This is a genomic window from Streptomyces sp. NPDC059874 (genome assembly GCF_042731135.1).
In the GTDB taxonomy this organism is placed as follows: Bacteria; Actinomycetota; Actinomycetes; order Streptomycetales; family Streptomycetaceae; genus Streptomyces.
On the sequence record NZ_JBHWJY010000007.1, the window covers coordinates 81,320 to 138,990 of the forward strand.

Sequence of the window (57,671 nt, forward strand, 5' to 3'; positions counted from 1 at the left end):
TTGACCCCGGCGACCTGCAGCGTCACCACCCCGCCGGGTCCGACCCGCTGCTGCTTCGCGCCGGTACCGTCACGCGTGTCCAGGAACCGCGACGGTCCGGTCGGCACGAACCGGCTGCCCTTCTGGACGGGCGCGGGGGCCGTGACGGTGTACGCCTTCGGGAGGTAGCCCGGGGAGGGCACGCCGCTGGTGTATCCGACACCGTCGAGGAGCAGGTCGTACTGCCCGGGCTCCAGCCCGGTCGTGTCGACCTTGACGCTCAGCGCGGTGCCCTCGGCGTTGACGGAGACGACCTCCAGCCAGCGGTCCGGGGAGCCGCTGCGGATCAGCTTGAGCTTGGTGCCGAAGGTGAGCCCGGCACCGCTGACGACGGCTTCGGTACGCGTGCCCGCCGTGCTGGTCGACGGGCTGATGCCGGTCGGCGTGGGCGCAACGCAGCCCGAGTCACAGATTCCCTTCAGGTGGAAGTCGACGGGGGTGCGGGTCCCGCGGGGGCTCAACAGCAGGACCGCTTGGCCAGGTGCTGCGTCGGCGCTCGCGCGGCAGCCGAAGAACAACCGGCTGTCGTCAAAGTTGGTGCACCCGTAGCCGCTGGTCGTGGAAATCCATCCCGGGCTGCTCAGCAGGTCCAGGTCCGGCTTCGGGCCCCCCGTGTCGGAGGTGTTGCCGGAGACCGTGAACGACTGGCCGGGCCTCATGTCGATCACGGCGCAGTAGGCCGTGGAGGTTTCGGAAAGGGTCCCGCTCCGTTCAGGGAAATCAGTGACCGAGACCTGGTTGGCGGTGCATTCCGGGGCCCAGCCCGAGACCGTACCCACTCGCCAGGTGTCCAGTTTTACCGCGAGGGGGGCGTCGTGGCGGGCATTGTCGGATGTGATGACCGCTGTGTACGACGTCGAGCCGCTGGCACGGCATGGGGCGTGAGGCTCCGGGCACACGAAGCGGCCCTCGCTGTCGACAACGGTCAGCTGGGTGACGTCACCGCCCGGATTGCCGGGTGTCCTTGCGGCGATCCAGAGTTTGTCCGTGGTGGCGGCGTTTACGCGCACGCAGCGCGCATCCAGCGAGGACGTCAGGTCGAAGGCGAGAGAGGGGCCGCCTGTCTTCGTCGAGGCCGGGGCCGGGCACTGCGCAGTTGCGGACACGTCACGGCGGACGAGCTTGTACGTGTCATACCCGCCCCGGCTGACGAGCAGCGCCGTATAGGTCACCCCGGAGGCGAGAGAGCATCTGGCGGCCGTGTCGGAGTAGCCGGTCTCGCACTTCACGTCGCCCGCTGCGTCGACCAACCTGACCGTCGCGTTCGTGTCGTTCCAGGTGTTGGTGTAGTCGATCAACTCGGCGGTGGAGTGCGCGTCCCCTGGCACGCTCAGGCAGCCCCAGTTGTTGCTCGGGGACACCGATACCTCGGCGCCCCAGGCACCGTTGCCGTACGTGGAATGAGGCCACGGCGTGCAGCCGGCGGTCTCGCCGGTCCTGTGGAACACCAGTCCGTAGCTCGAGTCCGGCTGTCCGCTCAGGTATGCGCGGAAGGGAGCGGTGCCGGTCAGTTTGCAGATGGGCCCGGTGTCACACTGCAGGGTTCCGGACGCGTCGTACACCTTCACACGGGCATGGTTGCCGCCGGTCGGCGGCCGGTTCACTGCGTAGATGCCCTTGCCGGTGGCGGTCGGCAGGGTCAGGCAGAATTGCTGCCCGGGCGCGCCGAACGCTCCGGTGACCGGACCGGCCACGAGGCCGTTGTCGTGGGTCGTTGTGCATCCTCTGGTCTCCTTGGCGGAGACGAATGCGATACCGAAGGTCGTGAAATTCCGAGACTGGGGGTCTGCCGACCAGGTGTAGTCACCGGGGGCCAGGTCGCAGGTGCCGTCGTCGCAGCCGGGTATGACGTCGCCGGCCACGGAGACGAGCTTCGAAGGAAGCGGGACGATGCCGGAGGAAACCTCGGCGAAGGAGTGCTCGGCCGCCTGCGTGACCCGAAGGATGCGGCAGTGCTCCGTCGGGCTCAGATCCGGGGCGACTCCGAAGGCCTGGGGGACGACCAGCGCGCAGCCCTCCGGCTTGGAGAGCCGGGCCACGGAGTAGTTGTAAGCGACCGCGTTACCCCAGGGCTGCAGCGCCGAGATACGAAACGGTGCGGTGCCCGTGAGCCTGCAGTCCATGGCGTACGCCCCGCGGAGGTAGGACGTGCAGATCTCCTGCCCGGAGGCGTCGTACACGCTGTGCAGGACTTCGGAACTGGAGCTGTAGGCGCGCAGGACGTCACTCGCTGCCAGGTCCAGGGTGTAGCAGTCGCCCGCCGAGCCGGTCGACAGCGCCCCGGGGAACACGGTCGGTCCGCCGAGCCTGCGGTCTCCGGCGCCGATGGCCTTGCACGCGGTGGACGAGAGCAGCGGAGCGTATGACACGGAGATGCCGTTCGCCATGGCGCTCTTGTCCGTGACCTGCAGTGTGTATGTCCCGGCCTGATTGGTGGGGCACCGCCGGGTCCGGGTCGAGCCGTGGGCGAAGTCGCACGCGACGGTGGCGCCGCCGGGCGCGATCAGCTTGGTGGTGGACGACTGGGTCGTGATGACCTGGAGCAGGACGAGGTCCTTCTGCTGCGGCAGGGCGAGCGAGAAGGACGCCGTCTTGGACGGGTCCACCGTGCAGGTGACGACCGTGTGCGGAGCGACGGCTGCCGGGCACGGACCGGAGAGGTCGCTGTTCTGGAGCGTGCGTACGGCCGCCTGGTGGTCGGCCCTGAGATCGGGCGTCGGCGTGGCCAGCGGACCCGCGGTCTTCGGTGGCGCCGTGGCCGGGGCGGCCGTTGTGGTGATGGGGGCCGCGGCGGCGGTGCCAGCCTGACCTGCGAGTGAGGCCAGCAGGGCGAGCAGCAGGGTGCCCGAGGCGGCTGTCGCGCGGCCCCGCCCCCGTCTGCTCCGCTTCCTTCTGCCGATCGGCAGCAAACTCATGAACCCCCCAGTTCGGATGGGCCCGACCCCCGTGACCTGCTCGGGAGCTCTGGGCAGCCGGAGTGTAGCGCCTGCCCCGGACAGCCCGAGGGGCGGGATGCGCCGTGCGCGTCCCGCCCCCACCAGGCAGGAGCCTCAGGGCGCGGACGCCGAGTGGCGACCGGCCTGCACAGCCCGGACCTGCTCGACCCGGGCGTCGACTTGGTCCAGGGTCAGGCGCAGCCAGTGCCGCAGGACCAGGAACTGGTCGAGGTCTGGGGGCAGGGGACCCGAGCGCCGAGATGCAGTAGGCCAGCCCACGATCTGCCCCGAGGCCGTCTCCACTGGGCATTCGCCGAAGCCGAAGTCACCGCCGACGATCAGAAGGTGATCGACGGCGGTGCACACGTGAGAAAGCGTGAGACAGTTCGCATACAGAAGGGGTGCCACCGGGTCGGTGGCACCCCTTCTGAGCTGGGCCTTAGCCCGCTTGGCGGTGGGTGTGGGATTTGAACCCACGGTGACATCGCTGCCACGACGGTTTTCAAGACCGTTCCCTTAGGCCGCTCGGGCAACCCACCCGCGCCCCTGCCGATCAGCGGCGGAGCGGGCACCAGAGTACCGGCTGTCAGGGGGGTCGGGGGCTGCCTTATCCGTAGGGGCCGCCGGAGGCCGGGTCTGTTCAGTTCCGGCCGCTGCCCCGGCGGTACTGACCGAACCTGCCCTCGTGGTCGTGCCGGCCCCGCGTGAGCTCCCGCTCGGGCCGCTCACTGCGCTCGGAACGGCCTCCCGCATACGGCTGAGAGCTCGCGTCGTACGTCAGCGCGGGGTCGGGAACCGGATCCCCGTATCCGCTCACGTCCTCCCCTGGCCGCCCGCGGGCCGGGGTCTCGGGCTGCTGCGCGCGCCCGAGCGCTCGTTTCCCACGTCCCCCGGCAGACTCCGCGTCCAGAGCATCGAGCTTCTCGCGGATTTCCCGGATCCGGGCCTTGGGGTCCGGTTGCTTTCCCAACTCGCGCCCTCCCCGGACTCATTGGTGAAGGCAGCGTATGCACGGATGTGGCGTGCCGAAAGCACATGGGGCACCGGACGGCTGCTCCGGTGCCCCACCTGCCCGGGCCGGATCGCCGATCAGGCGGTCTGGGCCTTGTCGTAGGCCGCCTTCGCCTCGTTGCCGAAGTACGGGCCGTACATGCGGTTCGGCAGGAAGGTGTAGCCGAAGCTGTTCACCGAGACCTGGGTGCCCAGGCCCGTCGCCTCGTTGAAGTCCTGGAACCAGGGGCCGCCGCTGGAGCCGCCGGTCATGTTGCAGGCCAGGCTGTGGTCCTTGGTGAGCAGGAAGTCTTTGCCGCTGTTGCCGCTGCAGTAGACCAGCTTCGTGCCGTCGTACGGAGAGGCGGCGGGGAAGCCGAAGGAGTACATCTTCTTGTTGTAGCCGCCGTTGAAGAGGACGCCCTGGGCGCCGACGACCTGGCTGAGGGTCTGGCCGTTCAGCGGGGCGACCACCGCGAGGCCGACGTCCATGTTCATGTCCTCGCTCGCGGCCCACTGGTCGGTGGCGAAGGTCTTGGTGGCCGACCACTGGCCGTAGGGCGCGCTGCCGTTGTTGTACGCGGGTACGAAGACCCAGTTGGTGTGCCAGGCGCCCTGGTACTTCACGCAGTGGCCGGCGGTGATGACCGTGCTGCCATTGGCGCTGGTGATCGAATCACCGGAGCAGGAGGCGGTCCGGTTTCCCATGGTGAAGAAGACCCGGCCGGAGGTCTTCACGACCGCGCCGCCGCCCGTCCAGGCCCCGCCCGCCTGCGGGAACGCCGTGGGGGAGGCGGAGGCGGCCGTCGGGGCGATGTTCGTGGGGGCCGCCGAGGTGGCCACCGGGGTGCGGGCCGCGCCGGGGGCCGCCGTGATGTCGAGCGGGGCGGCGGCGCGCATCCGCTCGGCGGTCCAGAAGCCCTGGGTGTGCTGCTGCCGGAAGGATGTGGGGGTGTCCGCCGCGATCGAGGGGGTGGCCCCCGTCAGGACGCCCGCGACCAGGGCGCCCGCCGAGAGCAGAGCGGACAAGGCCGTTCGATGACGATTCACGCATGACTCCTTCTGCCGTGCCCTGGGACGGGGTGGCCGCCGGGGCAGGGTGGGGGTGAAGTGCGGTCGGTGCGGATCGGTTGTTCGAGTTGCCGGGAGGAGAGTGGCACGGGCGGGTCGCAATGTCAGCGGGCAGTCGGAACGTTCGGTCGGTTCCGGCCATGAAATGGCCAACTCCCTCCCGTTACACGGTGAGCAGCACGCCCGCGTACGAGACCCCCGCGACCACCACCCACGCCCCGAGCCCCAGCACCGCGGCCCGCCCGCCGGTCCGAGCCAGCGTCGGCAGGTGCACCGCGCTCCCCAGGCCGAACAGGGCCGCCGCGAGCAGCGCCTCCTGCGCGGTGTGTGCCCACTCCAGCGCCACGTCGGGCAGCGCGCCGGTCGCTCGCAGCGCGGCCGCCGCCAGGAACCCGGCCACGAACAGCGGCACCGGGGCCGGCCGGCGCCCCGAGGCCGTGCGCACCCCGCGCCGCCGGGCCCTTACGGAGAAGGCCACGGCCGCCACCAACGGGGCCAGCAGCGCCACCCGCATCAGCTTGACCAGCACCGCTTCACCGAGCGCGCCCGGGCCCGCGGTCTGCGCGGTGGCCACCACCTGACCGACGTCGTGGACGCTCGCGCCGACCCAGCGCCCGAAGGCCGGGTCGGACAGGCTCAGCGGGCCCTGGAGGAGGGGGAGGACCGCGATGGCGAGGGTTCCGCACAGGGTGACCAGCGCCACCGAGGCGGCCACGTCCTCCTCGTCACTGCCGGACACCTCGCTCACCGCACCGATCGCCGAAGCCCCGCAGATCGAGTACCCGGTGGCGATCAGCAGCGGTTGGTCGCCGGGGAGTCCGAGGCGCCGGCCGAGCCAGAGGGTGCCGAAGAAGGTGGCCGCGACCACCCCGGCCACCATCGCCACGGTCCCCCAACCCAGCCGCAGCACCTGGTCCAGCCCCAGGCCGAGTCCCAGCAGGACGATGCCGATCCGCATCAACCGACGGCCGGCCAGCGAGAGACCCGGGCGGGCGCTTCCACGGACGAAGGTCCGTAGACCGGGGAGATGCGCCACCGCGATCCCCAGCACCACGGACGCGGTCAGCATGGGTACGGCGGGTACGAGGCGGTGCACGCACCACGCCGCCAGCGCCCCGCCCGCGGCCATCGCCAACCCGGGCCAGGAGGTGGATGTTTCACGTGAAACATGGCCAACCGCCGCACCCTGGGGGCGGTGCAGGAGGGCCATCAGTCGACGGGGAGCGTGTAGACGCGGCGGATGCTGGTGCCCAGCCGGGAGACGTCGGCTCCGTACACGTGCAGGGATATCGCCTTCGTGCGACAGGAGTTGCGCACCTTGTGGATGTCACCGGGCGGGGCGAAGCCGCAGACCTCGCCCTGGGTGTTGACCACGTCCTCGGTGGCCACCAACCGGGCCCGACCGGCACCGGGCGCCAGCCGGAAACGGCGTTCGCTCTCCTCGCCCTGGTGCACCCCGGCCACGCACCACGACACGTGGTCGTGGATGCAGGTCTCCTGGCCCGGCAGCCACACCAACGCCACCACCGAGAAGCTGCCGTCGGACTCGGCGTGCAGGATGTGCTGCCGGTACCGCTCCGGATCGCCTTCGCACTGCGCGGGCGTCAGAAGGTCGGGGGCGCCCAGATGCGGGGCGACCCGTTCGCCGACGAGGTACGCGGTCAGATCCGGGGCCAGCCCCCGCTCCACGACCGTGCGGATCTCACTGACGAGGGCGGCCATCCTCGTGGTGGTGCGGGCCGGCGTGGTGGTGGTCATATCCGCAGCGTCCTGCCGCCGATCCATCACGTCCAACGACAGTTCCGACCCGAAATCCCAAGCACCGCTTATGGGTTGGGTGGTCGCCCGGTCAGCAACCGACCCGGTTCGCCGCCACCTGCCGGAGCGCGTCGAGGACCACGGCCGTCGCCGGGACGCGCAGGTGGTCGCGGTACACGTAGGCCGCGACGCGGCGGCGCGCGGCGGGCTCCAGGGCCCGCCCGCAGACCTTGCTGAGCGAGAGGGAGGGCAGCACCAGCGCGGGCATCATGGCCACGCCCAAGCCCTGTGCGACCAGGCTCTGCACCACCAGGTTGTCGTCGGTGGCGAAGCGGATGTCGGGCACGAAACCCAGCTCCGCGCACTCGTGCAGCAGGTTCGCCCGGCAGCGCGGGCAGCCGGCGATCCACCGCTCCCCGGCGAGATCGGTCAGGTGCACGGCCCTGCGCCGGGCCAGCGGGTGCCCGGTCGGGAGCAGCACGGTCAGCTGGTCCTCCAGCAGCCTGACCTCGGTGACCTCCTCCGGGATCTCCTCGTGCAGCCCGGGATAGGTGAAGGCCAGCGTGATGTCGCACTCCCCGCGCTCCAGCCGGCGCAGCGACTCCGGGGGCTCCCCCTCCAGCAGCTCGACCTGTACGCCGGGGTGGTCCTTGGCCAGGGCGCTCAGGGCCTCCGGGACGAGGGTGACGTTGGCGCTGGGGAAGCCGCAGAGCCGGACCCGACCGGTGCGCAGACGCGCGTACGCCTTCAGCTGGGCCTCGGCGGCGGAGAGGCTGCCGAGGATCGTCTCGGCGTGCCGGGCGAGGGACTCCCCTGCCTCGGTGAGCTGCATCTTTCGGCCCACGCGGGTGAACAGCGGGGTTCCGACGGCGCGTTCCAGCGCCTTCATCTGCTGGGTGATGGCGGGCTGGGTGTAGCCCAGCACGCGGGCGGCCGCCGAGTAGGACCCCGAGGCGACCACCTCGTGGAACGTCCGTATGTGCCGGGAATCGAACACCAACGAAGCATAAGCGGACGTTGGGAGGGGCCGTAGGTGGAATCCCGCCTACGGCCCCTCCCATCAGGCCACTGCCGTGGCCGGTGGTCCTGCTCGCGCCGACCCTCAGTCCTACTTGTCGCCGACCCGGGAGCCGAGCGTGATGTCCACCGTGGTCGGCTTGCCGCCGCGCAGGTAGGTGAGCTTCACCGTGTCGCCGGGCTTGTACGTCCAGATCATGCTGATCAGGGTCGGGCCGCTGTCGACCGGCTTGCCGCCGAACTCGGTGATGACGTCGCCGGGCTTGAGGCCTGCCTTGCCCGCCGGGCCGTTCGGGTCGACCAGCTCGTTGGCGGCCGCGCCCTGCTCGGAGATCTTGGCGCCCTCGGCCTTGGACTGCAGGTCCACGGAGACCGAGATCACCGGGTAGACCGGCTTGCCCGTCTTGATCAGGGACTCGGCGACGTTCTTCGCCTGGTTGATCGGGATGGCGAAGCCGAGGCCGATGGAACCGGCCTGGCCGCCGCCGAAGCCGCCGTTGCCGGCCGACTGGATCGCGGAGTTGATGCCGATGACGGCGCCGCGCCCGTCGAGCAGCGGACCGCCGGAGTTGCCCGGGTTGATCGAGGCGTCCGTCTGGAGCGCGCTCATGTACGAGTTCTTCCCGCCCGAGCCGTCACCGGAGGCGACGGGGCGGTTCTTGGCGCTGACGATGCCGGTGGTGACCGTGTTCGACAGGCCGAAGGGGGCACCGATGGCGATGGTCGCGTCGCCGACCGCGACCTTCTCGGAGTCGCCGAGCGGCAGCGGCTTGAGGCCGGCCGGCGGGTTCTTCAGCTTCAGGACGGCGACGTCGTAGCCCTGGGCCCGGCCCACCACCTCGGCCTCGTACTTCTTGCCGTCGGAGAAGGTCGCGGAGAGCTTGCCGCCGTTCGCGGCGGAGGCCACCACGTGGTTGTTCGTGAGGATGTGGCCCTGCTGGTCGTAGACGAACCCCGTGCCGGTGCCGCCCTCGCCGTCACCGGCCTGGGCCTCGATGGTGACGACACTGGGCAGGGCGGCGGCGGCCAGGCCCGCGATCGAACCGGCCTCGCGCTTGAGGTCCTTCGGGGTGTTGCCGGCGGTGATCGTGGTCGAGCCCGTGCCGTTTCCGCTGCGGTCGGCGGCCCAGTACCCGACGCCGCCGCCGATGCCGCCGGCGAGGAGGGCCGCCACGAGCACGCCCGCGATCAGGCCGCCCTTGCCCTTCGGCTTGGCCGGCGGGGTGCCGTCGGCGGTCAGGGGAGCCCCCCAGACACCGCCGCCGTGGCCTCCCTGACCGCCGGCCGCGCCGTACGCGGGCACGGCGGGCGGCGGGGGCGGCCAGACCTCGCCGCCGTGCGCGGCCGGAGCGGGGGCCTGACCGTAGGCCGGAGCCGGAGGCGCCGGAGCCGGAGGCGCCGGAGCCGGGTGCGCCGGAGCCGGGTGCGCCGGAGCGACGGGCGGCTGCGTGGGCGGGAGCTGCTGGGTGTGCTCGGTGCCCGGCGCCGCCGTGGGCGGGAGCTGCTGGGTCACCGGCTCGGCGGCGGGCGGGGCCGCGGGGGCCGCCGGAGCGGTCGCGGCGGCAGGGGCCGGGGGCGCCGGCGGTGCGTCGGCCGGCTGCGGAGCAGGCGCGGGAGCCGCCGCCTGCGTCTCGGAGGCCTGAGCAGGGGGTGCGGACGGGGCCGCGGGGGGCGTCGGGGCCGCGGTGCCCTCGTTCTCGGTGCTCACAGCGCTCTCTCCTCGTCACACACGGCTTCAGAAATCTCTGGCAAATCTCTGGCGATCGGTCCGACTGAACGTTCGACCTGCCACACAAGTTCCTGGGCAAAGCCTTTCCCATCACCCGTCAGAGCACTGTAAGCCGGACCTGTGCATCTCCCCCCACACTTTATATCGGTCATTTCGGACGCATCCGCAGCTCTCGCCCTCGACGCCCGGGCCCCTCTCGGTGGCACCATGACCCGGTGACCCACCCAACGCCGCACCCCATCCAGGTCGTCGCCCACCGCGGCGCCTCGGAGGACGCACCCGAGCACACCCTGGCCGCGTACCGCAAGGCCATCGAAGACGGCGCGGACGCTCTCGAGTGCGATGTCCGGCTGACCGCCGACGGCCATCTGGTCCTGGTGCACGACCGCCGGGTCAACCGCACCTCCAACGGTCGCGGCGCGGTCTCCGCCCTGGAGCTCGCCGACCTCGCCGCCCTCGACTTCGGCTCCTGGAAGGACCGCGAGGAGTCCCCCGACTGGGACGCGGACCCGGAGCGCACGTCCGTGCTCACCCTGGAACGGCTCCTGGAGCTGGTCTCCGACGCCGGCCGGCCGGTCCCTCTGGCGATCGAGACGAAGCACCCGACCCGCTGGGCCGGACAGGTGGAGGAGCGCCTCCTGTTCCTCCTCAAGCGCTTCGGCCTGGACGCGCCGCCCAGCGGGGGGCCCCATCCGGTCCGCGTCATGAGCTTCTCGGCGCGCTCCCTGCACCGCGTGCGGGCGGCCGCCCCGACGATCCCGACGGTGTACTTGATGCAGTTCATCTCGCCCCGGATGCGGGACGGGCGACTGCCTGCCGGCATCGGCATCGCCGGTCCCGGCATGCGGATCGTGCGCAACCACCCCGGCTACATCCGCAAGCTCCAGAGCGCGGGCCACTCCGTACACGTATGGACCGTGAACGATCCGGAAGACGTTCAGCTCTGCGCTGATCTCGGCGTGGAAGCAATCATCACGAACAGACCCCGTCAGGTTCTGTCCCAACTGGGCCGCTGACGTCCCCATTTGCCCACCCGCCACGCCCACCCCGTCGGTAACAGGGTGTGCACCGGCGCATCCGCTCCGCATCGGTCCGTCGCGAATGCGTCAGAGGCCTCCGCTCCGGCGGTTTCCGGTCCAGGCCATTGGGGCATCCAGACCATGCGTGGGGCTAAGGAGGTTCCGGGGGTGGCGTTGGTGGTGGCACAGGAAGTGCCCACGTCGTCGTGCATGGATGTACGCCATGGTCCTGCGGGTGTGGGCGAGGCGAGGCACCGGATGCGCGAGCAATTGCGTATCAGCGGGGTGTCCGAATCGGTCGTGGACGATGCCGTACTGATCCTTTCCGAACTGCTCAGCAACGCCTGCCGACACGGCAGGCCACTGGGCGCGCGGGAAGTCGGGGACGGGGAGATACGCGCCGCATGGCGCTTCGACACAGCGGGGCGACTGACGGTCGAGGTCACGGACGGGGGCGGGCCCACCCGCCCTGTTCCGGCCACGCCCTCGGTCACCGCGCGCGGCGGTCGGGGGCTGAACATCATCAGCGCCTTGGCCCAGGACTGGGGTGTCCGGGACGGAGCGGCGGGTGAGGTCACCGTGTGGGTGATCGTTGCCTGTGGGCCCCGGCACGAGGATTTCGCTACGCGCGTTGCGCCCCCGGCGATCGATTTCAGTACCGCCTTCGACGATCTCGATCCCTGAAGAGCACAACACGACAGCGGATCGACAGAACAGAGCAACAACAGAACATCACTCGACGACAACTGGCCGACGTGGGAAGAGACAAGCGGCCGTCCGGGAGCGCACGCCGACCGTGCTCCCGGCCGCACCCAACCGGTTTCGGCGGTACGAACGGCTAGGCTCGCGCCCAGACACGACGCCGTACCGCCGCAACCGGGAGACACCCACGATGGCCAAGAAGCGCCCCGCAGCCAAGACTGCAAAGCCGCAGCTCAACAACGGCGAAATCCCCGTGGTGGGCGCCCGCGAGCCCTGCCCGTGCGGATCCGGGCGCCGCTACAAGGCCTGCCACGGCGCAGCCGCCGCGCACGCCGTCACCGAGCGCGTGCGACGTCCCTTCGAGGGCCTGCCGGGCGAGTGTGACTGGGTCGCGCTGCGCGAACTCGTGCCCGCGGCCACCGTTCCGCTGACCCTCAAGGGCGGTCTGCCCGAGGGAGTTCCCTCCGTCACGCTGGTGACCGTACTGCCCATGGCCTGGCCGGCCCTGCGCCGCGAGGACGGCTCCGTCCTGCTCGGCCTGCAGAACGACTCGTCCAGTGGCGACCTCGGCCGCGACCTGGCCGACACCCTGGAGCGTGCGCTCGTCGCGGACCCCGGGACTCCCGTCCCCGCCCGCCGGGTTCCCGCCGAGGGTCCGCGACTTCAGGATCTCCTGGACACCGACGGCGGTTTCGAGCCGGTTGTACACACCGGCTTCGAATTCTGGATTCCGGAATCGGAGGGCGCCCAGAACGCCTCCCCCGAGATCGCCGCCTCGCTGGAGCGCGCCAACGCGGCCGCCATTCCCACCGTCAAGCTGACCGGTGTGGACGCGGCCTACTGGTGCGAGACCCCGGAGAAGAACCACCTGCGCTGGGTCATGCCGCACCCCGAGGAGAAGCTGCTCGACGCCCTCGCGCGGCTGCACGCGGCCGGTACCTCCTCGCTCGGCGAGGGCACGAAGCTCGTCGGATCCTTCCGTGCGCACGGGCTGATGGTCCCCGTCTGGGACCTGCCCACCGGAGTCACGGCGGAGGACGTGGAGAAGCCCGCTGCGGAGTTCGCGGAGCGGCTGGCCGGGGCCCTGGCCACGGACGCCCCGCTGAACACGGAGGAGCGCCGGGCGCGCGGCGGGCTCACCAACCGTCAGGTCACCCTCAGCTGACGCACCACCGTCCGCGACCCTCACGCGGACCCGGTGACAGGAGTCACAACTCCCGCTAATCGTCTGCAAATCGGTGTCTGAATATCGGAGATCGAATTTGCGAACAGGCGATCTCTTGTTACCGTTCTTGTAGCCCGGTCGCTGGTGCATCCCCCGTCGCCAGCGACCGGGCCCTTCCATTTCAGGCGGTACTCAACCGTCACCCGGTGCCGGTGAGTTGCTCCCGGACCGCAACAACAGCTCCCCTTCGTCATCCGGAACTGCAAATTCCGCAACGGCCGAGTAGCTGTCCGGAGCCCCCGCCGAGGCCTCTCTCGGTGTCTCGCACAGCCCCGGTTCGTCGCCCGCGCCGACCGTGCACCGGATCTGCACGGTGCGGCCCGCCGGCCCCATCACCGTCAGCACGGCGTCCAACGCTTGCCCGCTGGTGTTTCTGTAGTAACTGCGGCCCCACGTCTGGCCCTCGCCCACCAGGACGCAGGTCTGCGCCTCCACCCCGTGCGGCGAGGACAGTTCGGGGCCGCAGCGCGCATCCGTGCGCGGCGCGAGGGCCGGCCCGGGCTGCTGCCCGGGGGCGCCGTCCGCCGAGCGCGGAGAACCCGTAGGAGAATCGGAAGACCCAGCAGCCCCAACAGACCCGTGAGTCCCGTTCGAGGAGTCGGAAAGCCCGAGGGCCGAGAACAGACCGCCGCCTTTTCCGTCATCCTGACCGGCAAAATCCGGCCCGGCGATCGCTCCCGTGAGCGGGAGGGACAAGATGATCAACACACCGGCGCCGATGCCGATCAGGCGGAGATTCATTCGCCGAAGATAGCGACGCGGGAATGGGGCCCGGAGATCCCCGCGCCCAATTCCCTTGGAAACTCGTCCCGCCGACACCCGTACGAGTGATCAGTACGCGAGCCGGCTGCCGCCGCCGGGTGCGCCGCTGCTCGCCTCGACGAGCGCGTCCACGACCGCCTCGACGTCGGGCAGCCAGAGCTCGCCGTCCGGACCGGGTTCCCGTTCCCACCGCACTTGGCCGCCGCTGGACGCGGCCGATGGCGGCAGCAACAAGTAGCCGCCCTCACCGTGGAAGCGCAACGAGGACGGCACGTGGTCCTTGGCGTAGAGGAGTTCGCCGAGCCGCTCCAGCGAATACGGCGCCACCAGCAGCGACCAACGGGTCGGCGTGGCCACGACCGGCCCCAGCCTCAGGCCTTGTGCGTCCAGCCGTACGAGGGCCCGCGCCGCCGCGCCTGCCGGCAGGCTCACGGCACACGGGGCGGTCCCCCCGGTGGCGAGGAGGACGGGAGCGGCGGGCCTCCGCGTCCACCACCAGGCCACCATCCGCGGGTCGGTGGTGGCCGCGAGCAGCCCGGGGTCGAATGGATGCGCGCCTGGAACGACGCAGTCGGGGTCGGGGCAGGCGCAGCGCGAGCCGTCCGTGGCGGACCGGCCGACGCCGGGCAGGACGGGCCACTGCCGGAGGGTGGCGCAGGTGCGCGCCGCGTCGAGGAGGGCCGGCGGGACGCCGGTCCGTCCCGGGGCGGGGCGCGGGGATCGAAAGCGGTCGCGGAGCCGCTGGAGACGCCTTCCGAGGATCTCGCGCATGAGCGCTCGTTCCTTTCCGTTGAACGCCGAGGGCCACATCACACCACGTAACCGGTGCATCACCACACGTACACGTTTCGCGTCACTGTCCACCAGAAGCAGGTTCACACGGTTCGTGCAGTCGTCTTACGGGTCCATCAAACGTCCGGCGGGCATGGAGCGCGACCCGCGCCGGCACCGAGACCGGCTGCCGCCGCTAAGGACGGCGACCCGCGCCGGGCGGTTCCAACTGGCCCCGGGCGCTACCGGTTACGTACCCGGACCCCTTGCCGGGTCCGTCCAGTCGATCGTAAAAACCGGCTGCCTTCAGCTTTTTCCGGCCAAGTTCTAGCCTTGGCCGGACAGTGAGTTGCCGCCTCACGGACACCAGGATTCCCACCTGGGCAATGCTGGACATGCATCCGTGTGTGCGTGTAGATGTGGATTCCTTGATGGCGACGCAGCACGATCTGGGGGTTTGCGATGCTATATGGCGAATCGCACCAGGTGGAAAGGCGGACGCCATGAGCGCCCCGCATCTGCCGAAAGTGGCTGGAATCGATCCAGCAGTTACCGCGTCACCGCACACTGCGGCGCCCACACCCGCGCGGACCACCCCCGCCCAAGCCACCCCTGCCCCGCCGACCGGCCCGGGCAGCCTCATCCAGGACCGGCTCGCGGGCATGGTCTCGGACCTCACCACCCTCCACGAACTCACCGAGCGCCTCGCCCGCACCAGCGATCTCGACGCCTCGCTCCACGAGTTCCTGCGCGCCGGAGCCTCCCTCGTCGGCGCCCGCCGCGGACTGGTCGTCCTGGAGCCCTCCGATGGACTCGGCCCGACCAGCACGATCGGCCTCGGCCTCGGTCACGCCGACCTCGGCCACATCGAGACCGTGCCGCGCAGCGCCACCTCGTACGGACGCATCCTCGACGGGCTGCCCGACGCGCACGGCGGCTCCGAGGTGCTCCCCGAACCGGACGCGCCCGCGGGCACCGGTGGTTTCGCCGCCCCCGTGGACCCCCGCCACCGCGAGGTCGCCGCCCGCCTCGGGTACGCCGCGAGCTACGCGCTGCCCCTGACCGCGGAGGCCACCGGCCGGCTCGGCGCGGCCGTCTGGCTCTACGACGAGCAGGCCGAGCCGAACGACCGGCAGCGCGACCTCGCCGGGCTCTACGTGCGGCACGCCGCCGAGCACCTGGCCAGGATGCTGGAGGTCGAACGCTCCCGCTCCCGGCTGGCCACCGTCGCCGAGGAGCTGCTGCCCAGCCGGCTGCCCCGGATCCCCGGGGTCCAGCTCGCGGCCCGCCACCACACCGGGCCGCTCGGCGGAGGCGACTGGTACGACGCCCTGCCGCTGCCCGAGGGCGCCCTGGGACTGGCCGTCGGCTCCGTCACCGGCTCCGGGCCGAGCGCCGTCGCCGCCATGGGCCGGCTGCGCGCCTCGCTGCGCGCGTACGCCGTCATGGAGGGCGAGGATCCGGTCGCGGTCCTCTCCGACCTGGAGCTGCTGCTGCGGCTGACCGAGCCCGCGCGCTCGGCGACCGCGCTCTTCGCGTACTGCGAGCCCGCCGGGGGTCCCGGCGACGACCCTCAGAACAAGATCATCCTGGCCGGCGCCGGGCACACCCCGCCGCTGCTCATCGGCGAGCACCGGACCGAATACGTGGAGACCTCGCTCTCCGCGCCACTGGGGATGCTGTCCTGCTGGGAGGCGCCGAGCGTGGACATCGAACCCGCCTCCGGAGAAACGGTGCTGCTGTACACCGACGGGCTGCTGCGCCGCACCGGGGACCCCATGGACCGGGCCTACGCCCGGCTGCACGCGGCGGCCGCGAGCGTTCCGCGCAGTGCCCGCGAGGATCCGGGCGCGATCTGCGACCACATCCTGCGGACCGTGCTGCCCGAAGGGGCACTGGAGGACGCGCCCGAGGACGTCGTCCTGCTCGCCGCCCGGTTCGAGTGATTCGGCGCACGATGTAGCGATTGCCCCTGTTGTGCCTATTGCGAGCATTGGGCTGTTTGTGCGATTTGACACACGGCCTCCGGGGGCCTTCCGCTCACACATACGATGGATGAGGTCCACACCCAGGTCCGTGTCTGTCGTAGCTGAGGAGAAGACGTGGCTGACGAGCTCACCCCGGAGACCCCGGAAGAAGAGCAGCCCAAGAAGACGCACAAGCAGCGCAAGAACGGTCTGTACCCGGGCGTCAGCGATGAACTTGCCGAGAGCATGCGCACCGGCTGGGCCGACACCGAGCTGCACGGGCTGGAGCCCATCGCGCAGGCCGCGCACACCGCCGCCCGCCGCGCCGCACTGTCCGCCCGCTTCCCCGGCGAGCGCCTCGTCGTCCCCGCGGGCCGCCTGAAGATCCGCTCGAACGACACCGAGTACCCCTTCCGCGCCTCGACCGAGTACGCCTACCTCACCGGCGACCAGACCGAGAACGGCGTCCTGGTCCTGGAGCCCACCGGGGAGGTCGGGCACACCGCCACGATCTACCTGCTGCCGCGCTCGAACCGCGAGAACGGCGAGTTCTGGCTCTCCGGCCAGGGCGAGCTGTGGGTCGGCCGCCGGCACTCGCTCGCCGAGGCCGAGCAGCTCCTGGGCATCCCGGCCAAGGACGTCCGCGAGCTCGCCGAGGCGCTCACCGAGGCCGAGGGTCCGGTTCGCGCCGTACGCGGCCACGACTCCGTCATCGAGTCCGCCCTCACCGACAAGGTGACCAAGGAGCGCGACGAGGAGCTGCGCGTCTACCTCTCCGAGACCCGCGCCGTGAAGGACGACTTCGAGATCGGCGAGCTGCAGAAGGCCGTCGACTCCACCGTCCGCGGCTTCGAGGACGTCGTGAAGGTCCTCGACAAGGCGGAGGCCACCTCCGAGCGCTACATCGAGGGCACCTTCTTCCTGCGCGCCCGTGTGGAGGGCAACGACGTCGGCTACGGCTCCATCTGCGCCGCCGGCCCGCACGCCTGCACCCTGCACTGGGTCCGCAACGACGGCGACGTCCGCCCCGGCGACCTGCTGCTGCTCGACGCCGGCGTGGAGACCCACTCCCTCTACACCGCCGACGTCACGCGCACGCTGCCGATCAACGGCACGTACACCGACATCCAGCGCAAGATCTACGACGCGGTCTACGAGTCCCAGGAAGCCGGCATCGCCGCCGTCAAGCCGGGCGCGAAGTTCCGCGACTTCCACGACGCCTCCCAGCACGTGCTGGCCGAGAAGCTCGTCGAGTGGGGCCTGCTGGAGGGCCCGGTCGAGCGCGTCCTGGAGCTCGGCCTGCAGCGCCGCTGGACCCTGCACGGCACCGGCCACATGCTCGGCATGGACGTCCACGACTGCGCGGCCGCGCGCACCGAGGCGTACGTCGACGGCACGCTGGAGCCGGGCATGTGCCTGACCGTCGAGCCCGGTCTGTACTTCCAGACCGACGACCTGACCGTGCCCGAGGAGTACCGCGGCATCGGCGTCCGGATCGAGGACGACATCCTCGTCACCGAGGAGGGCAACCGGAACCTGTCGGCCGGGCTGCCCCGCGCCTCGGTCGAGGTCGAGGCCTGGATGGCGCGCCTCAAGGGCTGATGCCCCCGCTCGTACGTCCTGGTGGGCGGGATCCCGTACGGGGTCCCGCCCACCGGCACGTCGCACCCCGTCCCGGGGTCAGGAGACTTTGAGCAGCGCGTCGTCGCGCCACTTCAGCATCTTGTCGAAGCTGACCACCGCGCCGCGTCCCGGTCGGTTGCGGAAACGGACGTGATCGGCGAGCTCCGCGATCAAGTGCAGGCCCCGGCCGTTCTCGGCCAGGGAGGGTCTACGGCGGGCCACCGTCGCGGCGGGGAAACCCGGCCCCGAATCACTCACCTCGATGCGACAACGGTCCCCGTCCAGATAGGCCGTGACGTGGTACGCCTCGGTCTCGTGCGGAAGATCGCCGTGCCCGCCGTGCTCCACCGCGTTCGCACACGCCTCGCTCAGGGCCACCGAGAGGTCGAAGGAGATGTCCGGATCCACCCCCGCGGTCTCCATCGTCCCGAGCAGCAGTCGCCTGGCGAGCGGCACGCTCGCGGCTTCGCGCCTCAAGTGGAGAGACCACCAGATGCTCATACGGTTACCTATTGCCGCCCAAGAGGGGTCGTAAGCGCTTCGTGGGCGACCTGGCGCGCAATGCCCCCGTTCGGCCGATGGCGGCGCTCCCGGACAGCGGTGTATGCGAGCGCCCGCCCCGCCACCGGGGCCCGTCTCAAGCCATCCCCAGAGCGGACTCAAGGGACCTTCCGGACCTGCCGCATGAAGGCCCCAAGCGCAGTGCGATGATGGCCCGGCCATGACTGCCCCCCACGCCACGCACGCCGGAGCCACCCTCCGGATGATCCGGGCCGCGGTGTTCACCGCGGTCTGTGTCGTGCTGTCCGGGGCCGGGCACGCCTTGGCGTCCTGCGCCACCGTGCCCTGGTGGTCGCTGTGCCTCGGCTTCGTCGCGGTCTTCTCGGTCGCCGCCCCGCTCGCGGGACGCCGCCGCACCCTGCCCGGCATCGCCGCCGGGCTCGCCACGGGACAACTCGCCCTGCACACGCTGTTCGGCCTCGGCCAGCACAGCGCCCCGGCCGGGCAGGCACCGGCCGGCGCCGCCTCCGACGACGGCTCGCTCGCGGCGCTCGCCGCCCGACTGGTGTGCGGGGGCAACTCCGTACCGCTCAGCCCCGCCGACGCCCGGCAGATCCTGGAGACCGCCGGCCTGGACCCGGCCGCTCTGGCCGCACAGGCCGGACAGGCCGGGGACCTCGCAGCGCAGGGCCACGCCGCGCACGCGCACCTGGCCCAAGCCGCCACCACCGCACCCGCGACCGGCCTGTTCAGTCCGGCCATGCTCATCGGCCACCTGCTGGCCGCGCTCGCCGCCGGCTGGCTGCTCGGCCGCGGTGACGCCGCGCTCTTCCGGCTCGTCGAACTGTCCCGGCTCTCCGCCGAAGCCGCCCCGGTGCGCCCGCTGCGCGCCGCGCTGGCCCTCGTACGGGCCCTGGGCGCCGGACTTCCCGACGCGCCGGCCCTTGCCGGACAGACCCCGCGAACCGCAGCCGACCCCGCGGCCGCCACCGGTCGCGAGGCACTCCAGCACACGGTGATCAGGCGCGGGCCACCCACGGCACTCGCCCTCGCAGCCTGACGCGGCACCCTCCTCCCCGGGACACACGACGGGAGCACCGGTGCCGCGAACTCCGCGCGCGCCCGTGCGCGGAGCCACCGTCACCACTGCTTCCGTGGAGTGTTTCTGCCATGAAGACCTCTCGCGTCTCCTTCGCCGCCGCCCTCGCCGCCGGTACCGTCCTCGTCCTGTCCGGTACCGCCTTCGCCCACGTCGGCGTACAGCCCGTCGGAGAGGCTGCCAAGGGCGGCTACGCGACGCTCAACTTCAAGGTCCCGAACGAGCGCGACAACGCCTCGACCACCCAACTGGAGGTCAACTTCCCGACCGACCAGCCGCTCACGTCCGTCATGCCGCAGGACATCCCCGGCTGGACGTCCACCGTCGAGAAGACCAAGCTCGACAAGCCACTGACCGTGCACGGCAAGCAGGTCAACGAGGTCGTCACCAAGGTGACCTGGACCGGCGGCAAGATCGAGCCCGGCAAGTTCCAGCAGTTCCCGCTCTCCGTGGGCAAGCTGCCCGAGAACGCGGACCAGATGGTCTTCAAGTCCATCCAGACCTACGACAACGGCGAGGTCGTCCGCTGGATCGAGGAGGCCAAGGACGGAGCCGCGGAACCGCAGAACCCGGCGCCCGTGCTGAAGCTGACCGCCGCCAAGGCCGCCGACCACCACGGTGACGACAAGAACGCCAAGGACGCGAAGAACGACAAGGACGCGGCGCACAGCCACGACACGGCCGACGCCAAGCACGGCGCCGACAACACGGCGCGCGCCCTCGGCATCGCCGGCATCCTCGTCGGGCTCGGTGGTGTCGCCTTCGGCGTCGCCTCGCGCCGCCGCTCCGCCTGACACCTCCGAACCATCCCCGATCACAGGGACACCTCTTCATGCGCACCACACGTGTGACGGTCGCCGCCCTTCTCGCGGCGGCCGCACTCACCCTCACCGCCTGCGGCGGCGACCCCGCCAAGACCGGCTCGGTCACCCAGATCTCCGGCGGCCAGAGCAACGCCAAGGCCGCGACGGTGCTGGACCGCCCCTTCACCAAGCCGGAGCTCGTCCTCACGGACACCACCGGAAAACCGTGGAACCTGCGCGAGCAGACCAAGGGCAAGCCGACGCTCATCTACTTCGGCTACACCAACTGCCCGGACGTGTGTCCGCTGACGATGAGCAACATCGCCGTCGCCAAGAAGGCACTCCCCAAGGCCGACCAGGACAACCTCCGGGTCGTCTTCGTCACCACCGACCCCGAACGGGACACTCCCGAATCCCTCGGCTCGTGGCTCAAGTCCCAGGACCCGTCCTTCGTCGGACTCACCGGGGACTTCGCCACCATCCAGGCCGCCGCGCGCTCGCTCGGCATCGGCATCGAGGCCGCCAAGAAGGAGGCCGACGGCGGCGTCGTCTCCATGCACGGCGCCCAGGTCATCGCGTTCTCGCCCAAGACCGACGAGGGCTACGTCCTCTACGGCGAGGGCACCACCGTCGACGACTACGCCAAGGACCTGCCGAAGCTCATCAAGGGAGAGAACCCGTGAACGCCCGCACCACCCGCACCCTCGCCGCCGCCCTCTCCCTGACGGCAGCGCTCGCCATATCCGGCTGTTCCTCGGACTCGGGCGACTCCGGGGACGGCAAGCCGCGGATGACGGTAAGCGGCGCTTACATGCCCCAGCCCGTCAACGACAAGATGGCCGGCGCTTTCATGGTCATCAAGAACGACTCCAAGACCGCCGACAAGCTCACCGGCGTCACCTCCCCGCTCTCCGACGATCTGCAGATCCACGAGACCAAAGACCAGAAGATGCAGCAGGTCCCCTCCATGGACGTACCTGCCAACGGTGAACTCAAGCTGGAACGCGGCGGCAACCACGTCATGTTCATGGGGCTCAAGAACACCCCGACGGTCGGCGACAAGGTCACGGTCGAGCTGCACTTCGAGAAGGCCGACCCGGTCAAGGTCGAGCTGGACGTGAAGGAACGGACGTACAACGCCCAGAACAGCACCGGTCACTGACGGACCCGCACCGAGGGACTGACACGCCATGACGACCACCGCCCCCGCCCCCTCCGCGGCCCGCGTCCGCGCCACGGCACTGCTGCCGCGGCTCGCGCTGGTCCTCGCAGCCCTGCTGGCAACCCTGTTCACCGCGGCCGCCCCGGCCACGGCACACGCAGCACTCACCGCGAGCGACCCCAAGGACGGGGCGGTGGTCGCCACGGCCCCCGCCCAGGTCACGCTCTCCTTCTCTGAGCAGGTCGCCATGGGCGCCGACTCCATCCGCGTCCTGGACCCCCAGGGCAAACGCGTGGACACCGGCGAACTGCACGACCTGTGCAGCGGGAACACCATCCGCTACGGCACCGCGCTGCGCGCCGGACTGCCCAACGGCACGTACACCGTCGCCTGGCAGGCCGTCTCCGCCGACAGCCACCCGATCTCCGGCGCCTTCACCTTCTCCATCGGCGCCCCCTCCGCCACCACCGTCACCCTCCCCACCCAACAGGCGGGAGGCGGCCCGGTGGGCATCGCCTACGGCATCGCCCGCTACGCCGCCTACGCGGGCTTCACCGTGCTCGTCGGCGCCGCCGCCTTCATCTTGCTGTGCTGGCGCCGGGGCGCCGCGCAGCGGCCGCTCCAGAAGCTCATCGTGCGGGCCTGGGTCACCCTGACCGCCGCCACCCTCGTGATGCTGGTCCTCCGCGCCCCCTACACCGGGTCCGGGAAGTTCGGCGACGTCTTCGACCTCGACGGGCTGCGGGCCGTCCTGTCGACCAAGACCGGCGCGTCGCTCGTCTCCCGGCTGCTCCTGCTGGGCGCCGCCGCCCTCTTCATCGCGGTCCTGCTCGGTGTCTACGCCCGCCGCCAGGAAGGATCCGAAAGCGCCGAAGAGGGGGCGGAGCACGGCTCGGGGCAGGCCTCGGAGGACGAATCGGAGGACGTACGGGACGTCGACGACCTCACCTTCGGGCTGGCCATCGGCGGTGCGGTCGTCTCCGCCGGCATCGCCGCCACCTGGGCCCTGTCCGAGCACGCCTCCACCGGCATCCAGCCCGGCATCGCCATGCCCGCGGACATCCTCCACCTGCTGGCCGTGGCCACCTGGCTCGGCGGCCTCACCGCCCTCCTCGTCGCCCTGTACAAGGTCCCCGGGATCGAGCGCGATGCCGTCCAGCGCTTCTCCAAGATCGGCTTCGTCAGCGTCCTGGTGCTCACCGTCACCGGCGTATACCAGTCCTGGCGCCAGGTCGGCAGCTGGTCCGCACTCACCGGCACCGACTACGGACGGCTGCTGCTGGTAAAGGTCGGCCTGGTCGCCGTCCTCGTCGCCCTCGCCTACCTGTCCCGCAAGTGGACCGGCCGGCTCGCCGACACCCGGGCAGCCGAGGTGGAGGCCCACGATGTTTCACGTGAAACGGCCACCACCGACGTTTCACGTGAAACCGAATCCGTCACCGTTCCGGCCGACCCCAAGCGAGCGGCCCAGCTGGCCCGCCAGCGCGCCGCCCGCGAGAGCGCGCGCGAGAAGCAGGTCCGCGACGCGGACCCGGACCGAGCCGGTCTGCGCCGCTCCGTCCTGGGCGAGGCCGCTGTCGCCGTGGTCCTGCTTGCCGTCACCACCATCCTCACCAGCACCGAGCCCGGGCGCACCGTGGAGCGGGAGACGGGCCGCGGCTCCGCCGCCCCCGCCGTCCCCGACCGCGCGGTCAAGATCACTCTGCCGTTCGACACCGGCGGCCCGGACGGCAAGGGATCCGTCCGCCTGGAGCTCGACCCGGGCCGGATCGGCGCCAACACCCTGCACCTGTGGGCCGAGTCCGGCGACGGCAAGCCCCTCGACCTCCCCGAGGTCAAGGTCGCCTTCACCCTCCCCGCCAAGGACATCGGCCCCCTGCCACTCGTCCCCGACCGTGCCGCCCCCGGACACTGGACCGCGTCCGGCGTCCAGCTGCCGCTCGCCGGCGAATGGCGCATCGACGTGACCGTACGCACCTCCGACATCGACCAGACGACCGTCCAGAAGACCGTGAAGATCGGCTGACCAGCGTGACCGAGAGCAACCCCGACATCGAGATCTCCCGGCGCCGACTGCTGGGCACCGTCGGCGCCGCAGGCGCCGCGGGCCTCGCGCTCGGCGCCACAAGCGGCGCCCTCGCGCACTCCGCACTCGCCGACTCGGGGAGCGGCTCCGCCTCCGGCAGTGCCGGGAGCCTGTCCTCCCTCGGCGCCACCCAGGTCGCGTTCCACGGGGACCACCAGGCCGGCATCACCACTCCGCTCCAGGCCAAGGGCCACGTCCTCGCCTTCGACCTGGCCGCCGGGGCCGGCCGCACCGAGGCAACCGCGTTGCTGCGCCGCTGGTCCGACACGGCACGACGGCTGATGGCGGGCGAGACCGCCGCGAGCTCCGACAGCGGCATCGCCCTGGACGCCGGCCCGTCTTCCCTCACCATCACCTTCGGCTTCGGCCACTCCTTCTTCGACCGCACCGGGCTCACCGCCCGCCGCCCCGCCGCTCTCGACCCGCTGCCGGACTTCTCCTCCGACCACCTCGACCCCCAGCGCAGCAACGGCGACCTGTGGATCCAAATCGGCGCGAACGACGGACTCGTCGCCTTCCACGCCCTGCGCGCCCTACAGAAGGACGCGGGTGAGGCCGCCCGGATCCGCTGGCAGATGAACGGCTTCAACCGGTCCCCCGGCGCCACCGGCACCCCGACGACCGCCCGCAACCTGATGGGCCAGATCGACGGAACCGGCAACCCGAAGCCCGCTCAGCCCGACTTCGACAAGCGGATCTTCGTCCCCGACGCCGGCCCCGGCCCTGCCGAACACGCATGGATGGCGGGGGGCTCCTACGCCGTCGTCCGACGCATCCGCATGCTCCTCGACGACTGGGACAAGCAGTCGCTCGCACAGCAGGAGCAGGTCATCGGCCGCACGAAGGCCACCGGCGCCCCGCTGACCGGCGGCACCGAGACCACCCCGATGGCACTGGACAAGCTCGGGGCCGACGGCAAGCCCGTCATCCCGTCCAACGCCCACGCCCGGATCTCCGCCCCCGCACAGAACGGCGGGGCCGCCATGCTGCGGCGCCCCTTCTCCTTCCACGACGGGATCGGCACCGACGGCACCCCCGACGCCGGGCTCCTCTTCATCTGCTGGCAGGCCGATCCGCTGCGCGGCTTCGTACCCGTCCAGCGCAAGCTCGACCGCGGCGACGCGCTGTCGGAGTTCATCCGGCACGAGTCCAGCGGCCTGTACGCCGTCCCGCCCGGCCCGCGCGCCGGAGAGTACGTGGGACAGCGGCTGCTCGAAGGGTGAACGGCACCCCGGAGGCGAGCACCCCGGCATTAGGCTGACCGCATGTCGGCCACTCGCTTCACGTATCTCGGTCCCGAGGGCACCTTCACCGAAGCCGCCCTGCGCACGCTCCCGGAAGCCGCCACCCGGGAGCTCGTCCCGATGGTGTCCGTCCCGGCGGCCCTGGACGCCGTGCGCAACGGCGAGGCCGCTGCCGCCCTCGTCCCGATCGAGAACTCGGTCGAGGGCGGGGTGACCGCCACCCTCGACGAGCTCGCCTCGGGCGAACCGCTGATGATCTACCGCGAGGTGCTGCTGCCCATCGCTTTCGCGCTGCTCGTACGGCCCGGGACGGCCCTGTCCGACGTCAAGACCGTCACCGGGCACCCGGTGGCCCAGCCTCAGGTGCGCAACTGGCTGCGGGCGAACCTGCCGGACGCGGCGTGGGAGTCGGCCGCCTCCAACGCCGACGGCGCCCGGCTGGTCCAGGAAGGGCGCTTCGACGCGGCCTTCGCCGGCGAGTTCGCGGCCGCCACCTACGGCCTCGTGCCGCTGGTCACCGAGATCCACGACGCCGAGAACGCCGAGACCCGGTTCGTGCTCGTCGGGCGCCCCGCCCGGCCCGCCGCCCCGACGGGCGCGGACAAGACCTCCGTCGTGCTGTGGCTCGGCGACGACCACCCCGGTGCGCTGCTGGAGCTGCTCCAGGAGTTCGCCGTGCGCGGGGTCAACCTGATGCTGATCCAGTCCCGGCCGACCGGTGCGGGCATCGGCAACTACTGCTTCGCCGTCGATGCCGAGGGACACATCTCCGACCGGAGGGTGAGCGAGGCCCTCATGGGCCTCAAGCGGACCTGCCCCCAGGTCCGCTTCCTCGGTTCCTACCCGCGGGCCGGTGTCGCTCAGGGTGACGTCCGTACACCCAGGCCGGGCACCTCCGATGGTGACTTCACGGCCGCCTCCGACTGGCTGACCCGCTGCCTCGACGGCCGGGCGTAGCCTTCCCTCCACTGTCCACAGAGTTATCCACAGGTCGAGAGGCCGGCCTGGGGACAAGTCGACAGAGCGGCCCGACAAGGTCGACATATCGGTCGCAGGGCTCAGGTTTCGCGCTGGAGAGCGGAAGGTGAACGGCGTCACCCCCGTATCACCGATCAACTCTTTGGGGCGAGTCATTCCCACCCGAATGAGTGTGTGAGGGTGGTTTGAACCCTGATTCACCCCAGCCGCCCACCGGTCGGGAATGATCTATTTCCGTGTCCACAGATGCGGCACACAGCCTGTGGATAAGATCGGGGCGCTGCGAATTCCTGTGGACAAGAACGACCTCCGGCCCTGCTCAGGGCCCGACCGGCCGCCGGCGTTGTGTCCCTTTTCGGAGAATGGGACGCTTTTATCGACCACCCGAGAAGGATCACTTCCGGCCGACCGCCAAGACTTATCCATTCGCCGCAATTGGGACATAGCGACACGCAGCGTGATATCGGTGTGATCCCAGGAACCCCAGCCCGGTAGCCTGGAGGGGTGATTGACCTCCGGCTGCTCCGTGAAGACCCTGACCGTGTCCGCGCCTCGCAGCGCGCCCGTGGAGAGGACGTCGAACTCGTCGACGCACTGCTCTCCGCCGACGAGCGCCGCAGGTCCTCAGGCATGCGCTTCGACGAACTGCGCAATGAGCAGAAGTCGCTCGGCAAGCTCATCCCCAAGGCCTCCCCCGAGGAGCGGGCAGAGCTGCTGAAGAAGGCCGAACAGCTCAAGCAGGACGTCAAGGCCGCCGAGGCCGAGCAGAACGAGGCCGACGAGGCCGCGAAGCGGCTGCTCCTCCAGCTCGGCAACATCGTGCACGAGGACGTCCCCGTCGGCGGCGAAGAGGACTTCACCGTCCTGGAGACGCACGGCACCATCCGTGACTTCGCCGCCGAGGGCTTCGAGCCCAAGGACCACCTGGAGCTCGGCGAGTCGCTGGGCGCCATCGACGTCGAGCGCGGCGCCAAGGTGTCGGGCTCGCGCTTCTACTACCTGACCGGTGTGGGCGCCCTGCTGGAGCTCGCCCTGGTCAACGCGGCGATCGCACAGGCCACCGCGGCCGGCTTCATCCCGATGCTGACCCCGGCGCTGGTCCGCCCGCGCGCCATGGAGGGCACCGGCTTCCTCGGCCAGGCAGCGGAGAACGTCTACCACCTGGAGAAGGACGACTTCTACCTGGTCGGCACCTCCGAGGTCCCGCTCGCCGCGTACCACATGGACGAGATCATCGACGCGGACAAGCTGCCGCTGCGGTACGCCGGCTTCTCGCCGTGCTTCCGCCGCGAGGCCGGTACGTACGGCAAGGACACCCGCGGCATCTTCCGCGTCCACCAGTTCGACAAGGTCGAGATGTTCTCGTACGTCGCGCCGGAGGACGCCGAGGCCGAGCACCAGCGGCTCCTGGAGTGGGAGAAGCAGTGGCTGACCAGCCTGGAGCTGCCGTTCCAGGTGATCGACGTCGCCACCGGCGACCTGGGCGCCTCCGCCTCGCGCAAGTTCGACTGCGAGGCGTGGATCCCGACGCAGGGCAAGTACCGCGAGCTGACCTCCGCCTCGAACTGTGACGGATTCCAGGCCCGCCGCCTGTCGATCCGCTACCGCGACGGCAAGAAGACCCAGCCGCTGTCCACGCTGAACGGCACGCTGTGCGCCGTGCCGCGCACGATCGTCGCGATCCTGGAGAACCACCAGCTCGCCGACGGTTCGGTGCGGGTGCCTGCGGTGCTGCGTCCGTACCTCGGCGGCCGCGAGGTCCTGGAGCCGATCACCAAGTGAGCCCGGCCCCGTTCCCGTACAAGCTCGTCGCGACCGATCTCGACGGCACGCTGCTGCGTGGCGACGACACCGTCTCGGAACGCACCCGTGAAGCACTCGTCGCGGCCACCGCGGCGGGCGCGGCGCACATCGTCGTCACCGGCCGGGCCGTGCCGTGGACCCGGCACGTGCTGGACGATCTCGGATACAAGGGGATCGCCGTGTGCGGGCAGGGAGCCCAGGTCTACGACGCCGGCGCGCACCGGCTGCTGACCTCGGTGACGCTGGACCGGCAGCTGGCCGCTCTGGCGCTGTCGAAGATCGAGGCCGAGGTCGGTCCGCTGGCCCTGGCGGCCAGCCGGGACGGGGTCGACGGCGAGGTCCTCTTCGGGCCCGGCTACCAGGTGCAGGAGGGCCTCCCGGCCCTCTACCTGGAGGACACCGCCGCCGTGTGGACGGCTCCGCTGAACAAGCTGTACATCCAGCACCCCGGGCTGGACGACGACGCGCTCGTCCAGGTGGCCCGGCAGATCGCGGGCAGTCTGGTCGACATCGTGATGGCGGGTCCCGGCATCGTGGAGATCCTGCCGCTGGGGCTGACCAAGGCCACGGGGTTGTCACTGGCCGCCCGCCGGCTGGGGGTCAAGGCGGCGGACACGATCGCCTTCGGTGACATGCCCAACGACATCCCGATGTTCGGCTGGGCCGCACACGGGGTGGCGATGGCCAATGCCCACGCGGAGCTCAAGGCGGTGGCCGACGAGGTGACGACCTCCAACGAGGAGGACGGCATCGCGGTGGTGCTGGAGCGTCTGCTGGGCGCGGCGTAGCGCGTACGAGGTACGAAGAACAAGAGGTCCGGGGCAGCCCGCGCCAGATGGCGCGCTCGAAGTGGCTGCCCCGGACCTTTTGTTGCTCCCCGCACTGCTCACTCTGCCCCCGGCGCACTCCCCGTACCAGCGATTTTCCGTGCGTCAGCCGTGGAGCCTGCGCCGGCGCCAGTAGGCGACGGTCACGACCCCGAGGAGCGGGCCCCACAGGAGCATGGGGGTGTAGGGCAGGGTCATGGCCCAGTAGCCGATCCCGCGCGGTGCGGTCGGATCGGCCGCGTTGACGCCGTTCCAGAACCAGGCCGAAGCCAAGGTGATGGCGGTGACGGCGATCGTCGCGAAGGCGAAGGGGATCACGACCAGCAGGCGGTGAATGCGGCGCCCGCCTAGCCAGGGAACCCAGTGGGGGACCTCTTCGCCCCAACGCTGGACCAGCCCGAGGGCCGCCAGCCCCAGCAGCTCCTGGAAGATGCAGAGGACGACCAGGTAAAGGGATCCCCAGCCCGGAAACCGGGAGTGGTGGTGCGGGCTGCCCACACCGAAGCCGAGCGGGATGCCCGTGGCCATCACCAGCCGCCACAGGCAGCTCGGGAGCACGGTGAGCGCGGCGGCATGGGCCGTCCGCCGGATCCAGGGCGAGACGGTGGCAACGGTGGCCGTGGCGCGGACGCCGGCGGTTGCGGTTGCGGTGGTGGCATCTGCAGGCATCGTCAAGTCCTGTTCGGGAGGCGGTCGGTGATGTCTCCAGCCTCGTCCGCAAGGCTCCCGTGAACCATCGGCCGATCAGCAGGTCCGCGGTGATGCCGGATCGACCGCCTCTGCCGAACGGCAGATGGCCCACCCGAGCAGGGGCTCATAGGGTCGGCCTCATGACCGTGAACCCCCGTGGCGCGTATGCCCCGTTGCTGGTCTCGGCTGCGGTCGTCGGCATCGCCGCGCCGTTCCTGCACGCGCCCGCGTCATGGATGCTGCTCTGGGTCTGTCTCCTGCTGCCCCTGCTCGGTCTCGTGGCCCGCTGGTCTCCCGTGCGTTCGGGTACCGTCGCGGGCACCCTGGGCGTGGCGGCCGTCGCGCTGTGGCCGGTCCCGCTGGTGTGGGAGACGGGATCGTGGCTGGAGGCCTGCGGGGCCGCGGCGTTCTGGGCGATGCCCGCGCTCGGGGCCGCGCTGGCCGGCGGCTACCTGCGCCGCCAGGCGGGTCGGCTGCGGCGGGCCGTACGGGATGCGCGGCGCGACCAGCAGTTGGAACTGGCGCGGGATCTGCACGACTTCGTGGCGCACGACGTGAGCGCCATCGTGGTGCGGGCGCAGGCGGCCCGGTTCGTGGCCGCGGGGGATCCCGGTCAAGCGGTCCTCGCGCTGGAACGGATCGAAGCGGCGGGGCTGAGCGCGCTGGCGTCGATGGACCGTACGGTGCACGCGCTGCAGGAGGCGGCGGACCGGCCCCTGGCTCCGGTGCCGGGTCTGGCGCAACTGCCCGGGCTGGTGGAGCGGTTCGAGGGCGGCGCCCTGGACGCGGACCCGGCGGTGGCGGGGGAACTGTCGCGGGAGGCGGACACCACCGCGTACCGGGTGGCCGTGGAGGCTTTGACGAACGTACGCCGGCACGCGCCCGGGGCGGCCGAGGTGCGGGTCTCCGTACGGCGGGCGGGAGCGGACATAGAGCTCAGCGTGGCCAACTCCGCGCCGGCTCGGGGCGCGGGCGGACTGCTGGGGCTGGGGCGCAGGCGCCGGGGCGGGACGGGGCTGGCGGGTCTGCGCGGACGAGTGGAGGCGGCGGGCGGGACGTTGCGGGCGGGAGCGAGCGCGGACGGCGGGTGGCTGGTTTCGGCGGTGTTCCCGGCGGCGCCCGCGCCCCAGGGGTGATCATGGCGGCGTGACCACACGCATCCTGATAGCCGACGACCAAGAGGACATCCGCAGCGGCTTCCGGCTGATCCTGGATTCGCAGCCGGACATGACCGTGGTGGGCGAGGCAGCGGACGGTGAGAGCGCGGTGGCGTTGGCCCGAGAGCTGCGGCCGGACGTGGTGCTGGCGGACATCCGGATGCCGCGCCTGGACGGGCTGGAGGTGACCCGGCTGCTGGCGCCGCAGACGCGGGTGCTGGTCGTGACCACCTTCGACCTGGACGAGTACGTGCACACCGCACTGCGCAACGGTGCCTGCGGTTTCCTGCTGAAGCGGTCCGGGCCGACGCTGCTGATCGAGGGCGTGCGGGCCGCGATGGCCGGTGACACGCTGATCAGTCCGCAGATCACGGTGCGGCTGCTGAGCCGGCTGACGCAGGCAGGACCCGCCGCCCGGCCCGCCGCGCATCCGCTGACGGGCCGCGAGCTGGAGATCGTGCGCCTGGTGGCGCGGGGGCTGACCAACGCGGAGATCGGCACGGAGCTGTTCATCAGTGCGGGGACGGCGAAGACCCACATCGCGAATGTCCAGGCGAAACTCGGGGCCCGGAACCGGGTGGGGATCGCCGCGTGGGCGTGGGAACACGGTATCGCGCAGCCCGAAGTGGAAGGCGGCTAGTCACGTTTCACGTGAAACAGGGGTCCTGTTTCACGTGAAACAACGTGGCGGGTCAGCGGCCAGGCGAGCAGGCCGACGGCGAGCGAGATGGCGTGGCCGAGGTCGGTGAAGGTGCCGCCGGTGGCGAGGGGGAGACCGAAGAAGGCGACGGCGCCGGCAAGGTAGAACCACCGCCAGGGGGTGGGGAGCCGGTAGGTCAGGACTCCGACTGCCGCCGCCAGTCCGTAACTGACGCCGATGTCGACGACATGGGTCATGCTGCGCGGTGCTTCGTGGGCCTGAATGGCCATCAGGAGGACTTTCTGGCTGACCAGGGTGGCGACGATGTGGGCGGTCGCGACGATCGCGAGCCAGCGCAGGGTGCCGAGCCAGCGTTCGACGGGGGCGTGGAAGGCCTCGAAGAGGACGGCGTAGAGGGCCAGCGAGGCCGGGTTCTCGATCCAGAACGCGCTGCTGAGGAGCGCCCGGACGGGGTATTTGACGAGCTGGTGGATGTTGCTGCTGTTGCGGTGCAGCAGGACGCGCTCAAGCTGGTCGGGCGCGATCGCGACGATGATGCTGGTGACGGCGATGATCAGCAGCCAGATGTGCGTTCCGGGCGAGGAACGTATCCAGGACCGCAGGGGCCTGGACGGCTCCGGGTCGGGGTGCTCGATCATGAACCGATGATGCCCCGTAAACCTGTGCCCCGCCTGGCCGAATGAGCCGGGCGGGGCACGGTGTACGAAGCGGTCCTGCGGGCCTGTGTCCTACGGACCTACTCCTCGCCCGCCAGGGTGAGGCGCCGCAACTTCTGGCCCGCGTAGAGGGTGGCGCCCACGGTGACCGCGGCGAGCAGGACGGCCGCGGTGGGCAGGGCCACGGTGGCGTCGACGTAGCCCGGGCCGGCGACCTTCTCGGCGAGGGCGAGGGCCCACTGCTGGACGCTGAGGGTCTTGGCTCCGTCGACCAGGCTGCCGAAGAGCGACTCCCAGATCAGGGCGTAGACCAGGCCGAAGACGACCGCGTGCCGGCTGACGGTGCCGAGCAGCAGGAACAGCGCGCTGTAGGCGATCGAGGCGACGAGGGCGGCGATGGTGTAGGCGACGGCGATCTGCTGACCGTTGCCGTTGAGGATGAACCCGGCGATCAGGGTGGGGATCGCGGAGAAGGCCATGGTGACGGCGATGGCCACGGTCAGCTTGGTCATGATGATCGTCGGCCGCTTCACCGGCTTGGCGAGAAGGTAGACGATCGAGCCGTCGTCGATCTCCGGGCCGATGGCGCCGGTGCCCGCGATCACACCGATCAGCGGAACCATGGTCGCGAGGGCGAAGCCTCCGAGGAGGTCCGCGGCGACCTTGTCGTCCACTCCGGCGAAGGCGCGCACGGCGATCGCGATGACGATCAGCAGGGCGGGCAGCGCGAAGAGGATCAGCGCGCGGCGTCGGCCGAGCAGGGCCCGGTAGGTGAGCCGGGCAACGGTGGGGTTGTACATGGGTGCCAGCTCCTTTCAGGCCGCGACGAGGTACGAGAAGACCGACTCGAGGGACTCGTCGGAAGGCGAGACCGTCAGGAGACGGATGCCGTGCTCCCGGGCCACCCGGGGCAGCAGCTCGGTGAAGCGGCCGAAGTCGACGGCCTGGATGCGCAGCGCGCCTTCCTTCAGGTCGACCTCGATGCCGGCGGTGGAGGGGTCGGCGATCAGAGCCGCGGCGAGGGCCCGGTCGTCGGAGGAACGGACCAGGTACCGGTGCGGGCGGTCCGTCATGAGGCGGCGGATCTTGCGGAAGTCGCCGGAGGCCGCGTGCCGGCCGGCGACGACGACCTCGATGTGCGAGGCGAGCTGCTCGACCTCCTCCAGGATGTGGGAGGAGAACAGGACGGTGCGTCCCTCGTCGCCCATGCGCCGCAGCAGGTCCATCAGCTGCATGCGCTGGCGCGGGTCCATGCCGTTGAACGGCTCGTCCAGGAGCAGTACGGACGGGTCGTGGACGAGGGCGGAGGCCATCTTCACGCGCTGGCGCATGCCCTTGGAGTAGGTGGAGATCTTGCGGTCCTGGGCGTACTCCATCTCGACGGTGGCGAGCGCCCGCCGGGCTGCCGCGTCGTCGAGCCCGTGCAGCTCGGCGTTGGCGACGACGAACTCCCGGCCGGTGAGGAAGTCGTACATGGCCTCGCGTTCGGGCACGACGCCGACCTGCTTGTAGACCTGCTCGTTGCGCCAGATCGGTGCGCCGTCGAGGGTGACGGTGCCCGTGGAGGGGGCGAGGAAGCCGCCCATCATGTTGATGAGGGTGGACTTGCCGGCGCCGTTGGGGCCGAGCAGTCCGGTGACGCCGGGGCCGATGCGCATGGTCACGTCGTTGACGGCGACGACGTTCCCGAACCAGCGGGAGGTGTGGTCGATGTCGATGATGCTCACAGCCCGGCCTTCCGGTAGCGGGCCATCAGGGCGGCGTAGGAGCCGGCGATGAGGCCGAGGATGACGAGGAGGTAGGCGACACCGACGCCGGCCGACGGGCCCTCGCCGCCGGGGAAGGCGGAGTCGGCGCCGAGGAAGGCCGTCTGCAGGCCGTCGAGGAGGGTGATCGGGGAGAACAGGCCCATCCACTCGATGGCCCCGGTGTTCCCGGTGGAGTAGGCCACGCCCTGCACCGCGGTGACCGCGCCGTAGGGGATGAGCAGCAGGGCGATGACGGCGGCGACGCCGAACCCGCGGCGCGGGGTGAGCGCGGCCATGACGAGGCCGAGGCCGGCGAAGAGCAGCGACAGCAGCAGAACCGACACGAGTCCCTGCCCGAATCCCTTGGTCTGGTCGGCGAAGTCGAACTTCGCCAGGAGCGCGCCGATCCACAGGATCAGCAGCGGTGTGGCGGTGAGGACGAACAGGGCCGAGGCCATGGCCGCGAACTTGGCCACGACGTAGTCGACGCGCTCGATGGGCCGCGAGAAGTAGAGCGGCACCGTCTTGAAGCGCAGGTCCCGCGAGACGGACTGCGGGGCCTGGGAGGCGAGGTAGAGGTAGATGACCACCTGGGTGGTCACGGCGTACGTCGTGTACTTGATCGGCAGATCGGTGGAGCCGGGCAGGTTGATGGCGACCGCGACGAGGATCAGCGCGGGGACGCACATCACCGCGAAGAGGATCATCGGCAGGACCTTCGACTTGGCGGAGCGGCCGAGTCCGTAGGCGCCGCGCAGCGACTGCGAGAACAGCGACTTGCGGGCGTAGGCGCGGCCGAGCCGGGATCCGTCGTAGGACCGGTAGCCGATGTTGTGGATCTGGGTCGAGGTGTCAGGCGCCATCGGAACCGGCTCCCTTCTGCTGGACGAGGTGCGAGGGCTGGTCGTTGTCGCGGAAGACCTCCGCGATGTGGTGACGGCGCTGTTCCATGCGGACCAGGCCGAGACCGAGGTCGGCGACGGTGTCGCGGACGGTGTCGTACGCGTGCTCGCCTTCCGCCTCGACGAGGAGGATGTGGCCGGCGCCGGGCAGGCCCTGCTCCTCGCCCGCGTGGAGGGTGAGGCCGGCCGCTGCGAGCGCCTTGCGCAGAGCGGCGGTGCCGTCCGGGTGGGCGTCGGAGTCGGTGACCTCGACCGCGAGGGTCGTGGTGGTCTGGGTGAAGTCGCTGGTGGAGCTGGAGCGCAGCAGCTTGCCGCCGTCGACGACCACGACGTGGTCGCAGGTCCGCTCCAGCTCGCCGAGGAGGTGGGAGGTGACCAGGACGGAGATGCCGAAGTCGGTGTAGACGCGGCGGATCAGGCCGAGCATCTCGTCGCGACCGACCGGGTCCAGGCCGTTGGTCGGCTCGTCGAGCAGGACCAGTTGGGGGTCGTGGACCAGCGCCTGGGCGAGCTTGACGCGCTGCTTCATGCCGGTGGAGTAGCCGCCGATGGGGCGGTAGCGCTCCTCGTACAGCCCGACGTGGCGCAGGGTGTCGGCCGTGCGCTCACGGGCGGCGGTCGGCGGCAGCCCGGACATGCGGGCCATGTGGACGACGAACTCGGTGGCCGAGACGTCGGGTGGCAGGCAGTCGTGCTCGGGCATGTAGCCGACGCGTTCACGAATGGCGCTGCCATGCGTATTGACGTCGAGGCCGAGCACGGCGGCGCTGCCCTCGGTGGCGGGGGACAGTCCCAGCAGGATCTTGATCAGCGTGGACTTGCCGGCTCCGTTGGCACCCACGAGGCCGGTCACACCAGGCCCGATGTCCAGGGAGAGCCGGTCGAGGGCGGTCACTCGGGGGTACCGCTTGCTCAGGCTTTCGGTCGCGATGACAGTCACGGCTTCGACGTTAGTGGCGCGGCCCTCGCGAAACGTCAGACCTTGAGCTGGATCCCGTCTCCGCCTTCCGGCGTATGTACCCGTACTGGAGGCTGATGTGACCGGGACAAGTCGGCGCGGACGAGTCGACGCCGAGGAGTCGACCCGGACAAGTTTGTCCACAGGTCCGTGCACGGGCCTTGACGTGATCTCCAGGCATTGTCACATTCATCAGTGTCAACTTACGGGCGCGTACGGCTACAGGGACGGACTGCTGGCATGGCTGGGGACACCAAGCAACGCACCGCGCGACTCACGGCCGACCTGCGCGGGTTCAGGGAAGTGCAACGCCTCTCCTACGAGTGCGCGGAGGCCGTCGCGGCGCAGCTGCGGCCCGGGGTGACCGAGCGCGAAGCCGCGCGGATGCAGCGCGAGTGGCTGCGCGAGCGGGGCGTGCGGGACTGGTTCCACCTGCCGTTCGCCTGGTTCGGGGACCGCACCGCGTTCGCGAACTTCAAGATCCCGCTGCAGTTCTTCCCGACCAACCGGAAGCTGGAGCCGGGGATGCCGTTCATCCTCGACATGGCTCCGGTCTTCAAGGGGTACGCGGCCGACATCGGGTACTCCGGCAGCCTCGGGCTCAACCCGGTGCAGGACCGGCTCATGTCCGACCTCCGCGAACACCGCGTGCTGATCCTGGAGCAGGTGCGGGAGCGCCGCTCGCTGCGCGAGATCTACGAGAACGTCGAGCGGCTGATGAACCGGCAGGGGTACGCCAACCGGCACCGCGCGTACCCCTTCGGCGTCATCGCCCACAAGATCGACCGGGTCAAGGAGCGGCGCTGGTCGCCGACCGCGTTCGGCTTCGGCACCCAGTCCCTCAAGGGGCTGGCCAGTGACGCACTGCACGGTCACCGTGAGGGCTGGTCCCCGCTGTGGAGTCCGTACCACTTCTCCGACCATCCGCCGCAGCCGGGCCTGTGGGCAGTGGAGCCGCACCTGGGCTTCCGGGGTACGGGGGCGAAGTTCGAGGAGATCCTGGTCGTCACCGACTCCCGGGATCCCGAGGAGAGCGCGTTCTGGCTGGACGACGATCTGCCGCACGTGCGGCGCTGGGCCGAGGAGAAGGCAGCATGAGCGGCATGAACGGGATGAACGGCACCGGCGGAACGGGCGCGGCGGGAGCGGACGGCGCGCGCGAGCGCTGGGTGAGGACCGGCGGCATCGAGCTGTGCGTCGCCGAGCTCGGCGACGCGGACCGGCCGACCGTGGTGCTCGTGCACGGCTACCCGGACAGCAAGGAAGTCTGGTCGGAGGTCGCCGAGCGGCTCGCGGAGCGCTTCCACGTGGTGCTGTACGACGTACGCGGGCACGGGCGCTCCAGCGCTCCGCGGCCGCTGCGCGGCGGTTTCACCCTGGAGAAGCTGACCGACGACTTCCTGGCCGTGGCGGACGCCGTCAGCCCGGACCGGCCGGTGCACCTGGTCGGCCACGACTGGGGCTCGGTGCAGGGCTGGGAGTTCGCGACGGTCGCCCGCACCGAGGGCCGGATCGCCTCCTTCACCTCGGTGTCGGGGCCGTCCCTCGACCACTTCGGGCACTGGATCAAGAAGCGGATGACGCGGCCGACCCCGCGCCGCGCGGCGCAGCTGCTCGGCCAGGGCGCCAAGTCCTGGTACGTGTACATGCTGCACACGCCCGTTCTGCCGGAGCTCGCCTGGCGCGGGCCGCTCGGCAAGCGGTGGCCGGCCATGCTGGAACGCGTCGAGAAGATCCCCGCCGGGGCCTACCCGACGGCCTCGCTGCCCTCGGACGCGGCGCACGGCGCCTGGCTCTACCGGGACAACGTGCGACCCCGCCTGCGCAGGCCGCGCACGGACGCCTTCGCGCACGCACCGGTACAGCTGATCACTCCGACCGGGGACGCGTTCCTCTCGGAGCGGCTCTACGACGACCTGGAGCGGTGGGCGCCGGACCTGCTGCGCCGGACCCTGCCCGCCAAGCACTGGGTGCCGCGGACCCGCCCCGACCAGCTCGCGGCCTGGATCACCGAGTTCGTCTCCGCCCGGGAGGAGCCGGCGACGCGGGCACCGGAGCTGAAGGCCCCGGGCAAGTACGCCGACCGCTTCGGCGGCCAGCTGGTGCTGGTGACCGGAGCGGCCAGCGGCATCGGCCGGGCCACCGCCTTCGCCTTCGCCGAGGCCGGGGCCCGGGTGGTGGCGGTGGACCGGGACGGCGAGGGCGCGGCGCGCACGGCCGACATGGCCCGCCTCGTCGGCGCCCCCGAGGCCTGGGGCGAGTGCGCGGACGTCAGCGACGAGCAGGCGATGGAGAAGCTCGCGGCGAAGGTCGCCGCCGAGTACGGGATCGTGGACGTCCTGGTCAACAACGCGGGGATCGGCCTGTCCGGGGCCTTCCTCGACACCAGCGCCGAGGATTGGAAGAAGGTCCTCGACGTCAATCTGTGGGGTGTCATCCACGGCTGCCGGATCTTCGGGAAGCAGATGGCCGAGCGCGGTCAGGGCGGACACATCGTCAACACCGCCTCCGCCGCCGCCTACCTGCCCTCCAGGACCCTGCCCGCCTACAGCACCTCGAAGGCCGCGGTGCTGATGCTGTCGGAGTGCCTGCGCGCGGAACTGGCCTCGAAGTCGATCGGCGTCTCGGCGATCTGCCCCGGGATCGTCAACACCAACATCACCGCCACCTCGCGCTTCGCCGGGGTGGACGCGGCCGAGGAGAAGCGCCGCCAGGAGCGCTCCTCCCGGCTGTACGGGCTGCGCAACTTCCCGCCGGAGAAGGTCGCCGACGCGATCCTGCGGGCCGTCGTGCGCAACGAGGCCGTGGTGCCGGTGACCCCCGAGTCCAAGGGCGCCCTGTGGATGTCCCGGTTCGCGCCGCGCACCCTGCGGCGCATCGCGAGGCTGGAGCCCAAGCTGTGAGCGGGGCCGGGCGTCCGGGCGGCGCGGCCCCGTACGCGATCGCCCCGCGCCGGGTGTCCTTCGACTGGAAGGCCACCCCGCTGCACTGGATACCCGACGAGCCCACCGCCACCCACGTCATCAACGTGCTGCACCTGCTGCTGCCCGCCGGGGAGCGGTGGTTCGTGAAGGTCTTCAAGGAGGGCCTGCCCCTGGTCACGGACCCCACGCTGCGGGACGACGTCAAGGGGTTCATGGGCCAGGAGGCCACGCACAGCGTGCAGCACTCCTACGTACTGGACCACCTCGCCGAGCAGCGGCTGCCGACGGAGGCGTACACGCGGCACGTGGACTTCCTCTTCGAGAAGCTGCTCGGGGAGACCCCGCCCTTCGGGGCGCCGATCACGGCTCAGGAGTGGCTGCGCTTCCGGCTCGCGCTGGTCGCCGCGATCGAGCAGTTCACGGCGGTCCTCGGGGACTGGGTACTGCGCGCCGAGGGGCTCGACCGGGCCGGCGCGGACGAGATCATGCTGGATCTGCTGCGCTGGCACGGCGCGGAGGAGGTGGAGCACCGCTCCGTCGCCTTCGACATGTACCAGCACTGCGGCGGAACCGGCCTGCCCCGGTACGCGCGGCGCATCGAGGGGATGGTCGTGGTCGCGCCCGTACTGGCCTGGCTGTGGGTGTGGGGGGCCTCGTACCTCATGCGCAACGACCCCCGACTGGGCGGTCGGGGGCGCTATTCGCTGCGCGCGCACAACCGGGCGGTGGCCAAGGGGCTGCTTCCCACGTGGAGAGAGCTCGGCACGGCCATACCCCGCTACTTCCGGCGGTCGTACCATCCCTCGCAGGAGGGCTCGCTGCGCAGGGCGGTCGAGTACCTTGCGGCTTCACCTGCCGCCCGGACCGCGGCGGGCGCGGTCGGCCGAGCCGCGATGTCGTAGGGAGCCGGGATTGTCCGATCAGGCGGTAGCCGAGTACCGGATCGAGGATCTGGCGCACCACAGCGGGGCGACGGTGCGCACGATCCGTGCGTACCAGGACCGCGGTCTGCTGCCGAAGCCGGAGCGGCGCGGCCGCTCCAACGTCTACCGGGACACGCATCTGGCGCGGCTGCGCCAGATCGCGGACCTGCTGGACCGCGGCTACACGCTGGCCTCCATCAAGGAGCTGCTGGAGGCCTGGGACGCCGGGCGCGGGCTGGGCGGCGTACTGGGACTGGTCGCCGAGGTGCACGGGCCGTGGACCGACGAGGAAGCGGCCCGGATCACCCGGGAGGAGTTGAACGAACGGTTCGGCGGCAAGCCCGACGACGACGCCGTGGGCGAGGCGTGCGAGCTGGGGGTGCTGGAGCGGATCCCGGGGCGCCCGGACCAGTTCCTGGTGCCCTCCCCGCAGGAGCTGGCCGTGGCCGCCGAGCTGTACGCGGCCGGGGTGCCGCTGCCGGCGATCACCGGGCACCTGCGGGAACTGCGCGGGCAGGTCGAGCACATCGCTTCGCGGTTCCTGGAGTTCACCACCGAGCACGTCTTCGCCCGCTACCTCGGGCAGGTGCCGCCGACCGACGCGGACGCGGCGGAGGCGGCGACGATGGTGCGGCGGCTGCGGCCACTGGCGCAGCAGACGGTGGACGCGGAGCTGGCGCGGGCGATGCGGCTGTTCGCGACCCGGCACCTGCAGCGGCACCTGGGGGCGGCCGGCGCGCCCCAGCCGTCGGGCCCGTCACCGGTGGCGCTGCCCGCCGGGACCGTGCGGGCGGTACAGGAGCTGGTGGGCGCGGAGCACGTCGCGGAGTTCGTCCGGGCCGCGACGGAGCGGGAGCTCCAGGCCCGGACGATGAACGATCTGGCGCGCAGGGGTGAGCGGTAGGGCGTACGGAAGGGCGTACGGAAGGGTGTGCGCCTGCCCGTTCAGTAGTCCACAGGGCGGGTCACGCGTTTGCCGTCAAAACCAGCCCAATCGGCTGTGGACAAGTCCGGTTTGCCTGTGGGCAACGGAGCGGGCGTCTCAACCGATGGTCTCGAACGCCTCCTTGGCCGGGGTGGTTCCGGTCGGCACGATCTCGGCCGACACCGTCTTGGGGGTGCGCGCGCTTCCGTAGAGGATGCCCGCGAGGGCAAGACCAAGGACCCCGCCGATCAGCTGGGCGGCGACGAATCCGGGCAGCGACTCCGGCGCGATACCCGTGAAGGAGTCGCTGAAGGACCGCCCGATGGTGCCGGCCGGGTTGGCGAAGGACCCGGAGGAGGTGAACCAGATCGCGGCGGCGATGTAGGCGGCGACCGCGGCCGGGATGAGCCTCGGGCGCCCGATGCGCCCCAGGCCCTGGATGACCAGCACGAGCCCGGCCGTGGCGATCACCTCACCGAAGAGCAGATCCCCGCCGTCCCGGACCTGGGTGGCGAAGGTGCCCGGGGTGCGATCGAACATGAGTTCGGCGATGACGGCGCCTGCGATGGCCCCCACTATCTGGGCTGCCGTGTACACGATGGCTTCGCGGCCACTGAGCCCGTCACCGCTGGTGCGCCGGGCCCACCAGCTGCTGAGGGTGACCACCGGGTTGAGGTGGGCGCCGGACAGCGGCCCGAGGAGGGTGATGATCAGCCCGAGGCCGATGGCCGAGGCGAGCGAGTTGGCCATGAGGGCCACGCCCGTGTCGGAGCTGAGCTGGGCGGCCTTGATTCCGGAACCGATCACGACCACGAGGAGACCAGCGGTTCCGATGATCTCGGCGGCTGCGCGGCGTGGCAGAGAGGTACGGGCTGTCATGGTTTCTCCCCCTGGGCAGAAGTGGCAGCGGAAAATGTATTCCGTATCTTGGAAAAACGATAGCTGCGTCCACCGCCGCCCGGCACCACGAAAATCCCTTTTCGGAAGGTCCTCCGACCGGCACGCTGGGCTTATGGATGAAAGACGCACTGTGAAGGTGTCCAAATACGTCTCGAAACACCTGCGGCATCAGCCGGAACGGATCGGACTGGTGCTCGATCCCCAGGGCTGGGTGGAGATCGACGATCTCTTGCGGGCGGCCGCTTCGCACGGATTCCACTTCACCCGCGCCGAGCTCGACCACGTCGTCGCGACCAACGATAAGCAGCGGTTCGCCGTCGACGGCACCCGGATCCGCGCCAGCCAGGGGCACACCGTGCCCGTGGACCTCGATCTTCCGGAAGCCGAACCGCCCGCGTACCTGTACCACGGCACCGTCGCCGCGGCCCTGGACTCGATCCGCGCCGAGGGCCTGCGCCCGATGGCCCGCCACCACGTCCACCTGTCCCCCGACCGGGAGACGGCGACCCGGGTGGGCGCACGGCGCGGCCGGCCGGTGGTCCTCAGCGTCGACGCGGCGGCGATGCGCGAGGCCGGGCACGTCTTCCGGATCAGCGCCAATGGGGTGTGGCTGGTGGACGCGGTGCCACCTCGCTTCCTGCGCTTCCGATAACCGCCTCGGGGGCGCGGGAATTCACGCTGAGATTGTCGGACCATCCCCCTAATGTGTGTCCCACTCCGGGATCAGTGAGGGGGGGTACCTCGCGATCGCCGAACCATCACTGCACGCACGCGAGGTGACGCACCGTGACGTCCGCATCCCCGTCGTCCGAATCCCATAGCTTCCAGGTAGATCTGCGTGGGCTGGTCGATCTCCTCTCCCACCATCTCTACTCCAGCCCGCGCGTCTACGTGCGCGAGCTCCTGCAGAACGCCGTGGACGCGGTCACCGCCCGCCACGCCCTCGACCCCGACGCACGGGTCCGCATCCGGCTGTCGGCCTCCGGCGGCCGCGTCACCATCGAGGACAGCGGCATCGGCCTGACCGCCGCCGAGGCGCACTCGCTCCTCGCCACCATCGGCCGCAGTTCCAAGCGTGGCGGCGACCACGGCCTGGAGGCCACCCGCCGCGAATTCCTGGGCCAGTTCGGCATCGGCCTGCTCGCCTGCTTCGTCGTGGCCCGCCAGATACGGGTCGTCACCCGCTCCGCTCGCGATCCCCGGGCCGCGCCCGTCGAATGGCTGGCCGCGGACGACGGCTCGTACACCGTCCGCGAACTGCCCCACGAGGCACGCCCGGAGCCCGGCACCACCGTCGTACTGGAAGCCCGACCCGGCGCCGCGGAATGGACCGTCCCGGCCAAGGTCGAGCAACTGGCCCGCGACTACGGCTCCCTGCTGCCCTACGACATCACCTTCGAGGACGGCGAGGGCGGCGAGCCGCGCCCCGTCACCGACCGGCCCGCCGTGTGGGACCGCCCATTCCCCACCCCCACCGCCCGCCGCGTCGCGCTCGCCGGGCACTGCGCCGAGCTCTTCGGTTTCACGCCGCTCGACAGCATCGACCTCGACCTGCCGGTCGCCGGGGTGCGCGGAGTGGCGTACGTCCTGCCCGAGCCGACCAGCCCCGCCCACCGGGCCGGACACCGTGTCCACCTCAAGGGCATGCTGCTGACCGACCGGGCCGACAACCTGCTGCCGGACTGGGCGTTCTTCGTCCGCGTCGTCCTCGACACGGACACCCTGCGGCCCACCGCCTCCCGCGAGAACCTCTACGACGACGAGACCCTGTCCGCCGTACGCGAGGCCCTCGGCTCCCGCGTCCGCGGCTGGCTCGCCGAACTCGCGGCGAGCGACCCGGAGCGCCTCGCGGCATTCCTGCGCGTCCACCACCTCGGCGTGAAGTCCATGGCCCGGCACGACTCCGAACTGCTCGCACTGATGCTGCCGTGGCTTCCGTTCGAGACCAGCGAGGGCTCGATGAGCCTGCAGGAGTTCGCGGCCGCCCACACGGACATCCACTTCACCCGCACCGTCGAGGAGTTCCGCCAGATCGCCCCGATCGCCGCGGCCCACGGCCTCGGCGTCATCAACGCCGGCTACACCTACGACGCGGACCTGCTGGCGCTGCTGCCCGTCGTACGACCGGAGCTCAAGGTCACCGAGCTCGACGCCGGGGCCGTCACCGAGCGGCTCGACCCGGTGCCGACCTCCGCCGAGCTGGCCCTCGCGCCCTTCCTGGCCACCGCGCGCACCCGGCTGGAAGCCCAGGGCTGTGACGTGGTGCTGCGCGCCTTCCAACCCGTCGCCGTCCCCGCCCTCTACCTCGACGACCGCCAGGCCCGCCAGGAGCGCGACCGGACGGCCGCGCTGGAGAGCGCCGACTCCCTGTGGAGCGGCATCCTCGGCGCACTGCGCGGCTCCGCTCCCCGCGCCCGACTGGTCCTCAACCACAACAACCCGCTGATCCGCCGGATCTCCGCCCTCCCCGACGAGGCGCTGACCGGCACCGCCGTCGAATCGCTGTACGGGCAAGCCCTGCTGATGTCCCAGCGGCCGCTGCGCCCCGCCGACTCGACCCTGCTCAACCGGGCCTTCCTCGGGCTCCTGGAATGGGCAACGCACTCCACCGACACCCGCGACGCCCAGGAGGACCAGAAGTGACGAGTGTGACGCGCGAGGAGATAGTGCGGGGTCTGGCGGAGAACCGCGAAGCGCCGAACGGCTCCGCACGCAACACGCACGCCGAGGCCCTGGCCGCAGCGGCGGAGGCGAGCGGCGACCGGGCGCTGTTCCGCGACGCCCTCGACAACCTGATCAACGCCTACCTGTTCAGCTCCGAGTCCCCGAAGATCCTGGTGCCCTTCGCCCGGCTGCTCCAGGAGTACGACAAGGACCCGGGCGCCTTCTCCGAATGGGACGCGCACTCGCTGTTCTGGCAGTTCAAGTGGGTGGCCACGGCCATCTCCGACTCCCCCGACATTCCGCTGGAGTCGGCCACCGGCTGGCTGGAGGAGATGGAACGCCGGTACCGGACCGCCGGCTACAGCGAGCGGCCCGTCCGCGAGGCCGAGCTGTGGCTCGCCCACGCGATCGGCCAGGACGAGCGGGCGGAGCGCGCCTTCGCCCGCTGGCAGGCCGCGGACCGCGACACCATGAGCGACTGCCGGGCCTGCGAACTCAACGGCCAGGGCCAGTACGCCGTCCTGCACGGGGACGACGCCGAGGCCCTCGACCTCTGGAAGCCGGTCCTCGAAGGTGATCTGACCTGCGCGGAGGAGCCTCACCGGGTGCTCGCCACCTCGCTCCTGCCGCTGCTGCGGCTCGGCCGGACGGACGAGGCCCGCTCGAACCACGTGCGCGGGTACCGCCTGGCCCGGGGCAACGACAGCCTGCTCCCCGCGGTCGGCCGACACATCGAGTTCTGCGCGCTCACCGGCAACGAGTCGCGCGGCCTGGAGATCCTGGCCGAGCACGCCCCGCACGTGGGCCCGCTCGCCAATGTCGACGACCAGCTGGCCTTCCACGGCGGCATCCTCGTCCTGCTGCGCCGCCTGGAGGAATTGGGGCACGGCGCGCTCCCCGCCGTCCCCTACGAGGGGATTCCCCGGACGGTCTCCGAGCTGTACGAGATCCTGTACGCGGGCGCCCTGGACATCGCCCGGCGGTTCGACGCCCGCAACGGCACCACCCGTGTGTCGGACCGGTTCCTCGAACGCGTCGCGCGCGAGCCACTGGTCGGCGTACTCCCGCTGGGCGTGCGCGGTGCGGCGCTGCCGCAGGCCGTCTCCGGCCCGCCCGCCACGGCCGGTGCTTCCGCACCCACCGCGTCGGCAACCCCTGTCGCGTCGGCCGCCGGCTTCGACGAGCTGGTGGAACGCGCCCGCAGCGCTCGTGACCTGGGACATCCCGGTGCGGACGCGCTGTGGGCCGAGGTCGCCGTACGCGTGGACGCGCGGCCGGAGACCGACCCTCTGGTCCTCGCCGACCTGGCTGACCACCGTGCCCTGGCCGCCGCGCGCAGCGGGGCCGAGGAGGCGGCGGAGCTGCTGACGGCGGTCCGGGACGAGTACCGGGCGCTGGGCCGGGCGGAGCGTGCGGCGCTGGCCGAGCTGCGGCTGGCGAGCGTGGCCGCGCAGTCCGGGGCCGCGCCCGCGCGGATCAGGGACCTGCTGGGGGTGGCCGTACGGGCCGCCGAGGCGCTGGACCCGGCCGAACCGCTCCGGACCCGCCGGATCGCGCTCGCGGAACTGTCGGTGATCCGCGTGGAGTCGTACCTGCGCTCGGTCGAGGCGGTCCCGGCGGACGACCACGGCCAGGAGCACGGTCACGGCCGGCTCGCGGCCGAACTGGCCGACTTCATCGCGGCCTACGGGGAGGTACTGCCCGACGTGGTGGCGGACGCCGAGGAGATGCTGGCCCGGGTCGCCCTGGCGCAGGGTGACCCGGAGCGGACCGTGGCACTGCTGGCAGGTGCCGCCGAGCGGGCGATCGGAGCGGGCCGGCCCTGGCAGGCGGTGGACATGCTGGTGCTGCGCGCCGGGGTCCTGATGTCGCTGGACCGTCCGGAGGAGGCGGAGCGGGCGGCGCGTGCCGGGCTGGAGCACGCCGCCGAGGTGACCGACACCGAGGCGCAGGGCGTCGTACGGCTGACCCTCGCGAACGTCCTGCTGGAGCGGGGCGAGGGGGCGGAGGCCGCCGAGCACGCGCTGGCGGCGTCCCACTGGTTCGACCGGGCCGGTCTCACCGCCGACGGCGGGGCGCAGGCCCGGCTGCTGCTGGCCCGGGCGTACGCGCAGGACGAACGGGCGGCCGAGGCGGCGGAGGTCCTGCAGTCGGCACTGTCCGATCTGCTGGAGCACGGCGACCAGCAGGCGGTGTTCGTACGGGAGTTCCTGGGCGATCTGCTGCGCCGGCTGAACGAGCCCCGGACGGCGGCGGAGCAGTACCTCCTCGCCGCGGAGGTGACCAAGGGCTGGGAGGACCCGCGCCCGCAGGCGAGTCTCGCGCAGTCGGCCGCCGACACCCTCTCCGACGCGGGACTGGAAGCGGAGGCGGTCGCCACCTACGAGCGGTCCCTGGAACTGCACCGACTGACGGGGGAAGCCCCGGTCGCGGAGGTGCGCATCCTGCGCTCCCTGGCCTGGCTGGGGCTGCGCGAGGAGGTCACCGACGAGTCGGTGGCGCGGGCCCGGGTCCGGATGGACGAGGCCGCCGAGGTGCTGGAGGCCGCCCTGGCGACGGATCCCGGCTCACCCGAGCTGCGCTCCGAACTCGCCCAGACCTGGCACCAGCTGGCGCAGGTACTGGACCGGCACGTCAACGCGAACGGGCAGTCCGACGACCCCATCGAGGACGACGAGGACGACGAGGACGAGGACGAGGACGACGAGCGCGGGGGCGAAGACGAGGTCCCTGCCGCGCCGTCCCTCGACCCGGCGGAGGTCGACGCACTGCGCGTGGAGGAGATCGAGCTGTGGGACCGGGCCTCCCGGGCCTACGCGGAGCTCGGCCCCGACCATCTCCGTGACCGGTTCCAGTGCCTGACCAACGCCGCCTGGACCGAGCACGAGCGGGGCGATGCCGAAGCGGGCGCCGCCCGTGTCTCCGCGCTGATCGACGAGCTGCGGCCGCTGCCCGAGGACGAGGTGCCGGACTGGCTGCTTCCCTCCGCGGAGCGCGTGCTCGGGCAGTTGCGGAGCTGAGCCGGCAGCCGCCGCTTCCCGCGCACGAGGGCGGGAAGCGGCGGTTGGCGCCGGCTGCCGATCAGCCCTCCAGCTGGGCCAGTGCCTCGGTGGCGATCTTCTCGAAGACGCCTTCGTCCGCGGCGAAGTCGGAGTCCGGGATCGGTGTGTGGATCACCAGCTCCGTGAAGCCCAGCTCGCGGTGGTGGCCGGCGAAGTCGACGAACGCGTCCACGGACTCCAGCACGCGGTTGGCCTCGGGCGTGAAGCCGGTCAGCAGGACCTTCTCCATCGGCTCGGACTCCCGCCCGATCTCCGCCAGCGCCTTGTCGAGCCGTTCGACCTGCCCGCGCAGGGCTTCCCGCGACTGCTCGGGCGTGCCGTCCTCGAAGAGCTTCGGGTCACCCGTGGTCACCCAGGCCTGGCCGTGGCGGGCGGCGAGCCGCAGGCCGCGCGGCCCGGTCGCGGCGACGGCGAACGGCAGCCTCGGCCGCTGCACGCACCCGGGAATGTTGCGGGCCTCCTCGGCGGAGTAGAAGGTCCCCTCGTGGCTCACCGCGCCCTCGGTCAGCAGCCGGTCCAGCAGCGGCACGAACTCGGCGAAGCGGTCGGCGCGCTCACGCGGACTCCAGGCCTCCTGGCCCAGCGCGGTCGCGTCGAAGCCGTTGCCGCCCGCGCCGATGCCGAGGGTGACTCGGCCGCCGGAGATGTCGTCCAGGGAGATCAGCTCCTTGGCCAGCGTCACCGGATGCCGAAAGTTCGGCGAGGTGACGAGCGTCCCCAGGCGCATTCGCTCGGTGGCGGTGGCGGCTGCGGTCAGGGTGGGCAGCGCGCCGAACCACGGGCCGTCGCGGAAGGACCGCCAGGACAGGTGGTCGTAGGTGTACGCGGCATGGAACCCGAGGTCTTCCGCCCGCCGCCAGATCTTCTGTCCCTCGCTCCACCGGTGGATGGGGAGGATCACGGTACTCAGATGCAAGGCCATGCCCACGAGCCTACGACCGTCCCGGGCGGGTCGCGGGCGCGGTGGGTCCAGGGCGAAGCCGCCACGTGGAAAAGCGAAGGACTCCTGGAGGACGGAGGAGGGCGATGTTTCACGTGAAACATCGCCCTCCTCGGGTGGGCCCTATCCGACCACGGTCCAGGTGTCCCGGAACCATGGGCGAAGATGGGGCGGTGACCTCGGCCTCTCAGCGTCCGGACGGGACGACCCCCGTGACCCGGCTCATCGCCACCGACCTCGACGGAACCCTGCTGCGCGACGACAAGTCCGTATCGGACCGCACCGTCGCCGCGCTCGCCGCGGCCGAGGAGGCCGGCATCGAGGTCTTCTTCGTGACCGGCCGCCCGGCCCGCTGGATGGATGTGGTCAGCGATCACGTCCACGGGCACGGCCTGGCCATCTGCGCCAACGGCGCGGCGGTCGTCGACCTTCACGCCGGGCGGGAGTTCGTACAGGTCAGGGCCCTGCCACGGAGCGCCGCGCGCTCCGTCGTGGAGGCACTGCGCGAGGCTGCCCCCGGAACGTCCTTCGCGGTGGAGATGACGACCGGCATCAACTACGAACCCGCCTACCCGCCGTTCTTCAAGGACCCGGGCGCGACCGTGGCCACCGCCGAGAAGCTGCTGCGCGAGGACACGGACGGCAGCGCCGCGCCCGTCCTCAAGTTGCTCGCGCACCATGCCGAGCTCGCGCCGGACGAGTTCCTGGAGCTGGCCCGCTCCGCCGCCGGTGCCTACGCGTCGATCACCCGCTCCAGCCCGACCGCACTCCTGGAGATCAGCGGGCACGGCGTCTCCAAGGCGAGCACCCTGGCGCTGTGCTGCGCCGAACGGGGCATCTCCCCCGACGAGGTGGTCGCCTTCGGGGACATGCCGAACGACGTGGAGATGCTCAGCTGGGCGGGCACCTCCTACGCGATGGGCAACGCCCACCCCGCCGTGATCGCGGCCGCCTCCGGCCGTACGACCGCCAACAACGAAGACGGGGTCGCCGTCGTCATCGAGCGCATCGTCGCCGAACACCTCGCGGGGCGGCAGCAGGGGCAGATCTAGGCCCTGTCGTCAGGGCCTAGAGCGGGGCCTCCCACACCAGGGTGGTTCCGCCGCCGTCCTCGCCGATGCCCGGGCCGTACGAGCTCGCGCCGCCCAGCGACTCGGCCCGCCGACGCAGGTTCCGCAGCCCGCTGCGCCGGCCGCCCTCGGCAATGCCCACCCCGTCGTCGGCGACCTCCAGCCGGACCCCGGGCCGCCCGTCGGCAAGGGTGACGGTGGAATCCAGGACCACCTCGATCCGGGACGCGTCCGCGTGCCGGAAGGCATTGGACAGGGCCTCGCGCAGCGCGGCGATCAGGTTCTTGCCCACGAGCTCGCCGACCACCGCGTCGATCGGGCCGAGGAAGCGGTGCGCGGGCTTGAAGCCCAGCGGCACGGCGGCCATGTTGATCTCCCGCAGCACCCGGGTGCGCAGCCCGGACGGGGCCTCCGCCGGGCCTTGCTGGAGGGCGAAGATCGCGGTGCGGATTTCCTGGATCGTCACGTCCAGCTCGTCCACGGCCTTGCCCACGCCGTCGCGGACCTCGGGGACGATGGAGCGGCGCTGGGCGCCCTCCAGCATCATTCCGGTGGCGAACAGCCGCTGGATGACGAGGTCGTGCAGGTCGCGGGCGATCCGGTCGCGGTCCTCGAAGACGGCGAGCCGCTCCCGGTCGCGCTGGGCCTCGGCCATCATCAGGGCGAGCGCCGCCTGGGAGGCGAACTGGGTGGCCAGCGTCCGCTCGGCTTCGCTGAAGGGGCGCATGCCGCGGGCCCTGGGGGTGACCAGCGCGCCCAACACCCGTCCGCCGCTGTGCAGCGGCAGCATCATGCAGGGCCCGTACTGGCTGGTGAGCTTGCTGATCATGCGGGGGTCGGAGGAGGCGTCCTCCACGAAGACCGGCTCGCCTTGGAGCAGTTTGTCCACGATGGGACTCTCCGCCGGGATCACCACGCCCAGCGAGGTGGCCGGGTTCTCGGCGGAAACGGCGACGATCTCCATCCCGCCCTCCTCGGCCGGGAGCATCACGATCCCGGCGGCGGAGTCGGCCAGGTGGCGGGCCTGTTCGGCCACCACCGCGAGGGCGTCGTCGGCGTCCCCGCCGGACAGCAGGGCGGTGGTCACGGCCACCGAGCCGTCGATCCAGCGCTCGCGCTGGGTGGCGGCCTCGTACAGGCGGGCGTTGCCGATGGCGATGCCGGCTTCGGTGGCCAGCACGCGGACCATGTGGACGTCGTAGTCGTTGAACTCGCCGCCCTTGTTCTTCTCCGCGAGGTAGAGGTTGCCGAAGATCTCCCCCTGCACGCGGATCGGGACCCCGAGGAAGGTCTTCATGGGCGGGTGGTGAGCCGGGAACCCGGCCGCCCGCGGATCCTTGGTCAGGTCGGCGAGCCGCACCGTGTCGGGGTGCGAGATCAGCGCCCCGAGCAGGCCCCGCTTGCCGTCGGGTCGGTGCCCGATCTCCCGAGCCACTTCGGAGCTGATCCCGAAGGTGACGAAGTCGGAGAGCCCTCGGCCCTCCGTGTCGACGACGCCGATCGCCGCGTAGCGCGCGTCCGCGAGCTCGGCGGCGGTCTCGCAGATGCGGTCGAGCGTGGAGTGCAGCTCAAGCCCGGTACCGACCGACCTCATGGCCTCCAGCAGTTGTGGTACCCGGGCCGTGAGCTCGGTGGACAGGCCATGCAGACTCCTGGTGGCCTGGGCGGCGGCCTCCATCGGGTCCGGCGCAGCGGGGGTTCCCCGCGTTCCCGGTGATGGCTCGGGTGGTTCCTGCGACTCCTGCGCTGACATGCCCTTGAGCCTAGTTAGTACCCATTAGAGGGGAAAGTCGGCCAAAGTCCCGTCCGCTGCCCGTTCCCGCTCCAGCAGCCTGCGCAGCGGTCCCTCGGCGGCGGCCAGCTCCGCGTACGCGCCGCGCTGTACGACTTCCCCGCGATCCAGTACGAGCACCTCGTCGACCGCTTCCAGACCCGCCAGCCGGTGTGTGATCAGCACGGTCGTGCGGCCCTCGGTCGCGGCGAGCAGGTCCGCGGTCAGGGCGTCCGCCGTGGCCAGGTCGAGGTGTTCGGCCGGTTCGTCGAGGACCAGTACGGGGAAGTCGGCGAGCAGCGCCCGGGCCAGGGCCAGGCGCTGGCGCTGGCCGCCCGAGATCCGCTCCCCGTGTTCGCCGACCATCGTGTCCAGCCCTTCGGGCAGGCCGTCGGCCCACTCCAGCAGCCGGGCCGCGGACAGTGCCGCGCGCAGTTCCTCCTCGCTCGCCCCGGTCCGGGCGAGCCGCAGGTTCTCCCGGACGGAGCTGTCGAAGATGTGCGCGTCCTGGGCGCACAGGCCCACCAGCGCGCGTACGTCGTCGCCGTCGAGGGTGCGGGAGTCGCTCCCACCCAGGGTGTACGTGCCTTCGCGCGGGTCCAGGAACCGGAGCAGGACCTGGGCCAGGGTGGTCTTGCCGGAGCCCGAGGGGCCGACGACCGCGATGCGGCGGCCGGCCTCCAGGGTCAGGTCGAGCCCGCGCAGCGCGTCGCGTTCCTGGCCGGGGTGACGGGCGGCGAGCCCGGCGAGCCGCAGCGGGAACGGCGAGGCGGGTGCCGCGGCGGGCTGCTCCGGCTCGACGACCGGCACCGGCGCGTCGATGACCTCGTACAGCCGCTCGGCGCTGCGGCGCACCCTCTGGCGGTACCGGACGGCGAGCGGCAGGGCGGCGACCGCCTCGAAGGCGGCGAGCGGGGTCAGTACGGCAACGGCCATGGCCACCCCGGAGAGCCGTCCTTCCTGCACCGCGTTCGCGGCGAACGCCGAGGCGCCCACCACGGTCAGCCCGCACACCAGGGCGGACAGACCGTCACCGAGCCCGCTCGCGGCGGCGCCCCGCGCCGCGATCCGCGTCAGCAGGCCGTCGCTCTCGCGCGCCCGGCCCTTGCGGTCCTCCAGCGCGCCGGCCACGGTCAGCTCCGCGGTGCCAGTCAACAGATCGGCCACCCGGGTGGCGAGTTCGCCCCGGGCGGGTGCGAGCCTGCGCTCGGCGCGGCGGGCGCAGGCCCCGCTGACCAGCGGCACCCCGATGCCGGCGGCGAGCAGGCCGACGGCGAGCACCGCTCCCGCTTCGGGCAGCAGCCAGGCGGTGAAGGCGACGGAGCCGGTACCGACGAGCACCGCGGTGCCGACCGGCAGCAGCCGGCGCAGCCAGTAGTCCTGCAGCGCGTCGGCGTCGGCGACGAGGCGGGCCAGCAGGTCCCCGCGCCGGTGCTCGCGCAGCCCGGCGGGTGCGATGCGCTCCAGCCGCCGGTACACGGCGACCCGCAGGTCGGCGAGCATCCGCAGGACGGCGTCGTGCGAGACGAGCCGCTCGGCGTACCGGAACACGGCCCGGCCCATGCCGAAGGCCCGGGTGGCGGTGACGGCCACCATCAGGTAGAGCACGGGCGGCTGTTCGGAGGCCCGTGAGATCAGCCAGCCGGACACGGCCATCAGGCCGACGCTGCACCCGACGGCCAGCGCCCCGAGCAGCAGCCCGAGCCGGAACCGCCCCTGCCAGGCCTTGGCCGCGGCGCGGACCCGGGCGAGCGGGTTCTCCCCCTGCTTGCCCGCCGGGGCCTGTCCGGCGGGGACCGCGTCCTCGGCGTCCGGGGCGGAGTCCCGCCGTGGGTCCCGGGGGCCGAGCCCGGAAGTCTCGGCAGGCGTCGGGGTGGGGGACAGCCCGGCGGGGCGCACCTCCACGATCCGGTCGGCCAGCTCCAGCAGCGCCGGCCGGTGCACGACCAGCAGCACGGTCCGCCCCACGGCGAGCCGGCGCACGGCCTCCACGATCCCGGCCTCGGTCTCCCCGTCCAGGGCGGCGGTCGGCTCGTCCAGCAGCAGTACGGGACGGTCCGCGAGGAATGCCCGTGCCAGGGCGAGCCGCTGGCGCTGGCCTGCGGACAGGCCCGCACCCCCCTCACCCAGCAGGGTCTGCGTCCCCTGCGGCAGCGCGGACACGAACAACCACGCTCCGGCCTCCTCCAGTGCGGCTGCCACCTCGGCGTCCGTGGCCCCGGGCCGGGCCAGCCGTACGTTCTCCGCGATCGTCCCGGCGAACAGGTGCGGGCGCTGCGGCACCCACGCGATCCGCGACCGCCACTGCTCCGGCGCCAGTTCGGCCAGGTCCACGCCCGCCACCCGGACACGACCCGAGGTCGCCGGCACGAACCCGAGCAGCACTTGGAGCAGCGTGGACTTCCCGGCCCCGCTCGGGCCGGTGAGGGCCACGCACTCCCCCGGCTCGACGGTCAGCGAGACGGGGCCGGGCGAGTCCTCGCCCCGGCCGTCGTGGCGGACGGCGACTCCGTCGATCTCGATCCGCAGCGGAGCGCCGACCGGCAGCTCCGCCCCGCCGGCCGGAGCGGAGAGCGGGGTCTCCAGTACATCGAAGATCTCCTCCGCGGCAGCCAGCCCCTCGGCGGCCGCGTGGTACTGCGCGCCCACCTGCCGCAGCGGCAGGTAGGCCTCGGGCGCCAGGATCAGGATGACCAGCCCGGTGTAGAGGTCCAGGCCGCCGTGGACCAGCCGCATGCCGATGGTCACGGCCACCAGCGCCACCGACAGGGTGGCCAGCAGCTCCAGTGCGAAGGAGGAGAGGAAGGCGATGCGCAGGGTCCGCATCGTCGCGCGCCGGTAGTCGTCCGTGATCTTGCGGATCGATTCGGCCTGCGCCTTGGCCCGCCCGAACACCTTCAGGGTCGGCAGGCCGGCCACCACGTCGAGGAAGTGCCCCGACAGCCGCGACAGCAGCCGCCACTGGCGGTCCATCCGCGACTGGGTGGCCATGCCGATGAGGACCATGAACAGGGGGATCAGCGGCAGCGTGACCACGATGATGGCCGCCGACACCCAGTCCTCGGTGACGATGCGGGCGAGCACCGCCACCGGTACGACCACGGCGAGCCCCAGTTGGGGCAGGTAGCGGGAGAAGTAGTCGTCGAGGGCGTCCACGCCGCGGGTGGCGAGCGACACCAGCGAGCCGGTCCTCTGCCCGGTCAGCCAACCGGGCCCCAGGTCCGCGGCCCGCTCCAGGAGCCTGCCCCGCAGCTCCGACTTGACGGCCGCGCCGGCCCGGTGCGCGGCCAGTTCCGTCAGCCAGGCGACCAGGCCGCGCCCCAGCGCCACCGCCGCGAGCAGCAGCAGTGGCGTCCGGAGCGCTTGCCCGTCCAGCCCCTCCTCGAAGGCACCGACCACGATCTCGGCGATGAGCATCGCCTGACCGACGACCAGCCCCGCCCCGGCAACGCCCAGGGCCACCACCGCCCCCAGGAAGAGACGAGTGGCGCGGGCGTACCGGAGCAGGCGCGGGTCGATCGGTTTCACGTGAAACATCCCCCAAGGCAGGGTCGAGCAGGAGGGTCGGGCGTCAGTGCGCGTCGACGATGTGCTGCGTGCCGATGCGCTTGCGGAACACCCAGTAGGTCCAGCCCTGGTAGAGCAGGACGAGCGGGGTGGCCACGGCCGCGCACCAGGTCATGATCTTCAGGGTGTACGCGCTGGACGAGGCATTGGTGACCGTGAGGTTCCACGCGTCGTCCAGCGAGGAGGGCATGACGTTCGGGAAGAGCGTCAGGAAGAGCATCGCGACGGCCGCCGCGATGGTGACCCCGGACAGTGCGAACGACCAGCCCTCGCGCCCCACCTGGTTGAAGCCGAGGGCCCCGACCAGCGCGAGCACCGCGATGACCATGGCGATCAGGCTCTTGGCGTCACCGCGCGTGAACTGGGTCCAGGTCAGGAAGACCAGGGCCAGCACCGCGGTGGCCACACCCAGCCGGGTCGCGAGCCTGCGCGAGCGGCCCCGGATGTCACCGACCGTCTTGAGCGAGGCGAAGACCGCGCCGTGGAAGGTGAACAGGGTGAGGGTGACCAGGCCGCCGAGGATCGAGTAGGCGTTGAGCAGGTCGAGGAAGGTGCCGACGTACTCCTTGTGCTGGTCGATCTTCACGCCGCGCACGATGTTGGCGAAGGCCACGCCCCACAGGAACGCGGGGATCAGCGAGGTCCAGAAGATCGCGTGTTCCCAGTTGGTCTGCCAGCGCTCCTCGTCCCGCTTGTGCCGGTACTCGAAGGCCACACCGCGGACGATGAGGCAGCCCAGGATGAGCAGCAGCGGCAGGTAGAAGCCGGAGAAGAGGGTGGCGTACCAGTCGGGGAAGGCGGCGAAGGTCGCGCCGCCCGCGGTGAGCAGCCAGACCTCGTTGCCGTCCCAGACGGGTCCGATCGTGTTGATCAGGACCCGCTTCTCGGTGCGGTCGCGGGCGAGCAGCTTGGTCAGTACGCCGATTCCGAAGTCGAAGCCCTCCAGGAAGAAGTAGCCGATCCACAGAACGGCGATGAGTACGAACCAGACGTCGTGGAGTTGCATGGTGTGGTCTCCCCAGCCTCAGTACGAGAAGGCCATCGGCCGGTCGGCGTTCTTGTCGTCCCCGCCGATCTTGGTGGGCGGGTTGAGGTCGGCCTCGGTGAGCTCGGGCGGGCCGGCCTTGACGTACTTGACGAGGAGCTTGACCTCGATGACGGCGAGCGCGGCGTACAGCAGCGTGAAGCCGATCATGGACGTGAGGACCTCGCCCTGCGAGACGCCCGGCGAGACCGCGTCCCGGGTGCGCAGGACCCCGTAGACCACCCACGGCTGGCGGCCCATCTCGGTGAAGATCCAGCCCCAGGAGTTGGCGATGAGCGGGAAGCCCATCGTCCACAGCGCGACGACCCAGTACAGCTGCCCCCACTTGGGGCTCAGCGCCTGCTTGAAGAGGACCAGGTTCGGGACCTCATCCTCCGAGGTGCGCAGCCCCGGCGGCAGCATGAACTTCTTGCGGGTCAGCCAGAGCCCCAGCACGCCGATGCCCAGCGAGGCCATGCCGAAGCCGATCATCCAGCGGAAGCCCCAGTAGGCGACCGGGATGTTGGGCCGGTAGTCGCCGGGCCCGTACTTCTCCTGCTCGGCCTTGTTGACGTCGTTGATGCCCGGGACGAAGGAGCTGAAGTCGTCGTTCGCCAGGAAGGACAGCAGGCCGGGGATCTCTATCGCGACCTTGTTGTGGCCCTTGTCGACGTCGCCGTACGCGAAGATCGAGAAGGGTGCCGGCGCCTCGCCGTCCCAGAGCGCCTCGGCGGCGGCCATCTTCATCGGCTGCTGCTTGAACATCACCTTGCCGAGCAGGTCACCGCTGACGGCGGTGCCTGCACCGGCGATGATCATGACGACCAGGCCGAGCCGCAGCGAGGTCCGCATCACGGGGATGTGCTTCTTGCGCGCCAGGTGGAAGGCGGCGATGCCGACCATGAACGCGCCGCCGACCAGGAAGGCGGCCGTGATGGTGTGGAAGAACTGGGTGAGGGCGGTGTTCTGGGTGAGCACGTGCCAGAAGTCGGTGAGCTCGGCCCGCCCCCGCTCCTCGTTGATGCGGTACCCCACGGGGTGCTGCATCCAGGAATTCGCCGCCAGGATGAAGTAGGCGGACAGGACGGTGCCGATGGACACCATCCAGATGCAGGCCAGGTGGATCTTCTTCGGCAGCTTGTCCCAGCCGAAGATCCACAGGCCGATGAAGGTCGACTCGAAGAAGAAGGCGATCAGCGCCTCGAAGGCCAGCGGCGCTCCGAAGATGTCACCCACGAACCGCGAGTAGTCGGACCAGTTCATGCCGAACTGGAACTCCTGGACGATGCCGGTGACGACACCCATCGCGATATTGATCAAAAAGAGCTTTCCCCAGAACTTCGTCGCCCTGAGGTACTTCTCGTTCTCCGTACGCACCCACGCGGTCTGCAGGCCGGCCGTGAGGGCGGCGAGCGAGATCGTCAGTGGAACGAAGAGGAAGTGGTAGACGGTGGTAATGCCGAACTGCCAGCGCGCCAATGTCTCTGGCGCCAAAGCTAGGTCCACGTCGTCTTCTCCTTGTCGTCGCCGTGGTCACAGCCGCAGTCTGCCTGGCGGGTTCCCTCCATACCGGGAGGAAGCAGGACACGCTTGTGAACGCGTTCACATTCACAAGCATTATTGCGCACCGACTTTCGACCCTTCGCAGCGGGGGTCCTCTAGCCAACACATTCAACAAAATGTTGAATGTGTTGCATGAAGATTCGAATCTCCTGGCCCGCGGGCCTGCTCACCGCAACCCTCGACGAGACCCCGACCAGCAAGGCGCTGGCCGCGGCCCTTCCGATCTCCGCCTCCGCCAACACTTGGGGCGAGGAGGTCTACTTCGACACCGGCGTCTCCGTGGCCCTGGAAGACGACGCCCAGCAGGTCGTCGAGCCCGGCACGGTCGCGTTCTGGACCGAGGGCGACGCGCTCGCGCTGCCCTACGGCCCCACGCCCATCTCGCGCGGAGGCGAGAGCCGCCTGGCGAGCCCGTGCAACGTGCTCGGCTCGTTCGACGGCGACCCCCGCCTGCTGGCCACCGTCCGCGACGGCGACCCCATCCGCGTGGAACTGGTCTGACGACCTACAGCTCCGTCTACAGCTCCTTGAAGAACGCCTCCGCCGTGTGCAGGAAGAGGTCGTTCGCCTCGGGCTCGCCGATCGTGACCCGCAGGCCCTCGCCCGCGAAGGGCCGGACCACCACACCGGCCTTCTCGCAGGCCGCCGCGAAATCGACGGTCCGCTCCCCCAGCCGCATCCACACGAAGTTCGCCTGGGTGTCCGGCACCGTCCAGCCCTGAGCCAGCAGGGTCTCGTGGACCCGGGCGCGCTCGCCCACCAGCGCCCCGACGCGCCCCATCAGCTCGTCCTCGGCGCGCAGCGAGGCCACCGCCGCGTCCTGCGCGAGCTGGCTGACGCCGAACGGCACCGCCGTCTTGCGCAGCGCCGCGGCCACCGGCTCGTGCGCGATCGCGAAGCCGACGCGCAGACCGGCGAGCCCGTACGCCTTGGAGAACGTACGCAGCACGCACACGTTCGGCCGGTCGCGGTACAGCTCGACGCCGTCCGGCACGTCCGTGTCCCGCACGAACTCCCGGTAGGCCTCGTCCAGCACCACCAGGACGTCCGACGGCACCCGGTCCAGGAACCGCTCCAGCTCGGCGCGGCGCACCGCCGTACCGGTGGGGTTGTTCGGGTTGCAGACGAAGATCAGCCGGGTCCGCTCGGTGATCGCCTCGGCCATCGCGTCCAGGTCGTGCACGTCACCGTCGGTCAGCGGCACCTTCACGGAGGTCGCACCGGAGATCTGGGTGATGATCGGGTACGCCTCGAAGGAGCGCCAGGCGTAGATGACCTCGTCGCCCGGACCGGCCGTCGACTGGATCAGGGACTGGGCCACGCCCACCGAGCCGGTGCCGGTGGCCACGTGCTCGACCGGCACCCCGAACCGCTCCGCGATCTCGTTCACCAGGCCGGTGCACGCCATGTCGGGGTAGCGGTTGAAGTTGCCGGCCGCCGCGACCGCGCTCTCC

The 57,671-nt window shown here is 71.2% G+C and carries 47 protein-coding genes, 1 tRNA gene and 1 pseudogene (1 of these 49 cut by a window edge); 25 read left to right on the top strand and 24 right to left on the bottom strand.

What is annotated here, in order from left to right; genetic code table 11:
* From ACFV9H_RS06515 to ACFV9H_RS06550, 8 genes are all read right to left on the bottom strand, one after another.
* A partial coding sequence (locus ACFV9H_RS06515) for a hypothetical protein (protein ID WP_385394145.1) occupies positions 1-2,954 on the bottom strand: 2,954 nt, incomplete at its 3' end.
* Between the two features lie 135 nt (positions 2,955-3,089).
* Positions 3,090-3,341 carry a hypothetical protein gene (locus ACFV9H_RS06520; RefSeq protein ID WP_385394147.1) on the bottom strand — a complete coding sequence of 84 codons (252 nt, stop codon included), beginning with the start codon at positions 3,339-3,341 and terminating at the stop codon, positions 3,090-3,092.
* 83 nt (positions 3,342-3,424) lie between these two features.
* Positions 3,425-3,514, bottom strand: a tRNA-Ser gene (locus ACFV9H_RS06525).
* Positions 3,515-4,064: 550 nt separating this feature from the next.
* On the bottom strand, positions 4,065-5,015 hold the full coding sequence (locus tag ACFV9H_RS06530; RefSeq protein WP_385394150.1) for a trypsin-like serine peptidase: 951 nt from the start codon (positions 5,013-5,015) through the stop codon (positions 4,065-4,067).
* A 184-nt stretch (positions 5,016-5,199) separates the two neighbouring features.
* Complete coding sequence (locus ACFV9H_RS06535) at positions 5,200-6,246, bottom strand: YeiH family protein (protein ID WP_385394153.1); 1,047 nt, start codon at positions 6,244-6,246, stop codon at positions 5,200-5,202.
* Positions 6,246-6,794, bottom strand: a complete 549-nt coding sequence (locus ACFV9H_RS06540; protein WP_385394156.1) for a cysteine dioxygenase — start codon at positions 6,792-6,794, stop codon at positions 6,246-6,248. Before ACFV9H_RS06540 ends, ACFV9H_RS06535 begins: the two co-directional genes overlap by 1 nt.
* 91 nt (positions 6,795-6,885) lie before the next feature.
* Positions 6,886-7,791 carry a LysR substrate-binding domain-containing protein gene (locus ACFV9H_RS06545; RefSeq protein WP_385394158.1) on the bottom strand — a complete coding sequence of 302 codons (906 nt, stop codon included), beginning with the start codon at positions 7,789-7,791 and terminating at the stop codon, positions 6,886-6,888.
* A 111-nt stretch (positions 7,792-7,902) separates the two neighbouring features.
* A complete protein-coding gene (locus tag ACFV9H_RS06550; protein WP_385394161.1) occupies positions 7,903-9,519 on the bottom strand; it encodes a S1C family serine protease in 1,617 nt (538 codons plus the stop codon).
* Between the two features lie 236 nt (positions 9,520-9,755).
* On the opposite strand from ACFV9H_RS06550, the gene ACFV9H_RS06555 reads away from it, so the two are divergent.
* The 3 genes and pseudogenes from ACFV9H_RS06555 to ACFV9H_RS06565 all read left to right on the top strand — a co-directional run bounded on the left by ACFV9H_RS06555 (position 9,756) and on the right by ACFV9H_RS06565 (position 12,426).
* Positions 9,756-10,556, top strand: coding sequence for a glycerophosphodiester phosphodiesterase (locus tag ACFV9H_RS06555; RefSeq protein ID WP_385394163.1), 801 nt, complete (start codon positions 9,756-9,758; stop codon positions 10,554-10,556).
* Between the two features lie 85 nt (positions 10,557-10,641).
* Positions 10,642-11,243: pseudogene (locus ACFV9H_RS06560) on the top strand (ATP-binding protein).
* Positions 11,244-11,451: 208 nt separating this feature from the next.
* A complete protein-coding gene (locus ACFV9H_RS06565; protein ID WP_385394166.1) occupies positions 11,452-12,426 on the top strand; it encodes a DUF5926 family protein in 975 nt (324 codons plus the stop codon).
* Positions 12,427-12,618: 192 nt separating this feature from the next.
* Here the strand turns inward: ACFV9H_RS06565 and ACFV9H_RS06570 are convergent, their stop codons facing one another.
* On the bottom strand, positions 12,619-13,227 hold the full coding sequence (locus ACFV9H_RS06570; RefSeq protein ID WP_385394169.1) for a hypothetical protein: 609 nt from the start codon (positions 13,225-13,227) through the stop codon (positions 12,619-12,621).
* A gap of 90 nt (positions 13,228-13,317) precedes the next feature.
* Entirely contained in the window at positions 13,318-14,019 is a 702-nt protein-coding gene (locus ACFV9H_RS06575; RefSeq protein ID WP_385394171.1) for a bifunctional DNA primase/polymerase, read from the bottom strand.
* A gap of 386 nt (positions 14,020-14,405) precedes the next feature.
* Here ACFV9H_RS06575 and ACFV9H_RS06580 point away from each other — a divergent pair, with 386 nt between their 5' ends.
* Positions 14,406-15,965, top strand: a complete 1,560-nt coding sequence (locus tag ACFV9H_RS06580; protein ID WP_385394174.1) for a PP2C family protein-serine/threonine phosphatase — start codon at positions 14,406-14,408, stop codon at positions 15,963-15,965.
* Positions 15,966-16,121: 156 nt separating this feature from the next.
* Positions 16,122-17,588, top strand: a complete 1,467-nt coding sequence (locus ACFV9H_RS06585; protein ID WP_385394177.1) for an aminopeptidase P family protein — start codon at positions 16,122-16,124, stop codon at positions 17,586-17,588.
* A gap of 78 nt (positions 17,589-17,666) precedes the next feature.
* On the opposite strand, the gene ACFV9H_RS06590 is transcribed toward ACFV9H_RS06585, so the two are convergent.
* Entirely contained in the window at positions 17,667-18,110 is a 444-nt protein-coding gene (locus tag ACFV9H_RS06590; protein WP_329382170.1) for an ATP-binding protein, read from the bottom strand.
* Positions 18,111-18,330: 220 nt separating this feature from the next.
* Here ACFV9H_RS06590 and ACFV9H_RS06595 point away from each other — a divergent pair, with 220 nt between their 5' ends.
* From ACFV9H_RS06595 to ACFV9H_RS06635, 9 genes are all read left to right on the top strand, one after another.
* The gene (locus tag ACFV9H_RS06595; RefSeq protein WP_385394180.1) at positions 18,331-19,170 is read left to right on the top strand and encodes a hypothetical protein; all 840 of its coding nucleotides are present in this window, start codon (positions 18,331-18,333) and stop codon (positions 19,168-19,170) included.
* Between the two features lie 110 nt (positions 19,171-19,280).
* Positions 19,281-20,003, top strand: coding sequence for a YcnI family protein (locus ACFV9H_RS06600; RefSeq protein ID WP_385394183.1), 723 nt, complete (start codon positions 19,281-19,283; stop codon positions 20,001-20,003).
* Positions 20,004-20,041: 38 nt separating this feature from the next.
* Positions 20,042-20,695, top strand: coding sequence for an SCO family protein (locus ACFV9H_RS06605; RefSeq protein ID WP_385394186.1), 654 nt, complete (start codon positions 20,042-20,044; stop codon positions 20,693-20,695).
* The gene (locus ACFV9H_RS06610) at positions 20,692-21,174 is read left to right on the top strand and encodes a copper chaperone PCu(A)C (protein WP_385394189.1); all 483 of its coding nucleotides are present in this window, start codon (positions 20,692-20,694) and stop codon (positions 21,172-21,174) included. The genes ACFV9H_RS06605 and ACFV9H_RS06610 overlap by 4 nt, the downstream gene beginning before the upstream one ends.
* A 28-nt stretch (positions 21,175-21,202) precedes the next feature.
* The gene (locus ACFV9H_RS06615) at positions 21,203-23,200 is read left to right on the top strand and encodes a copper resistance protein CopC (RefSeq protein ID WP_385394191.1); all 1,998 of its coding nucleotides are present in this window, start codon (positions 21,203-21,205) and stop codon (positions 23,198-23,200) included.
* Positions 23,197-24,483: an iron uptake transporter deferrochelatase/peroxidase subunit gene (efeB, locus tag ACFV9H_RS06620; protein ID WP_385394316.1), complete on the top strand. Its 1,287-nt coding sequence runs from the start codon at positions 23,197-23,199 to the stop codon at positions 24,481-24,483. The genes ACFV9H_RS06615 and efeB overlap by 4 nt, the downstream gene beginning before the upstream one ends.
* A 42-nt stretch (positions 24,484-24,525) precedes the next feature.
* Positions 24,526-25,461 (top strand): prephenate dehydratase, encoded by a 936-nt coding sequence (gene pheA, locus ACFV9H_RS06625; protein WP_385394193.1) that lies wholly within the window; start codon positions 24,526-24,528, stop codon positions 25,459-25,461.
* Between the two features lie 525 nt (positions 25,462-25,986).
* A complete protein-coding gene (serS, locus tag ACFV9H_RS06630; protein WP_385394196.1) occupies positions 25,987-27,264 on the top strand; it encodes a serine--tRNA ligase in 1,278 nt (425 codons plus the stop codon).
* Positions 27,261-28,073: an HAD family hydrolase gene (locus ACFV9H_RS06635; protein WP_385394199.1), complete on the top strand. Its 813-nt coding sequence runs from the start codon at positions 27,261-27,263 to the stop codon at positions 28,071-28,073. Before serS ends, ACFV9H_RS06635 begins: the two co-directional genes overlap by 4 nt.
* A 144-nt stretch (positions 28,074-28,217) precedes the next feature.
* Here the strand turns inward: ACFV9H_RS06635 and ACFV9H_RS06640 are convergent, their stop codons facing one another.
* Positions 28,218-28,781, bottom strand: coding sequence for a hypothetical protein (locus ACFV9H_RS06640; RefSeq protein ID WP_385394202.1), 564 nt, complete (start codon positions 28,779-28,781; stop codon positions 28,218-28,220).
* 161 nt (positions 28,782-28,942) lie between these two features.
* On the opposite strand from ACFV9H_RS06640, the gene ACFV9H_RS06645 reads away from it, so the two are divergent.
* Together ACFV9H_RS06645 and ACFV9H_RS06650 are read left to right on the top strand one after the other, a co-directional pair.
* A complete protein-coding gene (locus ACFV9H_RS06645; RefSeq protein ID WP_385394204.1) occupies positions 28,943-29,938 on the top strand; it encodes a sensor histidine kinase in 996 nt (331 codons plus the stop codon).
* A 10-nt stretch (positions 29,939-29,948) separates the two neighbouring features.
* The gene (locus tag ACFV9H_RS06650; protein WP_385394207.1) at positions 29,949-30,599 is read left to right on the top strand and encodes a response regulator; all 651 of its coding nucleotides are present in this window, start codon (positions 29,949-29,951) and stop codon (positions 30,597-30,599) included.
* Here the strand turns inward: ACFV9H_RS06650 and ACFV9H_RS06655 are convergent.
* The 5 genes from ACFV9H_RS06655 to ACFV9H_RS06675 all read right to left on the bottom strand — a co-directional run bounded on the left by ACFV9H_RS06655 (position 30,596) and on the right by ACFV9H_RS06675 (position 34,866).
* Positions 30,596-31,258: a rhomboid-like protein gene (locus tag ACFV9H_RS06655; RefSeq protein ID WP_385394209.1), complete on the bottom strand. Its 663-nt coding sequence runs from the start codon at positions 31,256-31,258 to the stop codon at positions 30,596-30,598. The genes ACFV9H_RS06650 and ACFV9H_RS06655 overlap by 4 nt on opposite strands.
* Before the next feature lie 98 nt (positions 31,259-31,356).
* The gene (locus ACFV9H_RS06660) at positions 31,357-32,076 is read right to left on the bottom strand and encodes an ABC transporter permease (RefSeq protein WP_385394212.1); all 720 of its coding nucleotides are present in this window, start codon (positions 32,074-32,076) and stop codon (positions 31,357-31,359) included.
* Between the two features lie 15 nt (positions 32,077-32,091).
* The gene (locus ACFV9H_RS06665; RefSeq protein ID WP_385394215.1) at positions 32,092-33,003 is read right to left on the bottom strand and encodes an ABC transporter ATP-binding protein; all 912 of its coding nucleotides are present in this window, start codon (positions 33,001-33,003) and stop codon (positions 32,092-32,094) included.
* Positions 33,000-33,887: an ABC transporter permease subunit gene (locus tag ACFV9H_RS06670; RefSeq protein ID WP_385394218.1), complete on the bottom strand. Its 888-nt coding sequence runs from the start codon at positions 33,885-33,887 to the stop codon at positions 33,000-33,002. Before ACFV9H_RS06670 ends, ACFV9H_RS06665 begins: the two co-directional genes overlap by 4 nt.
* On the bottom strand, positions 33,877-34,866 hold the full coding sequence (locus ACFV9H_RS06675; RefSeq protein ID WP_385394220.1) for an ABC transporter ATP-binding protein: 990 nt from the start codon (positions 34,864-34,866) through the stop codon (positions 33,877-33,879). Before ACFV9H_RS06675 ends, ACFV9H_RS06670 begins: the two co-directional genes overlap by 11 nt.
* 258 nt (positions 34,867-35,124) lie before the next feature.
* On the opposite strand from ACFV9H_RS06675, the gene ACFV9H_RS06680 reads away from it, so the two are divergent.
* From ACFV9H_RS06680 to ACFV9H_RS06695, 4 genes are read left to right on the top strand one after another with little or no spacing between them, the layout of a single operon-like run.
* Positions 35,125-35,982 (top strand): M24 family metallopeptidase, encoded by an 858-nt coding sequence (locus tag ACFV9H_RS06680; protein ID WP_385394223.1) that lies wholly within the window; start codon positions 35,125-35,127, stop codon positions 35,980-35,982.
* A complete protein-coding gene (locus ACFV9H_RS06685; RefSeq protein WP_385394225.1) occupies positions 35,979-37,787 on the top strand; it encodes an SDR family oxidoreductase in 1,809 nt (602 codons plus the stop codon). The genes ACFV9H_RS06680 and ACFV9H_RS06685 overlap by 4 nt, the downstream gene beginning before the upstream one ends.
* Positions 37,784-38,710 carry a metal-dependent hydrolase gene (locus tag ACFV9H_RS06690; RefSeq protein WP_385394227.1) on the top strand — a complete coding sequence of 309 codons (927 nt, stop codon included), beginning with the start codon at positions 37,784-37,786 and terminating at the stop codon, positions 38,708-38,710. The genes ACFV9H_RS06685 and ACFV9H_RS06690 overlap by 4 nt, the downstream gene beginning before the upstream one ends.
* Positions 38,711-38,720: 10 nt before the next feature.
* A complete protein-coding gene (locus tag ACFV9H_RS06695) occupies positions 38,721-39,635 on the top strand; it encodes a MerR family transcriptional regulator (protein ID WP_385394230.1) in 915 nt (304 codons plus the stop codon).
* Positions 39,636-39,773: 138 nt separating this feature from the next.
* On the opposite strand, the gene ACFV9H_RS06700 is transcribed toward ACFV9H_RS06695, so the two are convergent.
* Positions 39,774-40,535 (bottom strand): aquaporin, encoded by a 762-nt coding sequence (locus ACFV9H_RS06700; protein WP_385394233.1) that lies wholly within the window; start codon positions 40,533-40,535, stop codon positions 39,774-39,776.
* 133 nt (positions 40,536-40,668) lie between these two features.
* Here ACFV9H_RS06700 and ACFV9H_RS06705 point away from each other — a divergent pair, with 133 nt between their 5' ends.
* The 3 genes from ACFV9H_RS06705 (at position 40,669) to ACFV9H_RS06715 (ending at position 46,240) form a co-directional block, all read left to right on the top strand.
* Positions 40,669-41,208, top strand: coding sequence for an RNA 2'-phosphotransferase (locus ACFV9H_RS06705; protein ID WP_385394235.1), 540 nt, complete (start codon positions 40,669-40,671; stop codon positions 41,206-41,208).
* 134 nt (positions 41,209-41,342) lie between these two features.
* The gene (locus ACFV9H_RS06710) at positions 41,343-43,199 is read left to right on the top strand and encodes an HSP90 family protein (protein WP_385394237.1); all 1,857 of its coding nucleotides are present in this window, start codon (positions 41,343-41,345) and stop codon (positions 43,197-43,199) included.
* Positions 43,196-46,240, top strand: coding sequence for a tetratricopeptide repeat protein (locus ACFV9H_RS06715; RefSeq protein WP_385394240.1), 3,045 nt, complete (start codon positions 43,196-43,198; stop codon positions 46,238-46,240). Before ACFV9H_RS06710 ends, ACFV9H_RS06715 begins: the two co-directional genes overlap by 4 nt.
* A 61-nt stretch (positions 46,241-46,301) precedes the next feature.
* Here the strand turns inward: ACFV9H_RS06715 and ACFV9H_RS06720 are convergent, their stop codons facing one another.
* Positions 46,302-47,204 carry an LLM class flavin-dependent oxidoreductase gene (locus ACFV9H_RS06720; RefSeq protein ID WP_385394242.1) on the bottom strand — a complete coding sequence of 301 codons (903 nt, stop codon included), beginning with the start codon at positions 47,202-47,204 and terminating at the stop codon, positions 46,302-46,304.
* A gap of 173 nt (positions 47,205-47,377) precedes the next feature.
* On the opposite strand from ACFV9H_RS06720, the gene ACFV9H_RS06725 reads away from it, so the two are divergent.
* Positions 47,378-48,274, top strand: a complete 897-nt coding sequence (locus ACFV9H_RS06725) for a Cof-type HAD-IIB family hydrolase (RefSeq protein ID WP_385394245.1) — start codon at positions 47,378-47,380, stop codon at positions 48,272-48,274.
* A 16-nt stretch (positions 48,275-48,290) separates the two neighbouring features.
* Here ACFV9H_RS06725 and ACFV9H_RS06730 read toward each other — a convergent pair whose 3' ends face one another.
* From ACFV9H_RS06730 to ACFV9H_RS06745, 4 genes are read right to left on the bottom strand one after another with little or no spacing between them, the layout of a single operon-like run.
* On the bottom strand, positions 48,291-50,045 hold the full coding sequence (locus ACFV9H_RS06730) for a GAF domain-containing sensor histidine kinase (protein ID WP_385394247.1): 1,755 nt from the start codon (positions 50,043-50,045) through the stop codon (positions 48,291-48,293).
* A 24-nt stretch (positions 50,046-50,069) separates the two neighbouring features.
* Positions 50,070-53,591 carry a thiol reductant ABC exporter subunit CydD gene (gene cydD / locus ACFV9H_RS06735; protein WP_385394250.1) on the bottom strand — a complete coding sequence of 1,174 codons (3,522 nt, stop codon included), beginning with the start codon at positions 53,589-53,591 and terminating at the stop codon, positions 50,070-50,072.
* 43 nt (positions 53,592-53,634) lie between these two features.
* The gene (cydB, locus tag ACFV9H_RS06740; RefSeq protein WP_385394253.1) at positions 53,635-54,636 is read right to left on the bottom strand and encodes a cytochrome d ubiquinol oxidase subunit II; all 1,002 of its coding nucleotides are present in this window, start codon (positions 54,634-54,636) and stop codon (positions 53,635-53,637) included.
* An 18-nt stretch (positions 54,637-54,654) separates the two neighbouring features.
* Entirely contained in the window at positions 54,655-56,160 is a 1,506-nt protein-coding gene (locus ACFV9H_RS06745; RefSeq protein ID WP_385394256.1) for a cytochrome ubiquinol oxidase subunit I, read from the bottom strand.
* Between the two features lie 189 nt (positions 56,161-56,349).
* Between ACFV9H_RS06745 and ACFV9H_RS06750 the strand changes: the two genes are divergently transcribed.
* The gene (locus tag ACFV9H_RS06750; RefSeq protein ID WP_329382250.1) at positions 56,350-56,718 is read left to right on the top strand and encodes a cyclophilin-like fold protein; all 369 of its coding nucleotides are present in this window, start codon (positions 56,350-56,352) and stop codon (positions 56,716-56,718) included.
* A gap of 16 nt (positions 56,719-56,734) precedes the next feature.
* Here the strand turns inward: ACFV9H_RS06750 and hisC are convergent, their stop codons facing one another.
* On the bottom strand, positions 56,735-57,671 hold the 3' portion of the coding sequence (gene hisC / locus ACFV9H_RS06755; RefSeq protein WP_385394259.1) for a histidinol-phosphate transaminase. 143 nt of this gene lie beyond the right edge of the window; the window shows 937 of its 1,080 coding nt (coding positions 144-1,080); the start codon falls outside the window, past its right edge — the gene reads right to left on this strand; its stop codon occupies positions 56,735-56,737.

Excerpts from the sequence above, each read along its gene's own strand:
- ACFV9H_RS06565 (WP_385394166.1), top strand. The coding sequence starts at position 11,452 with ATGGCCAAGAAGCGCCCCGCAGCCAAGACTGCAAAGCCGCAGCTCAAC.
- ACFV9H_RS06590 (WP_329382170.1), bottom strand. The coding sequence starts at position 18,110 with ATGAGCATCTGGTGGTCTCTCCACTTGAGGCGCGAAGCCGCGAGCGTG.
- ACFV9H_RS06540 (WP_385394156.1), bottom strand. The coding sequence starts at position 6,794 with ATGACCACCACCACGCCGGCCCGCACCACCACGAGGATGGCCGCCCTC.
- ACFV9H_RS06645 (WP_385394204.1), top strand. The coding sequence starts at position 28,943 with ATGACCGTGAACCCCCGTGGCGCGTATGCCCCGTTGCTGGTCTCGGCT.
- ACFV9H_RS06680 (WP_385394223.1), top strand. The coding sequence starts at position 35,125 with ATGGCTGGGGACACCAAGCAACGCACCGCGCGACTCACGGCCGACCTG.
- ACFV9H_RS06725 (WP_385394245.1), top strand. The coding sequence starts at position 47,378 with ATGGGCGAAGATGGGGCGGTGACCTCGGCCTCTCAGCGTCCGGACGGG.
- ACFV9H_RS06750 (WP_329382250.1), top strand. The coding sequence starts at position 56,350 with ATGAAGATTCGAATCTCCTGGCCCGCGGGCCTGCTCACCGCAACCCTC.
- cydB (WP_385394253.1), bottom strand. The coding sequence starts at position 54,636 with ATGCAACTCCACGACGTCTGGTTCGTACTCATCGCCGTTCTGTGGATC.
- ACFV9H_RS06660 (WP_385394212.1), bottom strand. The coding sequence starts at position 32,076 with ATGTACAACCCCACCGTTGCCCGGCTCACCTACCGGGCCCTGCTCGGC.
- ACFV9H_RS06670 (WP_385394218.1), bottom strand. The coding sequence starts at position 33,887 with ATGGCGCCTGACACCTCGACCCAGATCCACAACATCGGCTACCGGTCC.
- ACFV9H_RS06640 (WP_385394202.1), bottom strand. The coding sequence starts at position 28,781 with ATGCCTGCAGATGCCACCACCGCAACCGCAACCGCCGGCGTCCGCGCC.
- ACFV9H_RS06730 (WP_385394247.1), bottom strand. The coding sequence starts at position 50,045 with ATGTCAGCGCAGGAGTCGCAGGAACCACCCGAGCCATCACCGGGAACG.
- ACFV9H_RS06580 (WP_385394174.1), top strand. The coding sequence starts at position 14,406 with ATGCTGGACATGCATCCGTGTGTGCGTGTAGATGTGGATTCCTTGATG.
- pheA (WP_385394193.1), top strand. The coding sequence starts at position 24,526 with ATGTCGGCCACTCGCTTCACGTATCTCGGTCCCGAGGGCACCTTCACC.
- ACFV9H_RS06615 (WP_385394191.1), top strand. The coding sequence starts at position 21,203 with ATGACGACCACCGCCCCCGCCCCCTCCGCGGCCCGCGTCCGCGCCACG.
- ACFV9H_RS06705 (WP_385394235.1), top strand. The coding sequence starts at position 40,669 with ATGGATGAAAGACGCACTGTGAAGGTGTCCAAATACGTCTCGAAACAC.
- ACFV9H_RS06600 (WP_385394183.1), top strand. The coding sequence starts at position 19,281 with ATGAAGACCTCTCGCGTCTCCTTCGCCGCCGCCCTCGCCGCCGGTACC.
- ACFV9H_RS06595 (WP_385394180.1), top strand. The coding sequence starts at position 18,331 with ATGACTGCCCCCCACGCCACGCACGCCGGAGCCACCCTCCGGATGATC.
- ACFV9H_RS06685 (WP_385394225.1), top strand. The coding sequence starts at position 35,979 with ATGAGCGGCATGAACGGGATGAACGGCACCGGCGGAACGGGCGCGGCG.
- ACFV9H_RS06535 (WP_385394153.1), bottom strand. The coding sequence starts at position 6,246 with ATGGCCCTCCTGCACCGCCCCCAGGGTGCGGCGGTTGGCCATGTTTCA.
- ACFV9H_RS06605 (WP_385394186.1), top strand. The coding sequence starts at position 20,042 with ATGCGCACCACACGTGTGACGGTCGCCGCCCTTCTCGCGGCGGCCGCA.
- ACFV9H_RS06720 (WP_385394242.1), bottom strand. The coding sequence starts at position 47,204 with ATGGCCTTGCATCTGAGTACCGTGATCCTCCCCATCCACCGGTGGAGC.
- ACFV9H_RS06570 (WP_385394169.1), bottom strand. The coding sequence starts at position 13,227 with ATGAATCTCCGCCTGATCGGCATCGGCGCCGGTGTGTTGATCATCTTG.
- ACFV9H_RS06700 (WP_385394233.1), bottom strand. The coding sequence starts at position 40,535 with ATGACAGCCCGTACCTCTCTGCCACGCCGCGCAGCCGCCGAGATCATC.
- ACFV9H_RS06575 (WP_385394171.1), bottom strand. The coding sequence starts at position 14,019 with ATGCGCGAGATCCTCGGAAGGCGTCTCCAGCGGCTCCGCGACCGCTTT.
- ACFV9H_RS06655 (WP_385394209.1), bottom strand. The coding sequence starts at position 31,258 with ATGATCGAGCACCCCGACCCGGAGCCGTCCAGGCCCCTGCGGTCCTGG.